The sequence below is a fragment of the Psychrobacter sp. CX18 genome (assembly GCF_057396215.1).
This window is the reverse complement of sequence record NZ_JBXYJH010000001.1, coordinates 346,029-403,699: the sequence shown is the minus strand read 5'-3', so window position 1 is coordinate 403,699 and position 57,671 is coordinate 346,029. Positions and strand designations below refer to the sequence as shown.

47 protein-coding genes and 4 tRNA genes (2 of these 51 cut by a window edge) are annotated in these 57,671 nt (G+C 42.4%); 25 read left to right on the top strand and 26 right to left on the bottom strand.

Annotated elements, in window-relative coordinates:
* The 7 genes from infB to tpiA form a co-directional block, all read right to left on the bottom strand.
* Nucleotides 1–1,345, bottom strand: the beginning of a protein-coding gene (gene infB / locus AC2SLT_RS01660; protein WP_486545620.1) for a translation initiation factor IF-2. It extends 1,430 nt beyond the left edge of the window; only the first 1,345 of its 2,775 coding nucleotides appear in the window; it begins with the start codon at nucleotides 1,343–1,345; its stop codon lies beyond the left edge, outside the window.
* Nucleotides 1,346–1,362: 17 nt separating this feature from the next.
* Entirely contained in the window at nucleotides 1,363–2,850 is a 1,488-nt protein-coding gene (gene nusA, locus AC2SLT_RS01655) for a transcription termination factor NusA (protein ID WP_486545619.1), read from the bottom strand.
* 253 nt (nucleotides 2,851–3,103) lie between these two features.
* Nucleotides 3,104–3,604 (bottom strand): ribosome maturation factor RimP, encoded by a 501-nt coding sequence (rimP, locus tag AC2SLT_RS01650; protein ID WP_486545617.1) that lies wholly within the window; start codon nucleotides 3,602–3,604, stop codon nucleotides 3,104–3,106.
* A gap of 154 nt (nucleotides 3,605–3,758) precedes the next feature.
* Nucleotides 3,759–3,835: transfer RNA gene (locus tag AC2SLT_RS01645), tRNA-Met, on the bottom strand.
* Between the two features lie 237 nt (nucleotides 3,836–4,072).
* Nucleotides 4,073–4,157: transfer RNA gene (locus AC2SLT_RS01640), tRNA-Leu, on the bottom strand.
* 394 nt (nucleotides 4,158–4,551) lie between these two features.
* Nucleotides 4,552–4,887, bottom strand: a complete 336-nt coding sequence (gene secG, locus AC2SLT_RS01635) for a preprotein translocase subunit SecG (RefSeq protein WP_486545616.1) — start codon at nucleotides 4,885–4,887, stop codon at nucleotides 4,552–4,554.
* Between the two features lie 171 nt (nucleotides 4,888–5,058).
* Nucleotides 5,059–5,883 (bottom strand): triose-phosphate isomerase, encoded by an 825-nt coding sequence (gene tpiA, locus AC2SLT_RS01630; RefSeq protein WP_486545615.1) that lies wholly within the window; start codon nucleotides 5,881–5,883, stop codon nucleotides 5,059–5,061.
* Between the two features lie 378 nt (nucleotides 5,884–6,261).
* Here tpiA and AC2SLT_RS01625 point away from each other — a divergent pair, with 378 nt between their 5' ends.
* The 4 genes from AC2SLT_RS01625 to coaE all read left to right on the top strand — a co-directional run bounded on the left by AC2SLT_RS01625 (nucleotide 6,262) and on the right by coaE (nucleotide 11,020).
* The gene (locus AC2SLT_RS01625) at nucleotides 6,262–7,635 is read left to right on the top strand and encodes an ATPase, T2SS/T4P/T4SS family (RefSeq protein WP_486545614.1); all 1,374 of its coding nucleotides are present in this window, start codon (nucleotides 6,262–6,264) and stop codon (nucleotides 7,633–7,635) included.
* 124 nt (nucleotides 7,636–7,759) lie between these two features.
* Nucleotides 7,760–8,983: a type II secretion system F family protein gene (locus AC2SLT_RS01620; protein ID WP_486545613.1), complete on the top strand. Its 1,224-nt coding sequence runs from the start codon at nucleotides 7,760–7,762 to the stop codon at nucleotides 8,981–8,983.
* A gap of 126 nt (nucleotides 8,984–9,109) precedes the next feature.
* Nucleotides 9,110–10,000 carry a prepilin peptidase gene (locus tag AC2SLT_RS01615; protein WP_486545611.1) on the top strand — a complete coding sequence of 297 codons (891 nt, stop codon included), beginning with the start codon at nucleotides 9,110–9,112 and terminating at the stop codon, nucleotides 9,998–10,000.
* 288 nt (nucleotides 10,001–10,288) lie between these two features.
* A complete protein-coding gene (gene coaE / locus AC2SLT_RS01610) occupies nucleotides 10,289–11,020 on the top strand; it encodes a dephospho-CoA kinase (protein ID WP_486545610.1) in 732 nt (243 codons plus the stop codon).
* A gap of 74 nt (nucleotides 11,021–11,094) precedes the next feature.
* On the opposite strand, the gene rlmB is transcribed toward coaE, so the two are convergent.
* The gene (gene rlmB, locus AC2SLT_RS01605) at nucleotides 11,095–11,868 is read right to left on the bottom strand and encodes a 23S rRNA (guanosine(2251)-2'-O)-methyltransferase RlmB (protein ID WP_486545609.1); all 774 of its coding nucleotides are present in this window, start codon (nucleotides 11,866–11,868) and stop codon (nucleotides 11,095–11,097) included.
* Between the two features lie 249 nt (nucleotides 11,869–12,117).
* The gene (locus AC2SLT_RS01600) at nucleotides 12,118–12,453 is read right to left on the bottom strand and encodes a pyrimidine/purine nucleoside phosphorylase (protein ID WP_486545608.1); all 336 of its coding nucleotides are present in this window, start codon (nucleotides 12,451–12,453) and stop codon (nucleotides 12,118–12,120) included.
* 533 nt (nucleotides 12,454–12,986) lie between these two features.
* Here AC2SLT_RS01600 and recN point away from each other — a divergent pair.
* The 10 genes from recN to AC2SLT_RS01550 all read left to right on the top strand — a co-directional run bounded on the left by recN (nucleotide 12,987) and on the right by AC2SLT_RS01550 (nucleotide 21,906).
* Nucleotides 12,987–14,765 (top strand): DNA repair protein RecN, encoded by a 1,779-nt coding sequence (gene recN / locus AC2SLT_RS01595; protein WP_486545606.1) that lies wholly within the window; start codon nucleotides 12,987–12,989, stop codon nucleotides 14,763–14,765.
* 167 nt (nucleotides 14,766–14,932) lie between these two features.
* Nucleotides 14,933–15,496: a YqgE/AlgH family protein gene (locus AC2SLT_RS01590; protein WP_486545604.1), complete on the top strand. Its 564-nt coding sequence runs from the start codon at nucleotides 14,933–14,935 to the stop codon at nucleotides 15,494–15,496.
* Between the two features lie 74 nt (nucleotides 15,497–15,570).
* Nucleotides 15,571–16,068, top strand: a complete 498-nt coding sequence (gene ruvX, locus AC2SLT_RS01585; protein WP_486545667.1) for a Holliday junction resolvase RuvX — start codon at nucleotides 15,571–15,573, stop codon at nucleotides 16,066–16,068.
* Nucleotides 16,069–16,229: 161 nt separating this feature from the next.
* The gene (locus AC2SLT_RS01580; RefSeq protein WP_486545602.1) at nucleotides 16,230–16,772 is read left to right on the top strand and encodes a hypothetical protein; all 543 of its coding nucleotides are present in this window, start codon (nucleotides 16,230–16,232) and stop codon (nucleotides 16,770–16,772) included.
* Between the two features lie 105 nt (nucleotides 16,773–16,877).
* Nucleotides 16,878–17,195 carry a sulfurtransferase TusA gene (gene tusA / locus AC2SLT_RS01575; protein ID WP_486545601.1) on the top strand — a complete coding sequence of 106 codons (318 nt, stop codon included), beginning with the start codon at nucleotides 16,878–16,880 and terminating at the stop codon, nucleotides 17,193–17,195.
* 409 nt (nucleotides 17,196–17,604) lie between these two features.
* The gene (locus tag AC2SLT_RS01570; protein WP_486545599.1) at nucleotides 17,605–19,086 is read left to right on the top strand and encodes an aldehyde dehydrogenase family protein; all 1,482 of its coding nucleotides are present in this window, start codon (nucleotides 17,605–17,607) and stop codon (nucleotides 19,084–19,086) included.
* A gap of 252 nt (nucleotides 19,087–19,338) precedes the next feature.
* Nucleotides 19,339–20,277, top strand: a complete 939-nt coding sequence (gene xerD, locus AC2SLT_RS01565) for a site-specific tyrosine recombinase XerD (RefSeq protein WP_486545597.1) — start codon at nucleotides 19,339–19,341, stop codon at nucleotides 20,275–20,277.
* A 53-nt stretch (nucleotides 20,278–20,330) separates the two neighbouring features.
* Nucleotides 20,331–20,579, top strand: coding sequence for a BrnT family toxin (locus AC2SLT_RS01560; protein WP_486545665.1), 249 nt, complete (start codon nucleotides 20,331–20,333; stop codon nucleotides 20,577–20,579).
* Nucleotides 20,572–20,793 carry a hypothetical protein gene (locus tag AC2SLT_RS01555; protein WP_486545595.1) on the top strand — a complete coding sequence of 74 codons (222 nt, stop codon included), beginning with the start codon at nucleotides 20,572–20,574 and terminating at the stop codon, nucleotides 20,791–20,793. The genes AC2SLT_RS01560 and AC2SLT_RS01555 overlap by 8 nt, the downstream gene beginning before the upstream one ends.
* A gap of 729 nt (nucleotides 20,794–21,522) precedes the next feature.
* The gene (locus tag AC2SLT_RS01550; RefSeq protein WP_486545593.1) at nucleotides 21,523–21,906 is read left to right on the top strand and encodes a hypothetical protein; all 384 of its coding nucleotides are present in this window, start codon (nucleotides 21,523–21,525) and stop codon (nucleotides 21,904–21,906) included.
* Between the two features lie 267 nt (nucleotides 21,907–22,173).
* Here AC2SLT_RS01550 and AC2SLT_RS01545 read toward each other — a convergent pair whose 3' ends face one another.
* From AC2SLT_RS01545 to rsmH, 7 genes are all read right to left on the bottom strand, one after another.
* Nucleotides 22,174–23,202: a putative RNA methyltransferase gene (locus AC2SLT_RS01545; protein WP_486545591.1), complete on the bottom strand. Its 1,029-nt coding sequence runs from the start codon at nucleotides 23,200–23,202 to the stop codon at nucleotides 22,174–22,176.
* 162 nt (nucleotides 23,203–23,364) lie between these two features.
* On the bottom strand, nucleotides 23,365–24,486 hold the full coding sequence (mraY, locus tag AC2SLT_RS01540) for a phospho-N-acetylmuramoyl-pentapeptide-transferase (protein WP_486545590.1): 1,122 nt from the start codon (nucleotides 24,484–24,486) through the stop codon (nucleotides 23,365–23,367).
* A 211-nt stretch (nucleotides 24,487–24,697) separates the two neighbouring features.
* Nucleotides 24,698–26,347: a UDP-N-acetylmuramoyl-tripeptide--D-alanyl-D-alanine ligase gene (locus AC2SLT_RS01535; RefSeq protein WP_486545589.1), complete on the bottom strand. Its 1,650-nt coding sequence runs from the start codon at nucleotides 26,345–26,347 to the stop codon at nucleotides 24,698–24,700.
* A gap of 200 nt (nucleotides 26,348–26,547) precedes the next feature.
* Nucleotides 26,548–28,254 carry a UDP-N-acetylmuramoyl-L-alanyl-D-glutamate--2,6-diaminopimelate ligase gene (locus AC2SLT_RS01530; protein WP_486545587.1) on the bottom strand — a complete coding sequence of 569 codons (1,707 nt, stop codon included), beginning with the start codon at nucleotides 28,252–28,254 and terminating at the stop codon, nucleotides 26,548–26,550.
* A gap of 146 nt (nucleotides 28,255–28,400) precedes the next feature.
* Nucleotides 28,401–30,557, bottom strand: coding sequence for a peptidoglycan D,D-transpeptidase FtsI family protein (locus tag AC2SLT_RS01525; RefSeq protein WP_486545663.1), 2,157 nt, complete (start codon nucleotides 30,555–30,557; stop codon nucleotides 28,401–28,403).
* Nucleotides 30,550–31,074, bottom strand: a complete 525-nt coding sequence (gene ftsL, locus AC2SLT_RS01520; RefSeq protein WP_486545586.1) for a cell division protein FtsL — start codon at nucleotides 31,072–31,074, stop codon at nucleotides 30,550–30,552. Before ftsL ends, AC2SLT_RS01525 begins: the two co-directional genes overlap by 8 nt.
* Before the next feature lie 225 nt (nucleotides 31,075–31,299).
* Entirely contained in the window at nucleotides 31,300–32,298 is a 999-nt protein-coding gene (gene rsmH, locus AC2SLT_RS01515) for a 16S rRNA (cytosine(1402)-N(4))-methyltransferase RsmH (protein WP_486545661.1), read from the bottom strand.
* An 817-nt stretch (nucleotides 32,299–33,115) separates the two neighbouring features.
* Here rsmH and gltX point away from each other — a divergent pair.
* Nucleotides 33,116–34,639: a glutamate--tRNA ligase gene (gene gltX, locus AC2SLT_RS01510; protein ID WP_486545584.1), complete on the top strand. Its 1,524-nt coding sequence runs from the start codon at nucleotides 33,116–33,118 to the stop codon at nucleotides 34,637–34,639.
* Nucleotides 34,640–34,962: 323 nt separating this feature from the next.
* Here gltX and AC2SLT_RS01505 read toward each other — a convergent pair whose 3' ends face one another.
* Nucleotides 34,963–35,475, bottom strand: coding sequence for a YgjP-like metallopeptidase domain-containing protein (locus AC2SLT_RS01505; protein WP_486545582.1), 513 nt, complete (start codon nucleotides 35,473–35,475; stop codon nucleotides 34,963–34,965).
* 404 nt (nucleotides 35,476–35,879) lie between these two features.
* On the opposite strand from AC2SLT_RS01505, the gene AC2SLT_RS01500 reads away from it, so the two are divergent.
* The 4 genes from AC2SLT_RS01500 (at nucleotide 35,880) to AC2SLT_RS01485 (ending at nucleotide 39,128) form a co-directional block, all read left to right on the top strand.
* Nucleotides 35,880–36,794 (top strand): pirin family protein, encoded by a 915-nt coding sequence (locus tag AC2SLT_RS01500; protein ID WP_486545581.1) that lies wholly within the window; start codon nucleotides 35,880–35,882, stop codon nucleotides 36,792–36,794.
* Between the two features lie 404 nt (nucleotides 36,795–37,198).
* Nucleotides 37,199–37,274: transfer RNA gene (locus tag AC2SLT_RS01495), tRNA-Ala, on the top strand.
* A 154-nt stretch (nucleotides 37,275–37,428) separates the two neighbouring features.
* Nucleotides 37,429–37,504: transfer RNA gene (locus AC2SLT_RS01490), tRNA-Glu, on the top strand.
* A gap of 544 nt (nucleotides 37,505–38,048) precedes the next feature.
* The gene (locus tag AC2SLT_RS01485; RefSeq protein WP_486545579.1) at nucleotides 38,049–39,128 is read left to right on the top strand and encodes a hypothetical protein; all 1,080 of its coding nucleotides are present in this window, start codon (nucleotides 38,049–38,051) and stop codon (nucleotides 39,126–39,128) included.
* 228 nt (nucleotides 39,129–39,356) lie between these two features.
* Here the strand turns inward: AC2SLT_RS01485 and AC2SLT_RS01480 are convergent, their stop codons facing one another.
* On the bottom strand, nucleotides 39,357–40,733 hold the full coding sequence (locus tag AC2SLT_RS01480) for a Do family serine endopeptidase (RefSeq protein WP_486545659.1): 1,377 nt from the start codon (nucleotides 40,731–40,733) through the stop codon (nucleotides 39,357–39,359).
* A 1,339-nt stretch (nucleotides 40,734–42,072) separates the two neighbouring features.
* Between AC2SLT_RS01480 and AC2SLT_RS01475 the strand changes: the two genes are divergently transcribed.
* Nucleotides 42,073–44,364, top strand: coding sequence for a cation:proton antiporter (locus tag AC2SLT_RS01475; RefSeq protein WP_486545577.1), 2,292 nt, complete (start codon nucleotides 42,073–42,075; stop codon nucleotides 44,362–44,364).
* A gap of 170 nt (nucleotides 44,365–44,534) precedes the next feature.
* On the opposite strand, the gene tmk is transcribed toward AC2SLT_RS01475, so the two are convergent.
* Together tmk and mltG are read right to left on the bottom strand one after the other, a co-directional pair.
* The gene (gene tmk, locus AC2SLT_RS01470; protein WP_486545575.1) at nucleotides 44,535–45,200 is read right to left on the bottom strand and encodes a dTMP kinase; all 666 of its coding nucleotides are present in this window, start codon (nucleotides 45,198–45,200) and stop codon (nucleotides 44,535–44,537) included.
* A gap of 14 nt (nucleotides 45,201–45,214) precedes the next feature.
* Nucleotides 45,215–46,441: an endolytic transglycosylase MltG gene (gene mltG / locus AC2SLT_RS01465; protein WP_486545574.1), complete on the bottom strand. Its 1,227-nt coding sequence runs from the start codon at nucleotides 46,439–46,441 to the stop codon at nucleotides 45,215–45,217.
* 117 nt (nucleotides 46,442–46,558) lie between these two features.
* Between mltG and AC2SLT_RS01460 the strand changes: the two genes are divergently transcribed.
* Together AC2SLT_RS01460 and AC2SLT_RS01455 are read left to right on the top strand one after the other, a co-directional pair.
* Nucleotides 46,559–47,323, top strand: a complete 765-nt coding sequence (locus tag AC2SLT_RS01460; protein ID WP_486545572.1) for a DpnI domain-containing protein — start codon at nucleotides 46,559–46,561, stop codon at nucleotides 47,321–47,323.
* Between the two features lie 135 nt (nucleotides 47,324–47,458).
* Nucleotides 47,459–47,653 (top strand): DpnD/PcfM family protein, encoded by a 195-nt coding sequence (locus AC2SLT_RS01455; protein ID WP_486545570.1) that lies wholly within the window; start codon nucleotides 47,459–47,461, stop codon nucleotides 47,651–47,653.
* On the opposite strand, the gene AC2SLT_RS01450 is transcribed toward AC2SLT_RS01455, so the two are convergent.
* Nucleotides 47,617–48,690, bottom strand: coding sequence for an aminotransferase class IV (locus AC2SLT_RS01450; RefSeq protein WP_486545569.1), 1,074 nt, complete (start codon nucleotides 48,688–48,690; stop codon nucleotides 47,617–47,619). The two genes, AC2SLT_RS01455 and AC2SLT_RS01450, sit on opposite strands and share 37 nt — an antisense overlap.
* 164 nt (nucleotides 48,691–48,854) lie before the next feature.
* Nucleotides 48,855–49,613: a hypothetical protein gene (locus AC2SLT_RS01445; RefSeq protein ID WP_486545567.1), complete on the bottom strand. Its 759-nt coding sequence runs from the start codon at nucleotides 49,611–49,613 to the stop codon at nucleotides 48,855–48,857.
* A 708-nt stretch (nucleotides 49,614–50,321) separates the two neighbouring features.
* Between AC2SLT_RS01445 and aroE the strand changes: the two genes are divergently transcribed.
* Nucleotides 50,322–51,191 (top strand): shikimate dehydrogenase, encoded by an 870-nt coding sequence (aroE, locus tag AC2SLT_RS01440; RefSeq protein ID WP_486545566.1) that lies wholly within the window; start codon nucleotides 50,322–50,324, stop codon nucleotides 51,189–51,191.
* 35 nt (nucleotides 51,192–51,226) lie between these two features.
* Here the strand turns inward: aroE and AC2SLT_RS01435 are convergent, their stop codons facing one another.
* Nucleotides 51,227–52,333 carry an FUSC family protein gene (locus AC2SLT_RS01435; RefSeq protein WP_486545564.1) on the bottom strand — a complete coding sequence of 369 codons (1,107 nt, stop codon included), beginning with the start codon at nucleotides 52,331–52,333 and terminating at the stop codon, nucleotides 51,227–51,229.
* A gap of 570 nt (nucleotides 52,334–52,903) precedes the next feature.
* Here AC2SLT_RS01435 and AC2SLT_RS01430 point away from each other — a divergent pair.
* Complete coding sequence (locus AC2SLT_RS01430) at nucleotides 52,904–54,724, top strand: acyl-CoA dehydrogenase C-terminal domain-containing protein (RefSeq protein WP_486545563.1); 1,821 nt, start codon at nucleotides 52,904–52,906, stop codon at nucleotides 54,722–54,724.
* An 880-nt stretch (nucleotides 54,725–55,604) separates the two neighbouring features.
* Here the strand turns inward: AC2SLT_RS01430 and AC2SLT_RS01425 are convergent.
* Both AC2SLT_RS01425 and ybaK read right to left on the bottom strand, forming a co-directional pair.
* Nucleotides 55,605–55,973, bottom strand: coding sequence for a 5-carboxymethyl-2-hydroxymuconate Delta-isomerase (locus tag AC2SLT_RS01425; RefSeq protein WP_486545562.1), 369 nt, complete (start codon nucleotides 55,971–55,973; stop codon nucleotides 55,605–55,607).
* Nucleotides 55,974–56,005: 32 nt separating this feature from the next.
* Nucleotides 56,006–56,473, bottom strand: a complete 468-nt coding sequence (ybaK, locus tag AC2SLT_RS01420) for a Cys-tRNA(Pro) deacylase (protein ID WP_486545561.1) — start codon at nucleotides 56,471–56,473, stop codon at nucleotides 56,006–56,008.
* Between the two features lie 257 nt (nucleotides 56,474–56,730).
* Here ybaK and AC2SLT_RS01415 point away from each other — a divergent pair, with 257 nt between their 5' ends.
* Complete coding sequence (locus tag AC2SLT_RS01415) at nucleotides 56,731–56,934, top strand: hypothetical protein (protein WP_486545559.1); 204 nt, start codon at nucleotides 56,731–56,733, stop codon at nucleotides 56,932–56,934.
* Here AC2SLT_RS01415 and rapA read toward each other — a convergent pair.
* Nucleotides 56,931–57,671, bottom strand: partial view of an RNA polymerase-associated protein RapA gene (gene rapA, locus AC2SLT_RS01410; RefSeq protein ID WP_486545558.1) — the 3' end only. 2,142 nt of this gene lie beyond the right edge of the window; the window shows 741 of its 2,883 coding nt (coding positions 2,143–2,883); its start codon lies beyond the right edge, outside the window — the gene reads right to left on this strand; it ends in the stop codon at nucleotides 56,931–56,933. The genes AC2SLT_RS01415 and rapA overlap by 4 nt on opposite strands.

Sequence of the window (57,671 nt, the reverse complement as noted above, 5' to 3'; positions counted from 1 at the left end):
CACGAATCTTATCTAGCAGTGAGGTCTTACCATGATCGACGTGACCCATGATAGTAACGACTGGAGGACGAGTCTGAACATTACTACGGCGCTCTTCTACAGCTTCATGGAGATCATCTTCAACTTTGGTATCGCTAACAAGAACTGGGTTGTGGCCCATTTCTTCAACGATTAAACTTGCTGTGGTTTGGTCAATCTCTTCATCTGCGCCAGCAATTTCACCCATTTTCATGAGTAGTTTGGTCACTTCACGGGCTTTAACTGCCATACGCTGAGCAAGGTCAGATACGACAATGTGCTCACCGATCTCTACATCATGCACAATCTTCTCAACCGGCTTCTCAAATTTATGCTGAGAGGCTTGAGTAGATTTAAGACCATGTTTACGGTTGCGGATTTCACGCTCTTCTTGACCTTTGCGGCGACGACCACGAGTGGCAGTGCTTGAAGAACCTCGTTTAATCTCACGACGTTCTTTTTCAAACGACTCCTCTAAAGCTTCTCCGACTAGTCCTTCTGCTAAAGGCTCATCTTTGCGAACCTCAGCAACAGGCTCTTTATCACTGTATTTCCCAGCCATTTTACGCATTTGCTCAAGGGTTTTCTTCTGAGCCTCTTCTGCTTGCTTGCGGCGGGTTTCAGCTTCAATTTGACGTAGACGTTCTTCTTCAGCTTCACGGGCTTCACGAGCCTTACGCTCCGCTTCGGTTTCCACTTTAGGTTTAGTAGGCGCTACTTTCTTCTTCGGTGTTTCTTTTTTCGCTGACTCTTTGTTTGGTGCGTCTTTGCTTGATCCTTTACTCGGTAATTCTTTAGCAGCGGCAGCAGCTTTGCTGCCCTTTTTCACGACAACTGTAGATACTTCATCTGTTTTGTCACTAGAAGAAGAACCTCCCCCTAAATTGGCACGCATCGCTGCTAGAGTAGCTGCTTGACGCTGTTCAGCCTCTTTCTTAGCTTCTTCACGTTTTTTAGCTTGTTCTTCAGCCTGTTTTTTTGCTTCCGCAGCTGCTTTTTCACGGGCTGCAATTTCTTCAGCCAACTTGTTTGGATCCGGCTTTTCAAATACTTTTTTCTTACGAACTTCGACATTCACGCTTTTTGACTTACCCGAAGAGCCAGTCACACGTGCCGTGCTAGTCGTTTTAGATTTAAGACTAATACGACGCTTCTCTTTTTGACCATGCGAGTGTTTCAAGTATGTTACCAATTGCTCTTGCTCAAGCTCGGTGACCATGTCATCCTCGCCACGAGCAGGCAACCCAGCATCAACCAGTTGCTTTTGCAGCGCACTGACTGTTTTGCTTACCATGTCTGCTAATTCTTTGACGGTCTTATCTGCCATTTATAGTCACCTATTTATTATTCTTCATTAAACCAAGATTCACGTGCTTTCATGATGAGTTCACCAGCTGTTTTCTCATCAAGACCTTCGATGCCCTCGATGTCAAATACCGCTTGTTCTGCTAAATCATCTACCGTGATGATGTCACGTTGAGCCAGCTTGTACGCCCAGTCGGTCGTCATGCCTTCCATTGTGAGCAATTCTTCGCTTGGCTCTTTCATATTTTGCTGTTTGACCAGTTCATCTGCAATGACGACTTCTTTAGCACGCTCTTGAATCATCTCAATTGCATCATCATCTAGCCCTTCAATATCATAAAAGGTCTCGACAGGCACATAAGCCACTTCTTCAATACTGGTAAAGCCGACATCAACCAATGCTTGAGCTAAATCTTCATCGACTTCTAAACGATTGTAAAACAGCTCTAAATACGCTTTTGTTTCGTTTTGTTGACGCTCAAGATATTCCTCTTCAAGCATCATATTAAGCTTGTAGCCCGTTAACTCAGAGGCCAACCGTACATTTTGACCTTGAGCACCAATTGCACGTGCCAATTGATCGTTTGCTGTAAAGATGATATCCGCTGTTTTTGCATCTTCATCTAAAATAATACTATTTACATCTGCAGGCTCTAAAGCACTAATAATGTACTGCGCTGGATCATCCGACCAAACGATTACATCAATACGCTCACCATCAAGCTCAGACTGTACCGCTTGGATACGTGTACCACGCATACCGATACAAGCACCAACAGGGTCGATACGATGATCATTTGTTTTCACTGAAATTTTAGCACGAACACCTGGCTGACGGGCAACATCGCGAATTTCAATAATCTGCTCATTAATTTCTGGCACTTCTTTATTCATCAATGCCACTAACATATCTGGACTAGTCCGTGATAATAATAGCTGTGCACCACGGTTATCACGATTGACATGGTATAAGATCGCGTTAATACGTGATTTAACCCGCAACTGTTCACGTGGTAGCATTTGATCACGCGATAAATAGCCTTCTGCATTGTCCCCTAGATCGACAATATAACCATCACGTGTCTGCTTTTTGACTTCGCCATACATCATCTCGCCAATTCTAGGCTCAAAGGCATCAGCAGTTAACGCGCGTTCTGCTTCACGAATCTTTTGGATAATAACTTGCTTGGCCTGTGTAGCCGCAATACGTCCGAAGCTTATAGACTCAATTTGCTCTTCTTTTACATCACCGATAGACCATTCATTTTCATCAAGGTCACTGATCGCAAGCTGACATGCTGGCATCTCGTGATCTTCATCAGCAACGACCGTCCAATAGCGATAGGTATCGTAATCACCCGTATTGCGATCAATTTCTACGCGTACCGCTACTTCTGGTTGGTCAGTATAGACCTTTTTCTTAGTAGAAACGACCAAGGCCTCTTCAATGGCTTCAAAGATATCTTCAGGATTTAGGCCCTTTTCATTACTGACTGTTTCTACTACCGTTAAAATTTCTCGACTCATTACACACCTGTCCTCGCCTACTTATTATTAAAAGTAGCAAAAAATTATTAAAATTTATTTGTTATCTTAGGCCTAAAAGCTGTGATGTTTAAGTTCATTTAAAAACGCTGCCTACAACATCATCCTTATTATTAATCTATTATATTCGCACATTATGAAGAATAAAGGTAATAACAGTGATGAAGTGCAATTAACGGTGTCAAATCAAGTTAAATATAAATAGTAAACTTTTGATCAACTTATTATGCTAAGACTATTGTTCTTGATAGATCAAGTTCGCTTTATCAATATTATCAAGCGCAATATCATATTGCTCGCCATCAGATGTCACTATAGACAATTGCTTGTCCCCCAATTGCTCAAGCTTTCCTGTTACTTTACGGCGCTTAGAGCTACCTGAACCTACGGCTTGAATTAAGCGCAGGTTAATAGTATGACCTATGTAGTCTGTCATCTGCTCAGTGGCAAAGAAAGGACGATCAAGACCGGGAGAGGATACTTCAAGTACATATTCCCCTGCGATAGGGTCATGTACTTCAAGTACACCACTAACTTGGTGATTCACAGCAGCACAGTCTTCGATCGTGACTTGTTTATCAGCTGCTTTATCTTCTGGTAAGGCCTCAATATATATACGTAATAGAGAACGTCCACCTTGTGGCAGAAACTCGATTCCCCATAGTTCAACATCACACGCAGCGACAGCTGGTGCAATAATATCGGTTAACTGACTAACTTTGTTGGATAACTTCATGAATTATTAATGTAGTCCATTCGTTGACGAAACTATTAAGATAGTAGCTATTATAAATGCATATTATGACCAAAAGGCGATATGAAAAATAACAGATACAAAAAAACCCACAAACAATATGGTGGGTTAAATATAAATTAGATTGAAAAATAAATGGTAGCGGGGGCTGGATTTGAACCAACGACCTTCGGGTTATGAGCCCGACGAGCTACCAGACTGCTCCACCCCGCATCAATCTAGGCTGACTATTATATGGATTTGCCAATAGGTTGTCAAGGATTAAAGTAATTTAAATTCAAAACATTAACCAACAACTTTATGAGCACTTAACCCAATAACGTTACCAAAACTTCTATACATTCGATGAACACTTAAAGAGACGACACACTATCATAACTAAAGGTGTTTAGAGCAAACATTACAGAATACCACGCTGTTTACCTGACCTAAGTGTTTATCATAACTGTATGGTGCGATTGGAGGGACTTGAACCCTCACGGCTTGCGCCACCACCCCCTCAAGATGGCGTGTCTACCAATTCCACCACAATCGCGCTTTTAAATAACCCTTCAAACAAGGTATTACGTCCTCACTAGCCTCTTACAAAAGTTCAATTAATCGCTAAGCGAATTAAGGGAAAAGAACCTATAAAATCTAAGACTATAGCCACAATACTGGTGCTACTGTTTATGGTTAGTTATTTAAAGTAGGTTGCACATTCTACTCGTCTTTATTGCTAGGTGCAACCCATTTAACTAAGAGTCTAATAACTAAGAGTCTAAAAATTTAACCGATAGCCTAAAAATAAGAGCGAAATAAAAGTTTAATTCGAGCTTATAGCCTTTTGAGCCATTCTATCTTTTAAGCCATTCTATACAGACAGCCTGCTTTGAATAAACTGCTCAGATTTGAATAGTACTAACTGCTAAATTCATCTTACATTTTGCTTATTCTGCAGGGGCTTGAGCAGGTGCTTGTACAGGAGGTTGTTCAGGCGCTGAAACGGGTGCTTGAGAACTTGCGGGAACATCTAAGCGTAGCTGACTTTCAGCTTGCTTTCGGGCATGAACAGCAAGCGTTAAGCTGGTCGTAAAGAAAACGACGGCCAAAACCGCCGTGGTACGTGTCAAAAAGTTTGCGCTACCCGCTGCACCAAACACAGTACCTGACGCACCGGCCCCAAAGGAGGCTCCAGCATCTGCACCCTTGCCGTGCTGAATCAGAATCAATCCAATCATCGCAATAGCAACAATAATATGGATGGCTAGAATAAAATTAAACATGCTTTGCCTTACTTAATCTTAAGGGTTAAATGACGAGAATTATGTATGACCCTATAAAGGGGTTGTCTATATCTATATCGACGTGTCTGTATCTATAGGTCTATAAGTTTTGTGAAAACTATAAATTAAGTGATAACTATAAATTATTTAATAACTAAAATATCATGATAACTACAAGGACGTAAACGCATCGGCTATATCCATAAAGCTATCTGCTTTAAGAGCCGCACCACCAACTAGGACACCGTTAATTTGTTCAGAAGCAGCGAACTGTTTTGCATTGTCAGGTTTGACACTACCACCATAAATTATCGGTATAGGACTCAAAGACTCATCAAACGCTTGAAGACGCTGTCTAATAAAGGCATGTACTTGCGTAACCTCATTGACACTAGGTACTTTACCTGTACCAATAGCCCAAACAGGCTCATAAGCCACGATTAATTTTTGCGTCAGCTTATTGGCTACATTATTCGTAGAGACATTATCTTCACCAGACTTAGATTGTTGCAATAAGCCCTCTATAACCGCCAATTGATCAGCGAGGACTTGCTGCGTATTACCCGCATCAAAATCAGCTTCCGTCTCTCCAATACACAAAATTATACCGAGGTCATGAGTGGCACAGTGTTGCAACTTCTTGAGTAGTACCTCATTGTCCTCTTGGTAATACTGACGGCGCTCAGAGTGTCCTATAATAGCCCACTGCACACCCATATCTTTAAGCTGCCGAGCTGATACGTCACCGGTAAAAGCCCCAGATGAATCCGTCAACGCTGACACATCTTGACACGCCAGCTTCATTGAACTGTCTTTACTCTGTAGGGACTGTTGCACGGTTGATAAATGCAAAAAGCTTGGAGCGACCATTAGCTGGCAATTTTCAGCCTGACCTTCTTGAGACTTTATGCCGCTGACTAAGTTATCCACTAACGACTGTACGTCCTCAACTGAGGCAGGATTTAGCTTCCAATTTCCGATAACCCAAGACTTCATAACATATTCTCAACTAAATAAATTCAAGTAGCGACGTCCAATTTAACGGTCTAAATATATAATAGCCCTAAATTATATCATAATCTTATGCGACAAATTTAGCCTTTGTAATTCACTAGACACAATTATTATGCCGTTTCTCGCTTATCAATGACTGTCACCCTAGGTAACCCTCATTAAAACTTAGATTAAAACTTTAGTTAAGACTTGTTTAATATCTTATTTTAAGCTTTACTAAGGTATATTTTTATTTCTATATACTATTGTAGCGGATGCCCTTATCTTAATGCCCTTGCCGTAAAGGGCTCCAAAACCTAAGCCTATACCAAAATTATCCCGTACTAAAATTATCCCGTACTACAATCATAAGGGCATGTCATGTCAGGGTCAGGAACTAAATCGTCGTTGTATACGACTGCACAACGTCATGCTCGATCAGCTGAAACATATAGCACCCAAGCTAAAGATTCCCACCACAGCATCGCTAACTCTCTCCATCCGAGTGAATCCAATCCCTCTCCTACAGCAACTGCGACTTATGCGGGCGCTATCAATAATAATGCAGATTACCATGTTACTTTGGATAACGATCCGGTGGTTAAACTTGTTAACAATCTGCTCATTGAAGCTATCCAAAGGGGCGCCTCGGACTTACATTTTGAACCTTATGAAACCTATTATCGGGTTCGCTTTCGCATTGACGGATTGATGCAACTCATTGCCACCCCGCCATTCACTATGCTGGCGAAAATCTCAGCACGTCTCAAAATCATGTCTCAGATGGACATCTCAGAACGTCGTCTGCCTCAAGATGGCCGCTTCACACTTAAGCTTGCAAATGACAGGAGCGTTGACTTTCGGGCCAACTCTCTACCGACTCTATTTGGAGAAAAAATCGTATTGCGTGTGATAGATCCTATGTCGTCTATGGTGGGTATTGACAACTTAGGCTATGAGCCCGATCAAAAACAGTTATTTCTAGACGCTCTACATCAACCCCAAGGCATTATACTGATAACAGGACCGACAGGATCTGGTAAAACCGTCTCTTTATATACCGGACTTAATATTCTCAATACCATCGAAGCGAATATCTCAACGGTTGAAGATCCTGTCGAAATAAACCTTAGTGGTATTAATCAAGTCAATGTGAATAACAAAGTCGGTCTGAGCTTTGCGGCTGCCTTAAAATCCTTTTTGCGCCAAGACCCTGATATCCTTATGGTGGGAGAGATTCGTGACCTTGAAACAGCAGACACTGTGATTAAGGCTTCCCAAACGGGCCATTTAGTCCTCTCAACCCTCCATACTAATTCTGCCTCTGACACCCTGACCCGCTTGCACCATATGGGTGTCCCTTATTTTAATATTGCGACTGCAATTACTTTAGTCGTGGCACAGCGCCTCGCTCGACGTCTATGTGACTACTGTAAAATACCCACATCAGCGCACCGCAACAGTATGATTGAAATGGGCTTTACCGTCGCTGAATTAGATCACCCCAAATATGTCATATTCGAGCCTGTGGGATGTCACCACTGTCATCAAGGTTATAAAGGTCGTATTGGGATTTTTGAGATGATGAAAATTGACGAGACAATGGCACAGATCATTATGCAAGGGGGCAATGCGATTGATATTAAAGAGGCCGCTGTCGAACAGGGGTTTTATGACTTACATCGAGCCGCTATTTTAAAAGTGTTGCAAGGCATCATTAGCGTGCAAGAGATGTCCCGCATTACGGTTGATTAAGGTTTGTAGATTTTACAACTAAACTCGAATACATTTCATTATCTCAACTCACTATTTCAACACCCTCTTGACCCTCATTTCAATACCTTCTTGCTCAACAAGGAGGCTCTATAAGGACTGGCTAGTGACGACTGGGAATACCGACAAGAGGCTCGACTTTATCTATGAGGGCACTAACGCACAGGGCCAAAAAGTTAATGGCACTTTAAACAGCCAAAGCATGCAGATGGCCAAAGCCCAATTGCGCAAACAAGGCATTAAACCTCATAGGCTTAGGCGAAAACCAAAGCCCTTATTGGTGGGAAATCAGAAAATTAAGCCATTAGATATTGCAGTATTTGTTCGTCAATTGGCAACCATGATCAAAGCAGGGGTACCTTTGGTTCATTCGTTTGCTATCGTCGCTGAGTCGTTGGAAAAACCTCTTATGAAAGCATTGGTTTTACAAGTAAAAGAAGACGTAGAGTCAGGTATTACGCTTGCAGAAGCCTTAGGCCGACACCCTCAGTATTTTGATACGCTATTTTGTGCCTTAGTATATTCTGGTGAGCAGTCAGGCTCTTTGGAGACCATGTTAGAGCGGGTGGCGACTTATAAAGAGAAAAGTGAACAACTTAAAGCTAAAGTACAAAAGGCTCTAAAATACCCACTAGCGGTTGTGATGGTCGCTATAGTCGTCAGCTTTATTTTATTGATTAAAGTCGTGCCTGTTTTTGAGGACTTATACGCCTCATTCGGTTCAGAATTACCTGCCTTTACTCAGTTTGTGGTCACGCTATCTAGCTGGGTCAGTCGGTTTTGGTTTATCTTATTAGGTGTCGTGGCGATCAGTGCTCTTGGATTTATAAGCGCCAAAAAACATAATCAAAGATTTGGTATTATTTTAGATAAGTTGGTTTTAAAGTTGCCTATTTTTGGTCGTATTACGTATGAGGCTATTATCGCCCGATTTTGTCGCACGCTTGCCACCACTTACGCTGCAGGTGTGCCAATGATTGATGCCCTAAACTCTACGGCGGCCGCCACAGATAATTATGTTTTTTTTAATGCAACGCAGCACATTAAGCAGGCTGTAGCAACAGGCCAGTCATTAACCGATGCCATGCGGCATAGTGAGCTATTTCCTGCATTGGCAATTCAGATGGTTAGTATCGGTGAGGAAGCTGGTAGCTTAGATGAAATGCTGGATAAAGTCGCCGACTATTATGAAAACCAAGTAGATAATGCAGTCGATGGACTGACAAGCCTTTTAGAACCAATTATCATGGTAGTACTGGGTATACTGATTGGCAGTTTAGTCATTGCAATGTATCTTCCCATTTTTCAAATGGGCTCAGTCATTGGTTAACCGTCATTTAAATGAATAAGATTTATACAAACCCTAGTATGGTCTACCCTATCTTTAAAAGGCTATTAAAGCCCACTATTTTTTATGCACTCTATATTTTTTATTCACTCTATATAAGGCATGTCTATGCAAATTTGGCAATTATTACAGCAAAATCATACCGCAATGCTGGTGTTATTTGCCGTAGTTGGTCTCATAGTAGGCAGCTTTTTAAACGTCGTCATTTATCGCTCACCCCTGATTATGTTTCAGCAGTGGCGAGTGGGATCGGTTCAGCTTTTGCAGTCACAATCTGATATTGAGTCCTCGTTAGTCAGTCCTATTGCCAGTATTGTCAGTAAAGATACCCCGTTATCATTGTCGACACCTGCGTCGCATTGTCCTAGTTGCGCTCATCCTATAAAGTGGTATGAAAACATCCCTTTACTTAGCTGGCTTATTCTCAAAGGCAAATGCTCACACTGTCAACAAGCGATTAGTTGGCGCTACCCTGTCGTTGAGCTGACAACCGCACTATTAACCGTTTTGGTCGTTTACACCATGGGAGTTCAATTACCTACTCTATTTGCCCTACTATTTGTATGGACGCTAATTGCCTTAGCAGGTATTGACTTTGATACTCAGTATCTACCGGATAAACTAACCTTTCCATTAGCAGGCTTAGGACTTGCGGTTAATACGCAAAGCTGGTTTGTATCACCGACACAATCTATATGGGGCTTAATCCTTGGTTATTTGAGCCTATGGATTGTGGTACAGATTTTTTATCTTATCACCAAAAAGCAGGGTATGGGTCAGGGAGATTTTAAGCTATTGGCGGCACTTGGTGCGTGGCTTGGCCCTTGGATGCTTCCTTTTATCATCTTGCTATCTTCCCTGCTCGGCTCTATTATTGGACTCATACTCATGTATAAAGCGAATAAAAGTCAGCCTTTTGCGTTCGGGCCTTATCTTGCGATCGCCGGTATAGTCGCCCTTTTGTATGGCCCTGCTATTACGCAGTGGTATCTGTATTAATGAATCGCTAAATTGCCCACACAAGTATTAACGCTATGATTTGTTACTAAATCTAGAAATTAATCTATCTAAGAAGACATCTCCAAAGGCAACCAATCAAACGCAACCAATCAAACACAATAAGCCAAACGCCACAAATAGTAGGGTCAATGGGCTTGACCGCATCTAGCAATGATAGGTTGTTTTATAAATGATAGGTTGTTTTATAAAAAAGTATGACAGCGTCGCTGATTGAAAAGTATGACTCTATACTTTTATCTTGCAGAACCACCGTTTTAAGGTATTAATATGACACAATCCAATTCTATCCATTCAAATACTTATTCCAAACATCAAACCGTCTCAAAAGATCAGAGCGTACAGAGTGACCGAGACGCCCCTCAAAAATTTCAGCAATTTTATGTTGAAAAACCGATAATAGGATTAACGGGAGGCATCGGTAGTGGCAAAACGGCGGTATCAGATTGGTTCGCGCAAAAAGGCATCGATGTGGTGGATGCGGATGTGGTTGCCCATCAGATTATGCAAAAGGGTAGCCCAACTTTACAAAAGTTAGTGGCGGCACTGGGCGATTGGGTCGTAGATGGCAATGGCGAAATGGACCGTCGCGCCGTACGTGAGCATGTTTTTGCGAACAATAAGGCATTATTAACGCTAGAATCCATCACCCACCCTGACATACGAGCAGAAATCAAAAACCAATTAAGCGAAGCCACTTCCCCTTACGTTATACTTTCTGCGCCCTTATTATTAGAAAGCTATGAGGCAGGGCTGGTGTCATTATGTGACAGAGTATTGGTAGTCGATGTGGATGAAGACACTCAACTTAAGCGTGCCAGTAACCGCGATACCCAGTCGATAGAAAAAATAAAAGCCATTATGGCCAATCAACTGTCACGGGAAGCCCGTCTTAAAGAGGCAGATGATGTGGTTCGTAATGATGGTGATTTAGATCATCTTTATCAACAACTTGAACCATTACACCAAAATTATTTAATCCTTAAAAAATACAAGTCTTAATAAAGGGTCTATTCAACCTTTAAATAAAACAGATCTAAATATTTAACGAATTTCGTATAAATAGCACTGTCGAACTAATAGCGCTGACGGCTCACCTCGTATAACACCATGCCAGTTGCGACACTGACATTTAGGCTTTGGAGTGAGCCATGCTTATTGCCCGTCATCGGTATATAAATTAATTCATCACAGCGCTCAGTGGTTAAGCGGCGCATACCCTCGCCTTCTGAGCCCATGATAATAGCTACTTTACCTGTCAAATCAATATCTGGTAGGGCTTTAGCAGTTTCATCAAGCGCCGTACCATAGACAAACACACCTGCTTGCTTTAGGGCTTCAATACAGCGGGCTAAATTAGTGACCGCCACAACAGGCATGATCTCCATCGCTCCAACGGATACCTTTGCCACAGTCGGGGTTAAGTTGGCAGAATGATGCTTGGGACATATCACGGCATCCACCCCCATAGCGGCAGCGGTACGTAAGCAAGCTCCTAGGTTATGGGCATCGGTAATTTGATCTAAGATTAAAAATAGGGCATTGTCTGATTTGGCCAACGTCGGCAACTCTCCTTCATCAGCCATTGCCAATGGGCGCGCATGTAGCACGACCCCTTGATGTTGCGGACTACCACATAGAGCCGTTAATTTATCTCGGCTGGTCTCTTGAATACTGACGCCCATTTGCTCAGCCAACTTTAATATTTCTTGCAGATTAGAATCGACCTCACCGTCACCTGCCTCATTACGGCGACCCTGCTGTATAAATAATGCCATCGCATCCGTTGGGCGATAATTTAATAATGCATGGATAGCATGGATGCCATAGAAATAAACTGGCTTAGCCATAAAACACCTTTTTTGATTGATATAGTCAGCGAACTACTAAACGGTTACATCGTTAACCTCGTTAAGACTTAACTAGCAGTCCCAACATTTGAATGTTCAGCAGACCCTAATATAAATTATAATTTTGATTTAAACCAATAACAAACAAAGGCACTCGTAGCTAAAACTAGGAGCGCCTATAAAACAGATTACTGGCTTAATAACAGTATATTAATAATCCATAAATAACATTAATATCCCGCAAAACCATTATCCTTCAAGATGGCAAACATACTGTACAATTTGATCCGTACGTAGTGAGAAGCTACTATCGCCAGCTACCACAAAAGCTTGTCCAGCACGGTAATAGGTGTATTCTTTTTCACCCGTAATCTTCACTTCACATTCGCCACTAATGATCTCCATGCGCTCAGAGGTGTGGGTTTCAAACTCATATTCACGCACTTTTTCATCACATGGCAGGATAATGCCAAGCATTTTTTTGCTACCACCTTCAAACAATACGGTGTGACTACTGCAACGCCCATCGTAGGAGATAGTGGCTTTTTTTACGACAGAAACCTGATCATAAGTCGTCGTTGGCATGATGACTTCCTCAATTTTAGTCTACTTTATGATATCTATGGGCTAAAATCAGACGATACTAACCGACAGCCCCACCTATTTTTATAGATGCAATATGGATGCAATTTTATGTTATTCAATCCTACCACAATATTGCTACTATAATTGTGACAAGTCATATACTTTTTTAAATTTAACAGTCATTAAATTCAATTAAAGCCTCGATTGAGACGATTTTAGTCATTAGCAATCGAAATTTGACTGTTAAACTCTCTCCTTTCTCTTAAATAAACATGGATAAAATTTATCAATTTTCTTACACTATTATTTTTGAAATAAAGCCATAATAATACGATAAAAGCGATACAGTTATTGAATCCTTTATATAAATTGAACCCTTAAGCCAAATCATTACTGTTAAGGCACTTGATGTTAAATGTAGTTGCTGTTAAATAAAGGGTCGTTTGCTTTTATACGGTCATAGCGATACGATAGTCCTATCTTTATAATCTAGTTTTTAGTGTTGTTAATAATAAACCATTTTGAGAGTGCTGATGCTAACTTCGCTTACACTACAAAACTTCGCCTTGATTAATCATCATGAGCTTTCTTTTTTTGATGGTTTTAATGTGATAACCGGAGAAACCGGTGCTGGTAAATCGTTACTGTTAGATGCCTTATCCCTATGTATTGGCGGTCGTGCTGATAGCAGCATGGTACGCCACGGCAAAGACAGTGCGGACATTTACGCTCAATTTGATTTTGAGACTGCTGCCGGCCAAAGCACTCCTTATAACAATGACAACAACGATGACAATAATGACGACAATACCGCCTCTATTCTTGATTGGTTTATCCGACATGAGCGTGACTTCGATGGCGAGATCCTAATACGTCGTCAGCTCAGTAGCAATGGACGCTCTAAAGCATGGCTTAATGGCGCACCCGTCAGTATTACCGAGCTAAAAGAGCTTGGCGCTATGTTGGTCAATATTCATAGCCAACATGCCCAACAAGCGCTTTTAAAACCTTTGTTTGTGGTCGAGTGGCTTGATAGTATCGCTGGCTTAAAACCATTAGCTAAGCAGACAGAACAGGCCTTTAAGACCTATCAAAAGCTCAAACGCCAGGCGGATGATATTGCGACTAAAGAGGCACATCGAAATGATCGAATCGAGCTACTAAAAAGCCAATTAGCAGATATTGCCCCTTTATTAGAAGTGGATTATGAGCAAGTCGAAGCGGAGCATGATGAGTTATCAAACTTAGAAGCATTGATGCTAGAGGCAAGTCAAGCGGTACAATTATTGGACAACGACAGTGATGATCCAGATGCCATGGAGCTACTAGGGCGAGCCATTCGACTCTGTGAAAATCAATCAGACGTCAGCCCGACTTTTAGTCAGGTCAGTGAGTCTTTGTATCTAGCTCAGCAGCATATTAGTGAAGCAACCGCCTCATTGACTGATTATGCAGAACAGCAGTTGCCTGATCCTGAGCGTCTAGAAGAGTTAAACGCTTTGATTAGCTTAGGTCATCGTTTATCTCGAAAACATGGCTTACCTGCTTCAAATCTTGTTGAAGAGGCTAAAGAGTGGCAACAAGAGCTCGACTCTCTCATGAGCCAACCAAGCTCAGAATTGCTAGAGGCTCAGATTAAAGACGCTTGGCAGACTTATAGATCTATTGCTAATAAACTTGGAGATGCCCGTCAGAAAGTAGCGCCTAGCATCAGTCAAAAGCTAGTTACCCAGTTACAGCCTTTAGCCCTACCCAATGCTCGCTGTGAGTTTGTCTTTACAGAAAAAGAGGAGGCTAACTATAACGGTCAAGGGAAACATGATATTGAGCTGATGTTTAGTGCTAACGTGGGCATGCCCATGCAGCCTTTATACAAGATAGCATCTGGCGGTGAATTGTCCCGAATGGCGTTGGTCATGCAAGTGTTGTTAGCAACTCAAGACCCGCAAGCGCCCGATAAAAATACTAAAACGGATGATATAAAAGCCCCCAAACCTATGCTGGTATTTGATGAGGTCGATGTCGGCATTAGTGGCGGTACGGCGCAGATTGTGGGTGAGCTGCTTCGTCAATTAGGCGCCCATCGCCAGTTACTTGCGATCACTCATCAAGCGCAAGTCGCGGCACAAGCGCATCAACATATACTAGTACAAAAGCATCATAATACTGATGAGGGGCAAACCAACAGTCAAATTGATATTATCAGTGGCGATGCCCAAGTTGATGAGTTGGCGCGTATGTCAGGTGGGGTGAATATCACAGAAGTAACCCGTGAACATGCTCGTAGCTTACTGGCAGATGTGTCTCAATAGGGTGTATCTGATTGAGTTTTGAGGGCAGCGTCCTCGACCTGCTTTGAAAAACTTGCTTATCACTCATTTAACCCCATCATAGTAGGGTGTACCCTCACTTCGACAATGAGTCGTCCCTTAGTTTAACCTGTTGCACACTACCCTTTTAAATTGAGCTTATACTGTCTATGACCCTTGATAATTTAACCCACCACTTCTTAATTGCTGCGCCGAGTATGCCAGATGAGCGTTTTGCGCAGACATTAATTTATATCTGTCGTCATGACAAACATGGGGTGTTAGGATTGGTGATTAATAATCCTATCTTAGATGCCACCGTTGGTAAATTATTAGAGAACTTAGAGATTGAGATCAATGATAAGTCGGTCATGCATGACTTAGCGCTTGATGGCGGGCCGGTATTTCCTGAGGTTGGCTTTGTGCTCCATACTGGGCAGCCAAATTGGGCCTCATCTTTTGCCATCTCCGAAAATGTTTGTATTACCACCAGTAAAGACATCTTGCAAAGAATCGCGGCGGGTGAAGGCGTCGGTCATTATCACCTGTGTCTCGGTCATGCCAGCTGGTTTAAAGGACAACTGGAAAAAGAGATTAACCAAGGCGATTGGCTCGTGTGTCCTGGAGATTTGTCTTTATTGTTCGAAATTCCCTTTGAAGAGCGTTGGCATCATGCTGCTGAAAAAATCGGCGTTCATCTAGACTTTTTAAGTGATGATATTGGGCATGCTTAATCTTTTAAAAGACGCAATATATGAATGACACTTTAAAAGACACTGTGGATACTACCCTATCTCAGCCAGAACCAATGCTAGCCCCTGAATTACAGACGGTCAAAGACGAGAGTGTCTTATTGGGTCTCGATTATGGGGTTAAAAAAATGGGTATGGCATTGGGCAATACGGTCACACAAGATGCTCGCCCCTTTGATATCTTAGCTATGAACAATGGCCAGCCCGCGGACTGGGATAATTTACTAGGCATTATCGCCACTTGGAAAATTGGTACCGTGGTGGTGGGGTTGCCTCTAAATATGGATGGCAGCAGCTCAATGTTAGCGAAGCGTGCGCATAAGTTTGCCCGACGCTTGGCGCATCGCCTTATGGAGCAGCGCATCGTTGTACCGGTTCAATTATTTGATGAGCGCCTCACCTCAGTTGCAGCGCGAGAAATGGCGTGGGAGTTGGGCTTAATAAAAAATGAGCGTGATCCCATTGATGATATTTCAGCATGTTTGCTATTGCAGACTTATTTTGCGGCTCCAGATCACGCCAAAGACATCCTGACCTATAAACCTGATGCTTAAAGGTTGGCTCTTAATGACTGATGCTTAAAAACTGGCGCTTAAAGACTAAACGTGCTAAACAGTCCTAAAAATCAGTCTTTGTCATTGCCGTTACCATGTTTCGATAGTCCATAGTCTTTAATATTCCGTTATTTAAACCCTTTTAATGAAAGCAGCTTGCCATGAGCCCAGATACTAAACCAGATACTAAAGACAAACGCACTACCCAACACCCAGCGCTTGCAAAAGACACTATCGTTGAAGATGCAGCTAGCCATACAACAGCTGCTCCACATAGTATAGCTGGGTTTCCCCGCTTAGCTATCGAGGCGTTACGGGGTGCTCAAAAGTTAAATAAAGTGTCAGTTTTACTGATCGTATTGGCTATCTTTGCGTTTGTGGTATTTGGAACTCTCGCCAGTTTGAAGATGTTTCATGGCAGTCGTAATATGTATTTATTGTTCCACTACCTACCTTATATCTTGGTTGGGCTAACCATTCCCTTGACCTTATATCAGGCTTTTTTGGTACATCGCTACCGGTTAAGTCAGCCATCCATACTACTAATCAGTGTCGGTGGTGCCAGTTTATTACTGGTGATTTGTTTACTTTTTTCGTTATCTGATTGGTTATGGCTAGCGATGGCGGCTTGGATTGGCGTTGCTTATTGGTTTCAGGCAACCTTCAAACGTTTCTTTAACTTTATTGACACCAAACAGCAGTGAAGTCAAATTTAGATTAAGTTTAAACTGAACAACTTTGAAAGACTAAACGGTAAATATCATTCTTTTAATAAAACCGATGACATTAATAAAACCGATGGCACTCTTATGACAAACTCTAACACCTCATTCGAATCTGAAACGGCTACTCATGATAGCGACGATATCCAGCATCATTTGGACACTCAAGGACTGATTTGCCCCGAACCGGTTATGTTGCTGCATCGCACCATTCGTAAAGCGGAAGCTGGTGATTATATTGAAATTTTGGCTACTGACCCTGCGACAACTCGAGATATCCCAAACTTCTGTCGCCATCTGGGACATAATTTAGTCAAGAAGTCTGAAAGTAATAATCCAACTGGTAGTCCTGATAATCACACCGATACCCTTTATCGATATGTAGTACAAAAGAAAAGAAGCTAATTAAACGTTCAGTTGTTTTTTCTTATGGCTACTATTAATAGTATGCAACCGCTGTCTTTATTTAGTCTATTGTTCTGCTTTAGAGCCGATTTGTATCAACTTTGCTTACTACCACCTATTATCTGTATCGCTAATCTGATAAATACATTATCAAACAGGGGCTTTAACATCGTTAAAGCCCCCTAACACGCTTGTTTAGAAATTAAGATTTTATTAATAAACCCATCTAATAAGTTACTTATTATAAACAATTGTTCATTGTCAATAAACAGTATTGAGTTCATTTTATGATACGATTTAATGACTTAGTTGCTAAGCTCTGTGCTAGGCTTTAAAAATATAAGTTTTGATTTTAAACTCTGATTGTGACCTATCATATTAAATATATAATCTAATAAGGATAAATAAGATGAGTAATAATAACAATACAACTCCCTATAGTGATTTTGATTTACAGTTTATCGGCGGCGAATGGGTAAAAGGTAAAGATGACAGTGTCAATAAAGATACCAACCCATACAATGACGATACTCTTGTTGAAATTCCTCAAGCTACCAAAGAGCAACTGGATGAGGCGTTCAAAGCCGCAAGTAAGGCTCAAACTGAATGGGCCAAAAAGCTACCTGGTGAGCGTACAGCTGTTATGCATAAAGTCATACAGCTTATGGATCAGCGTCATGATGAAATCGTTGACTGGCTTATTAAAGAATCAGGCAGCACCCGTATGAAAGCGGAAGTGGAATTAAAAATTGCCCGTGCAGTGACAGTAGAAGCCTCCTCCTATCCCAACCGTATGCATGGCGAGATTCGCCCTTGCAATACACCAGGCAAACAAAACTATGTGTTCCGTGATCCCGTTGGCGTTATTGCCTTAATCAGTCCTTGGAACTTTCCACTGCATTTAACTCAGCGCTCACTTGCGCCCGCTATTGCTTTAGGTAATGCAGTCGTCTTAAAACCTGCCAGTGATACCCCAGTGACGGGCGCCTTATTATTAGCCAAACTGTTTGAAGAAGCAGGCCTACCAAAAGGGGTTCTCAACGTGGTTGTCGGCGCAGGTAGTGAAATCGGCGACGCTATCGTGACCCATGATACGCCAAGCCTTGTGTCATTTACAGGCTCTACACCTGTCGGCAAACACATTGGTGAGCTTGCCTTTAGCGGCGACTATATCAAGGACGTGGCATTAGAGCTAGGTGGTAATAACCCATTTGTGGTACTAAAAGATGCGGATATAGAACAAGCGGTTAAAGCGGCGGTCTTTGGTAAATTCTTGCACCAAGGTCAGATCTGTATGGCCATCAACCGTATTATTGTCGAAGAAGATATTTATGATACATTTGTCGAGAAATTTAAATCTATGGTTGAGACCATAAAAGTGGGTGATCCAAATGATGAAGATACTTTTGTGGGTCCTATCGTCAACAAAAATCAGGTAGAATCATTACAAGAAAAAATCGCCACCGCTAAAAAAGAAGGCGCTAACATGATTCTTGAGGGCAAAATTGACGGTCAGCTAGTACATCCTTACATCTTCACGGATGTCACCCCTGAGATGGACTTATTCCGCAATGAGATATTTGGTCCCTTAGTTGGTATTGTTAAGGCCAAAGATGAAGAAGACGCGTTAAGACTGGCCAATGATACTCAATATGGCCTATCTAGTGCGGTATTTACCAGCGATATGCAACGTGGTATGAACTTTGCTAAACGTATGGAAGCCGGTATGACCCATATCAATGATATGCCAGTGAACGATGAAAGCATGGTTCCGTTTGGTGGAGTGAAAAACTCAGGTATCGGTCGTTTTAACAGCGACAAAGTGTTAGAAGAGTTCACTAAAACTCACTGGGTATCTTTCCAAAATGAACCCCGCGATTATGGACTATAAAAAATTATTGACTTTAAAATATAAAGTATAAATATAAACATAGGTAAATTTTATAGGCTACACTTGCTCATATGAGTTTTGAGCAAGCCAATCAAAAAGCAAATTAATAAGCCAATTAAAGCAATCATATAAAAAAAAGAGGCAACGTTATGTTGCCTCTTTTTTTGTCGCCTTTATTTGTGGCCTTTGATTTTAATGCTATGCTATATCCATTCTCTATCCAAAATAAAATGTATTAAGTGAGCATCTTCAATGAGTCGTGACAGAGCCGTTCAGCCAAGACAGCCCAAAGCCTTAGCCGTGGATGACGAACCTGCCTATATCACCGAATTTCGTCAGGCGATGCTGTCCCGTGGTCTGTCCACACGCACTCGAAATGCCTATGTTCGTGACTTAAAACTCTGCGAAACCACTAGTCCAAAAGCCATAACCGTTTGGACAGATTTGGATGTGATGCAGTGTCTGACCACACTTAACAAACAAGGCAAAACGCCGCGTACTCAAGCCCGTATGTTATCCAGCCTACGCCAATTTTATCTATGGATGGTGGGTAATGAGCGCCGTGAAGACAATCCGTGCGAGCGTGTTAAAACCCCTAAAATCGGACGCTCACTGCCCAAAGACTTGTCAGAGAGTGATGTAGAAAACCTATTATCAGCGCCCGATACAAGTACCGCAATGGGACTACGTGATAAGGCGATGCTTGAGGTGCTATATGCGTGTGGTCTTCGAGTGAGTGAGCTGATGAACTTGTCGCTTGAGCAGGTCAATCTTAATGCCGGCTGGTTACAAATCACAGGTAAGGGTAATAAAACCCGCCTTGTACCACTCGGTGACTATGCCAGTGAGGCATTAGACGATTATCTGCAACATGCTCGCGGAGAACTGGTGGCGCATCTTAAGTCAGGCAACTGTCAGGCGGTATTTTTGACCACTCAGGGCGGCTATATGACGCGGCAAAACTTCTGGTATATGCTCAAGAAATACGCTAAGCAAGCAGGGATAAATAGCGACCTCTCACCCCATACCCTACGCCATGCCTTTGCCACCCATTTACTCAATCACGGAGCGGACTTACGTAGTGTACAGTTACTCCTTGGCCACAGTGACTTGTCCACCACGCAGATTTATACTCATGTGGCGACGGCAAGATTGCAACAGCTGCATGAAGCACATCATCCTAGAGGGTAAATTATGCCAGAGATATTTAAGCACGGTATTTGGTTCTATTGGAATGACAGTAAATTCGAATTGGTGTAGATAATAGGCAAGTTAATTTTGAGGAAGTCATATCAGTATTTGATGACCCAATGCATGTAACCAACATGGACTCTCGTTTTGACCATGAAGAGTTACGATTTTTGACGATTGGTATAAGCAATAAAGGTAGACTATTAGCAGTCGCTTGGTTTGAGTCAAGTGATGATAGCTTAACAATTATTACTGCCTTTAAACCAAGCAAGAAACAAATAAAAGGATATAATCATGGTTGATACTAATTTAGATTATGAAGACATGGATATTTCTAGAGCAAATCACGTTATGCCAAACGTTATCAAAACCTATCAAACAAACAAAAGCCAATTACAAAATAATGCATCACCTATTGACGATGACGTGATGGATTGGTTAGTGAAACAAGATGATGCCACTAAACACCATATTAATGAAGTGATTAGGCATTTTATGGCGATTAAGCATGTATAGTAATCTACCTAGTCTGCGTAGATCGGGTTAGCGAAGCATAACCTTCAAACCATTAAAACGTTGGTTTCACTTTAATTTAGTTTTATTTGCTGGGCTAAAAGCCCAGCCTATTCCCTGAAGTTTTAATAAATATAACCCATCCTATTCTCGCTAAGGGTTTGTTTAATAAAAGGTCATGTAGGGTGCGTCCCACGCACCTTTAAAATAGAGTATTACTCATGGTGCGCAGGGCGCACCCTACTACTGCCTATCATAAAATATATGAAATTCAATAAGTTATCTTAGTCTGTATAGGGGGATGGTAGCGATGCGTATAACCTACCCACTGTATAAAATAAACCTCATTTTTAGTATTAACCTTTACCTAAAGGTGGATTACGTCTTTCCTACACCTCTTCGAAGTTTGAAAAATCTAACCACACCCTAGAATCGCTAAATACGACCTTAATGATGAAAGTACTCTCTAAGGCTCTTGGCGTTATCCTTTCAATAATAGATTTATTAGTTACTTGAAACCACCTATAAAAGGATTGGTTTTAGAGTTGGTAACAACTACATCAAATTTAGTCAGCAGACTGATGTGTAAGGTGACATATCAAACATGACCGTCAAAAATATAATAATCAGGCGAAAGCTTTCTAAAGAATTAATTTAAAAAAAATTTAGTTTAGTTGCAAAAAGGTCTAATTATCCGTTATATTAAATTTTGAATTAAATCAAGGATTGATTATGAAAAAATTATTAATTTTACTAAGTTTTATATTCTCATTCGCTTATGCTGCTCCTGCGAACTCAGATTGGAATATTTTAGTCGAAAGTTCTGATAAGGGTAGTATCTATTACACCTCACCTACTCTAGATAATGAGCTTGATGTGATGACAGGATGGTTAAGGGTTGAGGAAAATGACCCATATGCAGAAGAAAGTGCATTAGAGGTTTTTATTATCGTGGATTGTGGACTTCAAGAGATTGGTGCTAGCAAAGTAGTATCTTATGATAGAAACAATAATGTAATCGAAAAACTTGAGATTGCTACTGAATTGGCTCCATTAGAACCATTAAATAGAAGTGATGATTTTGAATTAATGGTATATAAGTTATTTTGTAAATAAAACGGCTGTTAATATTTTTTCCAAAATGGCATTTAGGTTTATTTAAGTTTATAGGTTCGGTGCATCAACCAATTCTACCCTTTACTTAAAAGGGGCGACTTGTGATGCGGTTTAGCCCCGATTGTAGCGGATATACTGTTTAGATAGACGAGTTGCAGTCGCTTGCTGTGGCGGGGCGCACGAAGTAAGCGACACGCCACAGCTTAGCCACTGCCTCGGGTAGATAAGCAGATAGTAGTGCAAAGCGGGAAATAGCTCCAAATATGCCTACTTCTTAACCAGTTCATACACCACAAATTTGGCCTTTGTATCAAAGTCTTGCGTCTTGCCTTGGGTTAACAAAGCCTCACGTTTTTCCGCTTTAGCACGATACGAATAGGGAGTCATGGTCAATAAATCAGCGAGTGCTTCAGCATTAAGCGATAAGTCACACTGCACTTGATGAGTCATTGTCAGCTCAAAATACGGCGCAAGCTCCTCCAAAAACTTATCCGAATCATGCGGACGAACGTCATCAAACAAAGCATCACGCATACGTTGTAAATGCCCAGCGTCTGGCTTGGCAATCACCAATCGTCCTGCTGACTTTAATACCCGAGCAAACTCTTTGGGCAGTATCGGGCTAAAAATAGTGCTGATGGCGTCAATACTAATATCCGCTAATGGCAGATGGGCGGCACTAGCAACCATGGGATAAATGGCGACTGGACGTTCAGTCAGGCCATTGGTTATCACCTCCTTATTTATAGACGTCGTATTTATAGCAGTAGGAGCTTGGTCATCATTTGACTTAATCTGATACCACAGTTGATTCTTTTGTTTGGCGGATTTTGCCTGCTGAATGACCGCAGGTTTGCTGATATCTACGGCTATCAGATTATTCATCGGTTGACCTAAGCGATGGGTCAATGCTGTCGCTATCGCGTCAGTGTAATACCCTTCTCCACTGCCAATATCAAGCCAAGTCAGGCTTTCTGCAGTGTCTTCATTGTCATTAATCTTAGTTGCAATACTAGCGATCAGTTGCTGTAAGGGTTGATAAAAGCCTTGATTCAAAAACCGATGTCTTGCTTCTATCGATTCTTGAGAGTCACCTGGGTCTTTAGATTTTTTGTGTTGCACGGGCAATAAATTGACATAACCTTGACGGGCAACATCGAAGGGATGCGGGGTATGTTTGTCATTTAAGCTGCCGTCACATCGCCATGTTTTGCCATCAATAATCAAAGGTGATTGACAATAAGGGCAGGTAAAATTGGGATGTGTGACATCTAACGTTGCAACAGGGGTAGTCATGATAAATAGCTCGTTTGTGCAAATGAATATCAAATAAAGGTAATAATATCAAAACTAAAAACGGTGCTGATACTGCGTGAGCATCACCACCGTTACTGTTTGACATTGCTAAGCCTTATTGAGCTTTGGTAGATAGGGATGTGATAAGTGTATCAACTGGCGTTAACGAAGCTTCAATGTCATCAAACCAAGTACCACTAGCAAAATTGCGATAATCCAAAATCGAGTGACCACTTGCGTCTCTTTCCAGCCAAGCTCCTCGAAGTGGTGATGTAGGGGCGCCATTAGGAAGATACGTTTTTTGCGCAGTTTATAAGAGCCAACTTGCAATATAACCGACACCGCTTCGGCGACAAATAGACCACCCATAATAGCAAACGCAATCTCTTGACGGGTCATCACCGCAATCGTACCAAGCATAGCGCCTAGTGCTAATGCGCCTACATCTCCCATAAACACTTGCGCCGGATGCGCGTTGTACCACAAAAAGCCTAAACCTGAACCAATCATTGCCGCGCAAACAATGGTGACCTCAGAATTATAGGCGATATAAGGCACATGTAAGTACTCTGCAAATCGCACGTCGCCAGAGACATAACTGAAAGCACCGAGACCCGCCGCCACAAAGACCACTGGCAAAATAGCCAAGCCGTCTAGTCCGTCTGTTAGGTTTACCGCATTGGATGAGCCATTAATGACAAAGTAGGTGAAGATAATAAAGGCAAGACCAAAAGGCGCGGCTGAAAAAGGAACATACCAATCTTTAAATACGGGCAGTAGTAAGTCCTGCATGGCGCGAGTGGACTCAATGTCTGGTTGCTGTGACGCTATATAATATAATGATCCACCGACAAATAACGCACCCAGCGACAACCAAAAATATTTTTTCCGGGCGATCAAGCCTTTAGGGTTTTTATATTTAATTTTGAGCCAATCGTCCGTCCAGCCCACGCCGCCAAAGATCACCATGACCACCATCAAAATCCAGACATAAGGATTGGTGAGATCTGCCCAACATAAGGTGGCAAAGCCAATGGAGGTCAATATTAATACGCCCCCCATCGTCGGCGTGCCTGTTTTTGCAAGGTGAGATTTAGGCCCATCATCTCGGACTGCTTGTCCGTATTTGACGCTTCGTAAATAAGCAATGGTACGCGGACCGAGCATAATACTAAAAGTAAGCGAGGTAATAACGGCCAACAAGGCGCGTAAGGTTAATGACGAAACCGCTGAAAACGGTGAGTATAGTTGACTCAGTACACTGTCAAATAACCAATATAACACCGCTTACTCCTCATGAATGACTAAAAAATTTTATTATGAATTAAACCACACTATGTATGACAAGTTTAATGAAGACCAGATAAGGCTAAGACCATGTGTGGCGATACACGTCCGTCTAATAAACGATGCCACGCAAACTACCACAAAAATCAACAACTAAAAAAGTCCTGTGTTTGATTTTCATAAAAAAACCACATTACCCTGTGATTTTCTAGAAAGACTCGCTGTCATCAGTCTTTGTCACTAAATCTTCGATCAGCGTTTCTATAGTTGCACTCCGTGATCCTTTGAATAGCATCGTGCATACCTGATTCTGGCTTGTTTGTTGTTGCAAGATGGCCTCAAGTTTTTGTAACAACGCTGACTTGGATGGGAAAGCATACGCTTGCGTCATACCTTGTTCAAGTGCACCAGCCACCGTATCCGTCGCGAACTGACCTACACATAACAGGGTATCTATGCTTTTGTCAGCAATGGCGTGGCCAAGCTTAGTGTGTTCCTCTTTGGCAGCATCTCCTAACTCCCCAATATCACCCAAGACAAGGATTTTGAAGCCTTGTTGGGCTGCTAGGACATCTGCCGCTGCCCGCACTGAGTTTGGGTTGGCATTATAAGTGTCATCGATAATGTGATGCTGACCTAAACGTTGCCTGCCCAGTCGACCTTTGCTCGATTGGGCATGACTGAGTCCTGCTGCAATGACATTTGGTTCAATACCAACAGCATACGCACAAGCGGCTGCGGCTAGCGCATTGCTGACATTATGCTTGCCTGCCATAGACAAGGTGACTGCCACTATGGACTCACGGGTATCGTTGGCCTGTGGGAAATGGATATTAAATGTGCTTTGCAGTGCGGTGGTGGTGACCTCAGTGGCATAAATCTTAGCGAGCTTTGCTTCACTGTCGTTAAGCTGCTGCCATCCAAACTGTATGAGGTTATTGGTATATTTTTGAGCGACTGAGGTTAGCTGCTTAGTATAATCATCATCAAACGGTACTACTGCTGTGCCTTTGCAATTAAGGGCTTGATAAATCTCCGACTTGGTAATGGCAATATTGTCTCGACCGCCAAACTCGCCTAAGTGCGCTGTGCCTATATTCAAGATACACGCCACATCAGGTTTAACAATATTGGCGGTATAGCCAATTTCGCCCACATGATTAGCGCCTAACTCGAGCACCGCATAACGATGATTTGCTTCTAATTCGAGTAGCATCATGGGCACACCAAAATCATTGTTTAAATTACCTCGGGTGACTAATGTTGAAAATGGCTGTGTTGATAATGGCTGTTCTGATAATGGCTGTTTAGCATTGGACGTTTGAAGATCTGGGTATTTGAGAGGCGTATGGAGATTGGACGATTTTTGATCAGATAATTCTAGGTTGGCGTGACTGGTTTCGGACTGTATAAAAATGCGACGTAGCATTTCTTTAACGGTTGTTTTTCCACTTGAGCCAGTAATGGCAATCACTTTTAAATTATTGTGTTGCTGACGGCGGTAAGCAGCGATATGACCAAAGGCAAGGCGGGTGTCTTCAACCACTAACTGCGGGATAGTCGTATTCTCAATGAGATGGCTGACAATAACCGCTACTACCCCTTTATCGATAGCGGTCTGCACAAAATCATGTCCATCAAACTTGTCACCGACTATGGCCAAAAATATATCGCCAGACTGCACTTTACGCGTATCAGTGATAATTCGAGTAGCGGTTAACGACGGTTTAATCGAGCCATCTATCGCATTTAACGGATGCCATTGACCATTTACCGCGCCCGTCGCTACTTGTAAATGCTCAGTATTCCAGATAAATAGCCCGTTACTGGTGTCCGCCTCGCTGTCTGTTTGGTTCATGTGTTCAGTATCTCAATGGGTCAGTGTCGAAAAAAGATTATCAGCGTTTTGAATAAAACTTTCTAGTGTAACAAAAAAGATTTGTCTGTTGCACCTTGTTAATGCAAAAAAGCTTAATGCAAAAAAATAAACGCTAGCGTTGATTGCTATTGGTCGTTGTTTAAAGTGGTATTAAATCCTTTTAAATGCGTGTACGTCAATTATTGACGTTGTATTAAAGCCTGCTGTAACACGTCTCTATCGTCAAAATCATAACGCACGCCGTATATTTCTTGATACGTCTCATGTCCTTTTCCCGCGATGACCACAATATCTTTAGGCCCAGAATGAGCCACCGCATAGCCAATAGCATCACGTCGATCTGCTATCACCACTGTCTTAGCGTGTTGCTCGTCACTCATACCTTGTTGCATATCCTCTAAAATGACAATCGGATCTTCATTGCGGGGATTGTCTGAGGTTAATACGACCTTATCAGCCACTGCCAGCCCTGCTTGTGCCATTAATGGGCGTTTGCCGGTATCTCGATTACCCCCAGAGCCAAATACGGCCCAAAGATTGCCTTCACAATGCGGTTTTAAACTGGTCAATACTTGGCTTAACGCATCGGGCGTATGGGCATAATCAACAATAAAACAGCCCTTGCCAGTATCAGCACTAATACGCTGCATACGTCCGCTAGCGCCCTGTAGCTGACTAACAAGAGGTGCAATATCAGCGAGAGTAACGGCAAAGTCTGCACTTAACGCCATAAATCCAGCAACCGCTGCCAGCAAATTTGCCACATTAAATCTACCTAGCAGCGGACTGTCTAACCAAACCGTCCCAAATTCAGAGACCAGCTCAATCTTCACACCATCAAGACTTGGTTTAATTTGCTGTGCGACAAAAGTAGCCTTGCTGTCTGCTTGAAGGCTATAAGTCCACACCGTCAATCCTGATTTAGTGGCCGTTTCAATCATGAGTGGCGCAAAGTCATCATCAAGATTAATCACTGCATGGGTCAAGGTTGGAAAATAAGCCGTATCAAACAGGCGAGATTTTGCCCGTGCATAATCTTCCATATCAGGATGATAATCCATATGATCTCGGCTTAAATTGCTATATATCGCAACGCTAACAGGGACAGCTTGCAACCGCTGTTGATCTAATCCATGCGAGCTTGCCTCTAAGGCGATGAGATCAACTCCGTCATCCTTCATTCGTCGTAAAAAGCTCTGTACCGTTTGGGCATCGCCTGTGGTATGTGTCGCTTGGACGAGACTGTCTAAACGTCCGTTCCCTGCCGTTCCCATGACCGCGCTATTTTTTAGATTTTGCAGCTTAGAGAACTGACAAAGCTGGGCGACCAATTGGCTAATGGTAGTCTTACCATTCGTGCCAGTGATCGCAATAACTTTCGGTAAATAGTGAGACAATTCATCGGTACTTGTGAGTGAGTGTCGTACCTGCGATGGCAGCAGGCTTAACTGAATTAAGCTGCCTAAAATATCACGGATACAAGGCACATAAACGACAGGACAGCCAAACTCAATTGATGGATCATCAGGTTGAAGAACGTCAACCTCTGAAAGGATAAAAGCGGCTTTTTTTGAAGCTTCTTTGGCGTATTGTTGGCTTTTTTCGAGGGGTTGTGTCTGACTTTTTAAGAGCACAAAACCATCTTTAGCCGTTTGTTGGTGCTTAGTATCTATTGACTGGTCGTCGGTTGATGACATTAATTGGCGACTATCTAAGACAAAGCGACCAAACACAATATCGACAACCTCAGTGTGTGCCAATAACACACTCAAAGCCTCTGCCTGACTTGGCAGTAGTATTATCAGCTTTTTAATTAATTGACGTAAGGTTTTTTCATTACCCTGTTGCCTGCTATCTGATGGTATTGTCGATACAGTATCAGTCATCTTATTAGCCTTATTACTTTTAGCCTTATCACTTTGGTTGCTTTATGCGGCTTATTTTTTTCTTGTGGTTAGGTATTCTTCGTGGTTAAGGGCTCTGTGTGATTAGGTTATACCCTCACAGCGCGAAGATCTATAGAGCATGATATCTATTGCGCCTTTAAAGGCTTGTCCAAAGGCACATTATATAAGCGTAGTGCCTCTTGCATCACATTATGGAATACTGGCGCTGCAACCACACCGGCATAGTGTGCTTTTCTTGGATCTTCAACCAGTATGACAGCAACGAGTCGAGGATTTGACGCCGGCGCTATCCCTGCAAATACGGTACGATATTGGTCAGTATAGTAGCCCCCATTTGGGTTCGTACGGCGTGATGTCCCCGTTTTACCTGCAATACGATAGCCATCAATAGCCGCTGCTACCGCTGTACCCCCTGGCTGAGTGACACTCTCCATCATCTTAACCACGGCCATTGCATTATCTTCGGCGATGACTCGTTTTCCAGGCACTTTTTGATCTTGTTTTAACAAGGTTAACGGATGCATCACCCCGCCCGAGCCAAGTGCGGCATATGCTTGGGCAATTTGCGCCAACGTGACTTGTAGACCATAGCCATAGCTTACGGTGGCGCGCCGTGAGGTTTCATTTTCTTTTGGCGTCGGAATAATACCCGCCTGCTCTCCTGGTAACTTTAAGGAGGTCTTAGATCCAAAGCCAAAGTCTTTTTGAATGTTGGTAATACCATCAGGCGGTAGTGACAATGCTATCTTGGTGGACGCCACGTTACTCGATTTTTGAATTAAAGTGGCCATATTAATGACCCCAAGATTGTTATGATCTCTAATGGTATAGCCTTTAACTCGAATAGACCCTGGATTGGTATCGATTAAAGAGCGCTCCGTATATTTCCCTGAGTCTAAAGCAGCGGCTACCGTAAACGGTTTCATAACAGAGCCTGGCTCAAATACATCAAGCACAGCTCGATTTCGCTGGTTATTACCGGTCATCTCATTTAAGTTATTATTATTAAACGAGGGCCAAGTCGACAAGGCCAACACTTCACCAGTATGGACATCGACCACCATGCCAGTTGACCAGCGGGCTTCCTGCATACGTCCTACATGCTCAAGCTCTTTATAAAGCAAGTACTGTAATCGAGAGTCTATCGACAAGGCGATATCTTCACCAGGTACCACAGGTTTAACCTGTTCTAGCTCTTCTATACTGTTTTGATAGCGGTCTTTTAGCACGCGAACCTTTCCATCCTCGCCCGCTAGCCTCGCCTCATATTGGCGCTCGATACCGGCACGGCCCTCATAACCACTGTTTGGATCATTGGCATTGTAGCCCATAAATCCAAGTAATTGAGCGTTAGGCTGCGGCTGGGGGTAGTAGCGACGGAACTCTTGCTTTTCATAGACACCAGGGAAATGAAGTGCCATCACCGCATCTGCAATTTCAGGGGTTACTTTATTTAATAACGGAACATAGTGTGACCCTGGACCCTTTGGTAGTGCATTTTTCACTGCCTCTTCGTCCATCACATCTACTGAATTATCAATACCGACGGCCTGCTGTAACCGCTCAAGAGAGATACCTGAAACACTGGCCAAATGCGCCAAATCCATTTCGTCTCGTTTTGCTAAAAGCCGTGCTTGGGCCTCTTCATCGTCGGCATTTTTCAAGATACGCTTTTGAAGCTCATAATAGGTCTGTGCATAATCGTAAGGACTAAATGTCACGCTAGACAAAGGCGCACTAATCGCTAATGGCTGATTATTACGATCTGTGATCATGCCACGGTAAGAGCGCTGGGTGCGCTCACTGGTAATGATCTCATTGCCTTTTTGGATCAGAGTCTGTGCGTTTATCACTTGTAAATAAAAGGCGCGTCCGAGCAATATCGTTAAGATAACTAACGCGATACCCCAAATAATCTTAAAACGAATCAGATCGCTTTCAGCGCTCCCTCTACTTGAAGCACCGACGGTTGCTGGTTTAAAGAACTTACCGCCACGGTGTTTTACACTGGTATAAACGCTTTCGTTTTCCTGCTTTTTCCAAAACATGAGTTTACTGAGAGCACTACTATTTCCAGTATTTTTACCAGATGCTCGTTTAGACGAAGACTGTCCTTTAGAGGCCGTACTTTTTGAGTGGCTTTTTGACTGACTTTTTGAAGACTGGGATTTCTTAGGTTGTACTAAAGGTTCAGTGACTTTGCCATGCATAGGCTTATTAGCCCCTGACTTTTTGGCAGACGTTTTATTGGTCTTTGAGGAGGAAGAAGGCTTTTTAGTCATCATTGCCCCCTTGATTGGTTGTCACAGTGGTTGAGGTTGGCGCTACTAAAGCTGGCACTGAAGCTGTTGCTTGATCAGAGGGCGTTTGTGGATCTTCATTTAGTCTATCACCCGGTTTAGCGCTCATAGGCTGAAGGATAAGCTTGTCTTTAGTGGACGGCGAATACATACCTAACTGAGTCACTGCGCGACTGGCAATTTGTGGCGTGGCGCTAAAGGTTTGTTGTTCGATGACTAAGCGTTGATTCTCAATCTGTAAATTACGGTAGTCCACTTTCATTTTTTGCAGTGTCATATAATCTTTATGATACTGTTGTACCTGTTCAGCAGTCAGTATGGCCGTCCAAATAATACCAATGGCTATCAAAAACATGACAGCACCATATACACTAACGCCGCCATAGCGTTTAGTAAGTATTTCACTAATTTCCAATGACTCTTTATCAATTTGGCTGTCAAGATTCTGCTCAAACTGGTTGTCAATTTGGGAGGAGTGTTTAGATTTATTATTTGCCATATAGTGACTGATAGTAAGACCGACAGGGTCGTGTTTTAGGTAAAGGTTCATTAAGGCTAAAGGGTTATTAGCGGTACAGTATCTTAGGGCCTGCCACATATTCAAAAAGTTACTGGGCAAGCAACGTATAAACAGAGCTTGAAGGTAAGGTGCAGCAGATTCAGACCTTAATCATACCACTCAACGCATCATGAAAACCTAATAATTATCTCAAACTTCTAAGGGTTAACTGTGTTGCGGACTAGGCTCGGTATTATAGGGGGAATCGGTGCGGGTTACCACTCTTAACCATGCACTTCTTGAGCGATTATTGCCCTGAACTTCTTGCTGACTTGGGGCAATGCGTTTGGGCTTACTAAAGTAGCGCGGTCGCACTGGCGGCATCGGCAGATTTTGATCTTCTGGATACTGACCACGACTGTGACGCTGCATAAACTGCTTAATACGGCGGTCTTCCAACGAGTGAAAGCTTATCACAGCTAATTGTCCGTTTGGCGCTAACAAGGTCAAGCTTTGCTCTAAGAAACTATCGATATCGCCAAGCTCATTGTTAATAAAAATACGCATCGCTTGAAAGCTTTGGGTGGCAGGATGTTTACCCTTTTGCCACTTGGGATGAGCAGCTTTTATGGTTTCAGCCAGTTCGAGCGTTGAGGTATAGCGCTCCATTTGTTTAATAGCACGCGCAATACGGCGACTGTGACGTTCCTCCCCAAAGTCATACAGCACATTGGCCAGCGTTTCCTCATCGACAGTCTCAAGCCACTCGCCAACTGACTGCCCGCGACTGGTATCCATGCGCATATCAATAGCACCATCACGCATGAAGCTAAAACCGCGGCTACCATCATCAAGCTGAGGTGAAGACACTCCTAGATCTGCCATAATACCGTCGACTTGAGTAACCCCTTGCGCTTGTAGACAGTCCGTTATATTGGCAAAGCTATCATGCACGACAGTGACACGTTTGTCATTTTTTGCTATTTCATTGGCAACGGCAATCGCTTCTGGGTCTTTATCAAAGACAAAAAGCTTCGCTTCATCACTCAAATAATCTAGAAGTAGCTTACTATGCCCACCTCGGCCAAAAGTGGCATCCACGTAGATGCCTGAATGCTGTTTATTCGCCTGACTCAATGACTTTTCACCTAATACCGCTGCCACTGTTTCAAAAAGTAGTACTGTCTCGTGGCTGAACTTTTCTTTGCTATGATCATTAGACAGTACTTTGTTCTGATTTTTAGGTTGTGATTCTGACTTTGACTCTAACGAATTGACATCGGTCACAATAAATTGGCTCCTAGATAACACCACATTAAATAGCGATAACGAATGGGTCTACTTTTACAGGTTCTATATAGCACTGATATATTTCCTACCTTTTTTACGGGTAATTATCCAATGCCATCTTTGACCGGGTAATGAAATATCATAGTTTATTACCTCATTATTAGAACGATGATTTAATCAGTGAATATTACTGCATCAATAAGCCTATGGCCTTCATTATCGCAAGCCACACCCGCATGTCAAGTAAGCAAGATAATAAATCTGAATATCCAGATGACTTGACCGTTTGTTATGACAAATTATGCCATATCTAAACGTTTCGAGAACCTGCTTAGGATTTACAAAACCGTCTGGATTTTAACGATATGTAAGTCCTATAACCTCATTCTAAACTCTTAACGTAGGCTGTGGCTTTAGCCCAGCGTTTTTGATTACAGGTCTTGATTTGCTGGGCTAAAAGCGCCAGCCCTGTACAGTAAATTTTAATAAGTTGAGAACGGGGCAAATATTTCTAATCATTAATTTTCTAGCACTTAATTTTCTAATAAGGAGCTGTCTAGTACTTAAAGTGCCAAAACAACCCCCTACAACTTATGAACACTGTGATTTATCAGCACTGAGGTTTATAAGCACTGAGCCAAACCTGTTATAATACAATGTAATAGCCTAATTTATATCGACACACCGATTTTGCGGTGTGTATTTTTCGCATTCTAAACAGACTACCTATAGAAACTATCAGAGAATTTTCATGACACAAACCAATTCAAACCGTCCTGTTCGCACCCGTATTGCCCCTTCACCTACTGGCTTCCCACATGTTGGTACCGCTTATATTGCGCTATTTAATTTAGCGTTTGCTAAAGCCCATGGTGGGGAGTTTATCCTTCGTATTGAAGACACTGACCAGAGCCGTTCTACCGAGCAGTCTGAGCAAATGATTTTAGACGCCCTACGCTGGGTAGGATTAGATTGGGCAGAGGGTCCAGATATTGGCGGACCACACGCGCCGTATCGTCAAAGCGAGCGTAGTGACATTTATAAAAAGTACGCTCAAGAGCTTTTGGATAAAGGTCATGCATTTCGCTGTTTCTGTACGCCCGAAGAGCTAGATGAGATGCGAAAAGAACAAATCGCTCGTGGTGAAAACCCTCATTATGACGGCCGTTATGCTGACTTTCCCAAGGAGGAGTCAGACAAATTAGCAAGCGAGGGTAAGCCTTTCGTCATTCGCATGCGCGTTCCTAAAGAAGGGGTTTGTAAAGTACAAGATATGCTACGTGGTGAGGTCGACATCCCATGGGAACAGGTCGATATGCAAGTCTTGCTAAAAACCGATGGACTACCCACCTATCATCTTGCCAACGTGGTGGATGACCATCTGATGCAAATCACCCATGTCATTCGTGGTGAAGAGTGGCTGAACTCTGCGCCAAAGCATCAATTATTGTATGACTACTTTGGTTGGGAAATGCCGGTTCTTTGCCACATGCCACTACTGCGTAACCCTGACAAATCCAAGCTATCTAAGCGCAAAAACCCAACGTCTATCACCTATTACCGTGATGCGGGCGTATTGCCTGAAGCGTTGCTCAACTATTTGGGGCGTATGGGCTACTCCATGCCCAATGAGGAAGAACAGTTCACTCTTGAGGACATGATTACAAGCTTTGACATCACCCGTGTATCTTTGGGCGGTCCGATATTTGATATTGAAAAGCTGCACTGGTTGAACGCGGAGTATCTACGTCAGCTAACCCCTGAACAGCTAAAAGACAAAATATTAGCGTGGGCCAATGATTCAGACAAGCTAACTGCTATTGCAGCAGCTATTCAACCCCGTATTCATTTATTATCCGATGCGGTCAATTGGGGTGGATTCTACTTCCAAAACTTACCTGACATTAAGCTTGAAGATTTTGAGCACAAGACACTGACCCAAGATCAAATCATTGAGATATTACAATTTGCGACGTGGAAACTTGAGACGCTACCAGAGTGGACAGAAGACAATATCTTTAAGACGCTTAAAGGCTTAAGCGCAGCACTTGATATTAAGCTGCGTGACATGATGGCGCCATTCTTTATCGCTATTGCGGGTAGCACTTCCTCAACACCTGTGATGAACTCAATGTACATTATCGGTGCGGATATGACTATGGCTCGCCTGCGTCATGCTATTGAGGTATTGGGCGGACTGGGCAAGAAAAAGCTGAAAAAACTTGAGAAAACGGCGGCTGAGTTGCCAGACTTTTTGGTGGAAGCAGAAGGTTAAGTAGTTATTTATTTAATTAATTGACCCAACAAAAACGCAGGTTTTACGCAGGTAGAACTTGCGTTTTTTATTGTCTGTCATTTGATTGAGTGACTGTAGCTAGTCCTGCCAACTGATTTTTTACACTAACAAGGAAGTTTAGCCTCGATTGTAGCGGATATACTGCCCTACTAGGTGAATTGTTGTGGCATGCTGTCCTTGTGGCTACGCGAAGCAAGAGACACAAAGCAGCTTAGCCACTACTTCACCTAGCAGGGCAGATAGTAGCGAAAGCGAGATGAGCTACTAATAAACTATCTAATTCGCTTCTCTAATTCGACCATCTAATCTGCCTCCCCCAACTCCCGCCATAATAGCCAAAGTCTCGTATCGAGCTCAACTTGATGATAGTCAGGCTGCATATGACAGCACAACTGATAAAAGGCTTTGTTATGGTCGCTCACTTTATAGTGCGCCAACTCATGCACCACGATCATCTGCAAAAACTCTAATGGCGCTTCTTTAAAGATACTCGCCACCGTGATGCTGTTATGCGCTTTAAGCTTACTGCCCTGCACTCTCGATTGATGCGTATGAATACCAAGCGCATTTTTGAGTACCGATAACTTGCTGTTGTAGCTTACTTTGGTCAAAGTTCCAACTTTGCCTAGATGGCTGTTTTTAAGATCGTTTACGTACGCATACAGAGCTTTATCACTTTGTATGGGGTGAGGATGATTAAAGGTATCGGGATATTGCTGCTGTAAATAGGCGCTTAACCGCCCCTCTTTAATAAGCTGCTGAGCTTGGTGTTGTATTTGCGCAGGATAATGGCTGATGTATTTCAATGAATCCAATGAAGATATCCTTTTTATAGATCGAAGAACGTTTTATAGTGTCGAAGAGCTGTAAAATGGTGACAAGTCAACCGAGTGCAAGTACTACTAAAATTAGCTTGGCGAGGTTTACACCCTAACCGTTTCGTAGTTCGCTGACTATAGGTCGACTTTTAATCAAATGATAACTAGCTTATCACGATAAAACTATTAAAAAGAGCGATTGCAAAAACGAATGCTATTGATAAGTAATTCTAAATATAACAATACTCATTATTATTATATCTTTACAATAAAATAAACTTATCATAGACCAACAACACTCTAAACTCTTGATTTTTAAGCAATGAGTACTTAAATACAAGGTATAAACGAGGCTAATAAGCTAATAATAATGCCGAGTTCAGACTAATATGGAGATCATTATGACAACCTCTATTGCAAATAATGTCAGTGACAGTGTTTTTGTCAATGGTAATGTTAGTATCAATCGCCCACGTTCTGTAGAGTATTTATATGAAGGGATAGACACTCAAGATGGTGCAGGTGTCAAACTAACCCGTGTTTTGACTCAGAACTTACAACAGCGTCTTGACCCCTATTTAATGTTGGATAACTTCAAAAGCGACAATCCTGATGATTATATTGCAGGTTTCCCAAGTCACCCTCACCGTGGCTTTGAGACCATTACCTATATGATTGAAGGCCGTATGCGACACAAAGACAGCGCAGGTCATGAGGGTCTTCTTGAGAATGGCGGCGTACAATGGATGACGGCGGCCAGCGGTGTGATTCATTCTGAAATACCTGAACAAGAAGACGGCGAAATGGAAGGGTTTCAGTTATGGTTAAATCTGCCTGCCAAGGATAAAATGAATGACCCTTGGTACAAAGATTTCCAAGATGCCGATTTGCCTAAATTTGAAACTGAAAATGGTACCAAAGTTACTGTGATAGCCGGTGAATCAAACGGTGTTGAAGGTGCGGTAACCCGTCCCGACACTGAGCCGACATACTTAGATATTCATGTGCCAGCAGGCGCAAGCTTTAGCCATAACATCCCCGCCAACCATAATGCTTTTGTGTTTGTATATCGTGGTGGTGCTAGCATTGACAGTCAACAAGTGCCTATCAAAACCATGGCTATCTTGAGCAACGACGATGACTCTGATGGCGTAACAATAACCGCTGGCGAGGAAGCAACTCGCGTTATCTTAGTCACTGGCCGTCCACTCAATGAGCCTATTGCTCAGTATGGACCCTTTGTGATGAATACGAAGCAAGAGATTATCCAAGCGGTGACTGACTTTCAAGAGGGTCGATTTGGTGAAGGTGCTTAGTATTTAGGATGAGTACATACCTCGTTTTATCATTAATAGCGCATCAAACAGTTGACTTGATGCGCTATTTTTATCGTTCAAAGTATATCTTTATACAATAGCCTATCCTTTTAAACTCGGTCAGGCTGACTGAATCTACTATTTTGAATCTGCTATTTTGAACCTTGTATTTTTAATTGAGCGTCAGACTTACTATAGTAGGTTTTGCGCTAAGGCTTTACCAAACATATCCCAAAACAATTAAATGAATAATTAGCTTAATACCGTTATTTTAACCGCTAATATGGTGTTTTTTGGATGAAACAACGACTTTTTTTATTGAATAAGTCAATTATCGTCAATTAATCTAAAATAGGTATTGACAACCTGCTCTTACTTGCATAAAATACGCCCACTCTTAGCGAGGGGCTATAGCTCAGTTGGTAGAGCACTTGCATGGCATGCAAGGGGTCAACGGTTCGACTCCGTTTAGCTCCACCAATAGCTAGGATTAGTTGATTTTTGTACTATTCAATCGTTTATGACGGTTTGATAGTAATAATATCAGCGGCACCAACGTAAGCACCTAGGCAACGCTCATTTAATAAATAAGCACCTTACGTTGTAAAACTATCTCATGTTCGCATGATTTTGTGTCCCGTTCGTCTAGAGGCCTAGGACCCCGCCCTTTCACGGCGGTAACAGGGGTTCGAATCCCCTACGGGATACCACCTATTCGAGCTTATAGTTAGACTATTTTAAAGTCATTATACTTAATTGACGCTAAGCTATAAGCAACTAAACCTCCAATCGAAGTGATTGGAGGTTTTTTTATAACCTGCTATTTAGTTATTACAGCTTGCATCTCCTTGCAGTCTATTAACTGTCTCTAAACTACTCTCCTGTTCTTACCCTCTTTATTTAAGTTTTACACCATGAGTTAACAATAAGAGGTCTTAAAAGCCCTTTAATAAAAATGGTTAAGGCAAACGTAGCTCCTATAATATATTTCACATAACCGCTAATTTCTTTATTTAACGTTACACAATTAGACACACTACAAACATTTATCCGTACTAGTATACATTTCGTGTCAAAACCTTACCAAACATAATCATTTTAAATTTTGGCTGTGATAGTATTCGAAAATCAAGACTAAATACAAATTTAAGTCAAATGTTAAGTCATAGAGTAAAAAAATAAATACCCTTTATTTTCAATGCTGAGCACCTGACAATTTGGCTTTAAACGAATACTTTCTATGAGGATCTTAATATGATGCCATCTTATACACCACAACGACGCCCATCTTGGCGCGGCGTAATAGCAGGACTTTTGATGGGTTTGATCGTGGTTATGGCCATGATTGCACTAGCTCTAGTCTTAAGCTCTTTCCTACCTTTTAGTCTGCAAGGCACTAGCATAGCCGCTGGTATTTATGCCGCCGTTACCGCCTTAGTCAGTGCTTATGTGGCAGGCTATTTTGCTGTTAAATATTCAGCACCTGAGACCCTTTTTGGTGATGGAACTGAAATTGATCCTAAAGATGCCACTTTAACAGGTCTATTAACAGCAGCAGCGATGGTTGCATTAACCACGTTGATGGCTGTTAATGGCGCTACAAGTATTTTATCATCAGCAACTAATGCTGTCGGTAGTACAGTTAGCACCGTAGCGAGCACTGCGGCATCAGCTGCTGGCGGTGTTGCCACGGCTACTTCTGGTGCAGTTGGCACAGCGGTAGAGCAATCAGACGTTAATGTGCAACAAGAAGCTAAAGATATCTATAACAAAGTAACCGGTGACATCAGCCGTAGTGATATCGAAAGCTGGGTTGCTAAAAACACGCAAGGCCTAGACCAAGAACAGATCAGTGCGACCACTGATGTGGTTGAAGAGATGGTCAATGAGCAAAAATCAGAAGTAAAAGATCTTGACTTCACTAGCCTTGATACTTGGAAAAACATTGATGAAGTTGCTAAAAACCGTTTAGCTGATATCGAGCAAACGTTGACCAGTGATGAAATTATCACTCGTCTACAAGCTGAAGGTCTTAGCGAAAGTGAAGCTCAAGAAGTTCGTAACGAAGTTGTTGCCTCTTACAATGAGTACAAAACTGAAACTGAGCAAATGGTTGCTACTGCTCAACAGAAAGCGGATCAAGGTATGCAAAAAGTTGATCAAGCCTTAGATACTGCTGAAGACGTAGCACGTAAAACTGCGTTATATTCAGGTCTATTCTGGTTAATTAGCGCCTTATTAACTTTCCTTGCCAGTACTATGGGTGCGAAAAGTGCCGCTGCTAACTACCGTTTAGACAAACCAATCGTTAGAATGGGTGACAATGTACGTTAATCAAGTCATACGTTGATTGAATCGTTTCTTTTAAAACAATGTTATTAAAATAATGTTATCGTTTTAAAGAGAGTCGCTCATTTAATATTGATTTCCCCTTTATTGAAAAAGCACCTTTAATTGAAAAAGCACCCTGATAGTCAGGGTGCTTTTTTTACGGTTATGTTTAAGGATGAAAAAGGTAAGTTAAAAAAAGGCGATAAGTTAAAATAATTTTAAGAAGTTAAGTTAACTGAGTCTCAGACCAATAATTGCCGGAATACCTTGTCGAATAACTTCAATCGTCACCACCCCCTCTGTTGGAAGTTGACTTAACGCCTTTTGGAAGTCTTCAATACTGCTAATCGGTCGTTGATGTAAGTTGGTAATGACATCTCCTGGACGAAGACCTGCACGGGCAGCCAGTCCTGTCGGATCTATTTCAGTAATTAACACGCCTGCGCCTCCAAACTGGGCTTGGTTTGATTTCGGAATACCTTGAATACGAATGCCTAAACGCAGCTGGTTCTCATTGGCTTTAGTATTGGTATCAGAAACCGTATTCCCTGGCATTACTGCCACCTTACCGGTAATGGTCATCTGCTTGCCTTGACGCAATATTTGAGCATTAAAACTATCGCCGGGCTTACTGCGACTCACTAAGTTGACGAGATCGGCAGCCTCTAAAATAAGCTTACCATTGTAATAAGTAATGATATCCCCGGATTTTAAGCCAGCCGCTTCTGCAGGCGAGTCTGGTGACACCTTAATCAGTAAGGCACCTTGTGGTTTACTTAACCCATAGGCTTCGGCTAAATTGCGATCTATATCTTGTGGGAACACCCCCAGATAAGCACGTGATACGACACCATTATCTTTTAATTGCTGATAGATATCTATTGCGGCATTGATCGGTATTGAAAAGGAAAGCCCCATATAACCGCCGGTACCACTGAATATACGCGAGTTAATACCAATAACCTCCCCATTACGATTAAATAGAGGCCCACCTGAGTTACCTGGGTTTAAAGCCACATCGGTCTGGATAAAGGGCACACTAGTATCCCGAGAGAAGTTTCTTGAAGTGGCACTGACGATGCCTGCAGATGCCGAATAATCAAATCCAAATGGTGAGCCGATAGCCAGTACTGGCTCACCTACCCGCACTTTACTAGAGTCGCCCATAGGCAGGGCTGGATAAGGCTTTCCAGGCATAGGTTTCACTTTTAGTACCGCGACATCTGAACGCTCATCACTGCCTACCAAGGTGGCATCAAGTTCAGTGCGATCTTTTAAAGTTATGGTGATTTTATCGGCACCGGCAATCACATGATGGTTGGTCAGTAAATAACCATCCGATGTGACAAAAAAACCAGTTCCGTAGCTGTATTCAATAGCTGGTGTCTGGGCCCCTGGAATTCGCACCCGATCGCCAAAAAATTGACGTAATAACTCCGCTGTTTGGGCTTGAGCCAACTCTTCTTCGCTCACTTGTTTCACCACATTCACGCGTGCCACCCCAGGGGTCACCTGCTCTACTAGGTCCGAAAAGTCGGACGCCACCACCGCTGCCTGAGTAGTGACTGGGGCAGTAGCAAATAAAGCACCGGCTGTCACAGCACTCATTCCGATACCGCTCATCCCTATACCACTAAGCCCTAAGCCACTTAAGCCCAAACTACTTAGCGCAATAAGTGACCCTGCCCCCACTGACTTAACCGTCTGCTGACTCTTGTTTATTCCCTTTGCCAATAAGCGCTTCAGTGCGGCTTGTTGCAATGGCGTTTGTTCCAATGGATCACTTTGTATAGGCAGAGGTTGTGAATCAAATCTTAGCGTGTCAGGGCTATCTAATTGACTATCGCTCAAGATGCCCTTTGTCCTCTCTTCCGTATTTTTCATTATTCAATATCCTCCAGGATAAATAGCTGGTCAACATAGAGGCTGATCAGTCATAGACAATCAATTTAATAAGCTTGCAGGCAAAATACTACCCACTGTAGGCTAAGCGCGTTTGACGAACTTAGGTTCTTTTATTACTGGCAACATTCAAAACTGGTAATATTCAAAAAGGCTAAACTCTGAAATACTCTCATGATAAGTGCTTTTGTGTCTATAAGCTAGACTGTTATAGCACAGCATTCACACACCTCAATTACAGTTACTTTTGAATTTAGTAAACATACTATGACATCTATCCACTGAGCTTGTTATACACCAATCTTTATAAAGTGATGTGGCTTTAGGCATTAATAATAGGTATTTTTAATTGGGGTCTGCTAGGCGAGGCCATTATTTGAATGTCATGTGCTATTTCGTGATATCATAACCTTCGAATGTTTGCTGATTTTTAACAGGATTTCAATTGACTGTCATGTTACTCTCTTAATATAAAAGAGTGTTAATTGCGTTAGAGACCATTCGTTTTAAATAGGGGCTGAATAATTAATGGTTTTTCATCGGCTTTTTTTATTGATGCTTCTTAGTTAAGAATTGCTTTGTTCACCTTATTTTAAACAAAAACCTTGAGTCAGCACTTTGATATTTCATGATACGTCTAATGACAGATGTGAAAACCTAGTGCTAATACTCAGATATTAAAAGCTGGGTATTAAAAACTGGGTATTACCCCTCATTATTAAACGATAAACGTTAAAACCCATCTGTTAGACGAAATCTGTTAAAAACCTTTGTTTAAAGAACAGACGTTAAATAATAAAAGCCGAATAATGAACGCCGCTACTCCGCAAAGCCTAGAAATTTTAACTAGGCTTTTTTTTACAATGATGATTAGCCTCTGTTGAACATTATGAACTTTAGTTATTGCAGTTAAACCATACTGTAACCGTTTAAACGACATCTCTTCTCTTTTGATAAACTGTGCAACAGAATTGATGACAGATCGAGGTCTCAGCTGACACAAAATGGCATCGTAATGATGTCTTGCATCTACAAGGAATTATTCATGGATACCGCGTTATTATTATCTGGCGTGCTTGGGCTTGGCATTGCTGCCCAATGGCTCGCTTGGTATTTAAAACAGCCCTCTATATTGTTTTTATTACTCATCGGCATTTTTGTTGGTCCAGTAATGAATTACTTCGATCCTGATGCTGTCCTTGGCGAGTTACTTTTCCCGTTTATATCCTTAGGGGTTGCCATTATCTTATTTGAAGGGTCCTTAACATTAGAATTTGATGAAATTAAGCAACACGGTAAAGTAGTACAGATGCTGGTCTCAGTCGGTGTGGTCATTACCATCGCCATTGTTGCCCTATCGACTTACTTGCTCTTTGATGTTGATCCGCTGATTGCCTTGTTATTTGGCTCATTAGTCTGTGTCACTGGTCCGACTGTGATCATGCCTTTGCTCCGAAGTGTACGCCCCAATAAGACCATCTCTAATATTCTTAAGTGGGAAGGTATTATTATCGACCCTGTGGGGGCAATTGCTGTCGTTTTGGTCTATGAATACATCATCTCAGGCGGTGAGGCAAATAGCATCTTCTTATTTGCTGAGATTGTTATTATCGCTAGTATCATCGGTATGTTTGGTGCCTTTGTTTTAGCAAATCTTATCAAACGCCATATGATTCCTGAGTTTTTGCACAATGTCTTTACCTTAGCATTTGTGTTGTTACTGTTCTCAATCTCTAATCACTTAGAGCACGAATCTGGTCTATTAGCCGTCACCGTCATGGGGGTAGCATTAGCTAACTGGAAAGGTTTTCCACGCGATCAAATTTTAGAATTTAATGAGTCATTAACCGTCTTATTGATCTCTGTATTGTTTATCGTTTTAGCAGCTCGCGTTGAGCTCGACAGCTTGTTAAGTGTCGGCATCCAAGGGCTAGTGCTATTGGCTATTGTGATGTTTATTGCCCGTCCGCTATCCGTTTGGGTCTCATCGATGGGCTCCAATTTGAAAACATCAGAAAAAATGATGATTAGTTGGATTGGTCCGCGCGGTATTGTCGCAGCCGCTATCTCATCTTTGTTTGCTATTCGCCTGCAAGAATATGATATCCAAGGTGTCGAACTACTGGTGCCTCTGGTATTCATGGTCATTATCGGTACAGTACTGATTCAGGGCTTAGGCGCTAAAATGGTGGGGAATCTATTGGGGGTTCGTGAGCCTGCCAGCAATGGGGTACTTATCGTGGGTTCAAACCCTGTCGCTATCAAAGTAGCCGAAGCTCTGCAAGATCAAGGATTTGATGTATTGGTGGCGCATAATAACTACACCAATATCGCTAAGGCACGTATGTCTGGACTGCGAACCTACTTTGGTAATCCCATCTCTGATCATGCCGATCGCCATTTAGACTTAATTGGTATTGGTCATCTGTTTGCGATGAGTATCGATAAAGAGATGAACACCCTATCAGAGTTACATTATCGCCATGAGTTTGGTGATCAAAAGATCTACCGCCTTAAGTTTGCTGATGATAAAACCAAGACTGAACGCGAGTCTAAACGTTCAGGGTTCACCTCACACTGGTTATTTGGTAAAGATGTCACCTACACCAAGATGGCGAGTATGCTGTCTAAAAAAGCACGGGTAAAGATTACCAATATCACTGATAGCTATACCTATAGCCAATATCAAGCTGACAACAAACAATTTGTGCCGTTATTTACCATTGATAAAGAAGGCCATTTGCATGTCATTACTGACGGCTCAGAAAACGAAATTACCCGTGATCAAAAATTAGTCGCGTTAGTGATTGAAGATAACGTACAACCGAAAAATGTTGACGTTACTGACAAACAAAACCAAGCCCGCGCCTTAGCAGACTCTCAGTTTAAAGCGTCGTCCAAAGCACCTGAGAAGCGCAAAGAAAAAGCCTTATCTGATGATGTTCGTGATCCCTCTTATGAGAGTGATTCTGATGTCACAAAAGCATCAAATAGCCCCTCAAAACCGACGCAGTCATCGACAACACCCGATAACACTACAAAAGCGGAAGTAGACACTCAGTCGGCACCCACCGTGCTACCTGCCAAGACGTTAGAGGAAGAGCTTGCCTCCAAGCTTGAAAAGACATTACAGGAACACGCTGGCAGCTCTGAGGTAGCACCAAAGATGGCTAAACAACAAACGTCAATAAAATCATTACAGTCAAAAGATAATGGTAACTCTCAAGCCCCAAGACAGGCCGATGGCAGCTTAGATCCTGAGCGCTTACCAGACACAGCGGCTCGTAAAGGCAGTGAAGCTACCAAGAGTGAGACTACTAAGAAAGATGACAAATAGTTTCATATTAAGCCTACTCGCCATAATGGTAGACAAAAAAAGAGCACTCAATTGAGTGCTCTTTTTATGCCTAGCTTATTTTGATTGTTTCATTTTGCCTAGCTTATTTTTAGTGAGTCATTATGACTGACTGATACTGCAAGTGACACTAGCTTGCTTTGATAGCAAGATCATTCGCAATATTGACTAACTACTTGCCAAATCCGCTTCGTTACAACCTCAATCTCACCACTAGCATTTATACGCTTAATGCGCTGCGGATAAGCTTGGTACTGCTCATGAAAGCCTTGATATACCCGCTCAAAAAAGGCTAGCTTCTCTTGCTCAAAGCGATCTGCAGCACTGCGCTTACCAGCACGTGCTACCCCTTCTGCAACGGGTAAATCCAACCATAGCGTCATGTCAGGCAATCGGTGTACAAACTGGCTAATCAAGCTGTCAATTTTTCTTAAGACGCTTGGATCAGCGTTCCCTCTTCCATAGCCCTGATAAGCAACCGTAGAGTCTATAAAGCGATCACATACTACCCATTTACCTGCATTTAAGGCCGGCAATATCACCTTGTGCAAATGGTCACTACGGGCAGCAAACATTAATAATAGCTCTGTGTTATCGTGAATATCGGTCTGTGGATCGAGCAACAACGCTCGCAGCTGCTCAGCAAATGGACTGCCTCCCGGCTCACGGGTGCGGACATAATCGATACCTTCAGCATCTAACTGAGCACATAAGCCATTAATGGCAGTGGTTTTACCCACACCCTCCGTGCCCTCAAAGCTTATAAACTTACCCTGACTGGTCGTCGTTGGCACAATCGCTTTCATAGATGCTGTCATAAAGGATCACCCACTTATTGATTGCTCTTTTGTTGACGCATGACGTTGAGATACTCTCTTACCGCTTGATTATGCTCAGCGAGCGTCTTCGTAAACTTATGACCCCCTGTACCGGTTGCAACAAAGTACAGTGCATCACTGTCAGCTGGGTGCATCGCTGCCTCGATAGAGGCAATTGACGGTAGCGATATGGGCGTCGGTGGCAAGCCATCGATTTGATAAGTGTTATAAGCGGTTTTCTCATCGATATCCTGACGGCGAATGTTGCCATCATAGCGCTTACCCATCCCATAAATAATAGTAGGGTCTGTTTGCAAGCGCATACCTTGTTTTAAGCGGTTAACAAACACGGCTGATACCACTTCACGTTCGCTCGGTACGCTGGTCTCTTTCTCAATAATAGAGGCCATAATAAGCGCATCATAAGGCGACTTATACGGCAAACCTTCTGCTCGATTTTCCCACGCTGTATCAAGTGCTTGTTGCTGGCTTTGATAGAGGTCAGTCAATACCTGCTTGTCGGTTACCCCTTGATTATAGTAATAGGTATCTGGGGTGAACCATCCCTCCAAGTTATCAGCAAACTCTCCATCAGGTGTATAGGCATCAATACCCAATAGCTGCTTAAAGTTGTCTTTTGGCGTTCCGTCAGCTTCTAAAACCTCTAATGTAATGTTGTCATTACTCGCCAAAACTTTGTAAAGATCCTCTGCGCGCTTTCCTTCAATGATTTGGACGGTCGCCATTTCAACCTTAGGCCCTTGCTTAAATATGTCCATCAACTGCATTAAGCTTGCATTCTCAGGTACTTCATACTTCCCTGCCTGCAGTGGCGTATCAACAGTAGACTTAATATATAACTTAGCTAAATTCGCTGAAAACATCGGCACATCGCGCTGAAACTGTGGCAAAAAGCCATAATAACTCTGCCCTTCTTCTACCATCATGTCGCCCGCAGGTTGTGAAGAATGACCAAATAAAGTTTGATAGCCCATCGCTAGTACAAAGGCAAACATCAGTCCCAAAACCAATAACAATTGGTAGCTTCGCTTTGAGGTAGTTCCTGATGCAGGCTCTTTTTTAGTCGTGTGTTCATCACATACCAAAGACACATCGGTCTGAGGGGATGCCGATTTGTTCTCACTTTTTAGGGCGCTTGCCTTTGTTTTGTCTTGAACTGGCGGGGTTTTTGAAGGAAGATCGGTGTTATCTTCTGGCAAATTTGGGTTTGAATCGCTCATACATACTCACGAGATAAAAGTTTTGTAGAATTTAGCACTGTATGCAAGTATATTCAATGATGATTACACAGATAAGTCTGCTATTTTTAACGATCATACAAGATGCGGGACTCAAATATGAACTTACAGTTTGATAAACAGTTAGCAAAAGGCTATAAATCGCCCAGTCAAATAGCCAGAGTCCTGAGTGAAGATTGGGTAAGTAAACAAGGTTACTGTCCCAATTGTGGCAATACCCCTTTACAAAACTTTGCCAATAATCGTCCTGTCGCTGATTTCTTTTGTCAAAGCTGTCAAGAGCAGTATGAACTTAAAAGTAAAAGAGCGACACTAAGCAACGTCATTAATGATGGGGCTTATAACACCATGATAGAGCGCATCAGCAGCGATACCAATCCCAATTTTTTCTTTTTAACTTACTCTAATGAGCTGACAGTTAATAACTTTCTAATTATTCCTAAGCACTTTTTTACACCTGATATTATTATAAAGCGGCCTCCCTTGCCTGAAACAGCGAAGCGTGCAGGATGGGTCGGTTGCAATATAAACCTGAGTAAAGTGCCTGACCTTGGTAAAGTATTTTTGGTAAAAAACCAAACCGTAATTCCGCCAAATCTTGTCACTACTCAGTTTCATAAAACAACTTTTTTACGTACTCAAAATGCAAAAAACAGAGGCTGGACGTTAGAGGTCATGCAATGCGTGGATAAATTGCCCATTGCCTTTAATCTTAAAGATGTTTATCGTTTTAGCGACTACCTTAAATCTCGTTATCCCGACAATAATAATATTGAAGCCAAAATTCGTCAGCAATTGCAGATATTGCGTGGCAAAGGCATTATCGAATTCTTAGGTAACGGACAATATAGAAAGCGTTCATAAAATAGATAAAACACCCTGCATCGTTACAAACGACGATCAGAATTAAAGCATTAGGCCTCTATAATTATAAAAAACCCTCTCAAAATTAAAAACATTAATATCTTTGGATCATTAAAGATAAATAAGGTAATAGCAATGAGTAAACAGACTTTCTCGATTGAAATTATCGAAACCTTGTCATCGGTAGTTGAGGTAGTGGCGGACCATAAATTAGAGGCAGTAGAAAAGATTAAAACACAGTATAAAAACGAAGATATTGTTTTAAACAGTGAACATCACATAAGCACTGAATTTCATGTAAAGGGTTGTAATGACAACACCAAGCGCTGATCATTGGCCAGCAGCTCACGCACGGGCATAACACCCCGCACCGCATTGCAAAAAAACATCGAATGAATTTTTTTGAAATCGTTACTAGTCAGTTCTCGAAGCGTGACGGGTTGATTGGCGCACTCAAGTCTATCCATAATGGCTTGACGCAAAGTGCCTGCGACCCCAGAGGCCTTAATAGGCGGCGTTAACCACTTATTTTTAGTGCATTGAGTCTGTGAGTCAATCGGTTTTAATTGATAAAATACATTACTAGATACCCCCTCAACCCAGTGACCTGCCATATCACTAACCAAACCTTCTGCGACTTCAGGGTGCGTCATCTTAACGCGTTGGAGCTCGCCTGCGATCAAGACACTGTCTAGTCGATTTAAGGTTTTTAGACCCGCAAGAGGCTTAGGTAAGCTTGCCAGTTGTGAGGTGAGACAGGTAGCAACGATTGGCGGTTGCTGAAGAATAAGGTCGCCATTTACCTTGCGGTCAAGATTTTCAGGTGAATTTTCAAGAGGAGAGCATTGACGGTCTTCATTAGGATTGGATGACATTATTGGGGTATCAACATGAGCAATAACATCAGAAAGAAAGGTGGCTGTTTTATCTGATAATGGATTACTTTGCAGCACCCCAATCCAGACCAAAGCGGAATTATCCTCTAAAGTCGCGGCATGCGCATAGCCCCTCAAGTCTTGTTCAACACGTGAGATAATAACTTTGATAATACCGTGTTGTATATTGTTAGCTAAGTCTATAATCGCTTGCCATAGCAGCTTTTGACGCTCTAAATGAAAATAGAGATAAAGCGCCTGACAGTGACTGTGCACTCTCGCTTGATGGTAGGGCAGCCCTAAAGGATCGCCCTTATGGACACCTATGGTGGTAAAAAAGCCATCACCATAGGCCATCGCGCGCGAACTGGGTATATCAGAGGGATCTAGGTATGAGGATTGTATAAGTGAAGGGCTGGCGACAAAAGCGGTATCGTCAAATTTAGCCATACCTGCATCGGTCAGTTGATACCAAGTCATGGCCTTAGACATATTTTATTCCTTTCCTAAAATGGCGTCACCTGCTATGACTCTGATTAGAACATGACGCTGATTAGAAAGAGTTATAACACTAAACCATCATAAGATGATATCAGCATCTAAAAATACACAATGAACATCGCAGTTAAGAAGCGATAGCGCGTTGCATAATCACCTTAATTACCTTTGTTTAAAATCAGCATACAACTATAAAATTCACATTTTGCCAGTTCAACTTGCTTGCCACCGACTTCGCTATCTTTGGTTATTTGACGCCCTAACATGCTGGCAACTAGTTGACCCCCTTCATCGCCCATAAGGGCAGTGGCCACCTGATAGGCTTTTTTAGCATGATCAACACTTATCTGTTTTTCTTTATCTGAGTCATTGGGGTTTGCATAATACCAGCCAAACTCTAAATAGCTGGGCGAGTCGATAATATCTAAATAAGGTTGATCCCCTTCCATAAATCGGTATTTTACGGCGCTATTACTGGCGTAATCCAAACTATTTTTATCCGTGGCGGTCACTTTACCAAACATTTTCTTCATTTGGTCAATGTCTTCTACACCAATGTTGGTATTGCTGTTTGCTTTCCAATTTTGCACATCATAGCTAACAGGCTTTCCTTCTGGCTCCGCGTTTACGGCATTACTATCCTTAATATCTTGTTGATGCGCTTGCAACGCATCGTTGGTCGCTTTTGTTTCAGCAGATAGAGCTTCTGATGAGCTTTTTTCTACAGCACCTGCGCTACTTTCTTGATCCGTTTGCCCACAACCCGTGACTACCAAACAGGTTGCCAATCCAATCGCTGCTATACGAGGCAACATTGAGTATAAAAGCTTAGGGCTATTAATAGACTTAGTACTGGAAAACTTGGTACTAGAAAGCTTGGCACTAGAAAACTTAGTCAAAATCATGCTGAAATTCATTCACGCACACCTTTTATTTATACATATTTCATCTTTTAGGGCGAAAACGTTATCCGGATTTGAAAACGTTATTAGAGTTAGTAATTTGTTAATATACCTTAACCTTGGTACTTCAGCCTAACCTTTTTATGCAACCGAAACTTTTTATTAATCCTAACCATTATGTTTAACAAGTGTCTATTCAATAAGTTTCTTTTCAATTAGTTTCTTTTCAATTAGTTTCTATATCATAGGTAGCTAGTGTATCCAAATCGCCGCCCATTGCATAGTGGAAAAAACATGAACCACTGCTAAAATCTTGCTAGGGCCTCTCCCTAAGATAGAGTGTTTGTTATCTTAACTTAGGGGATGTATAAAATCGACTAAGTAGGAAGACTGATAGCCTAAAAGCACGAGACTGTTTTGGTAGATTTTTTATCCTTTAACAACCATGAGACAATAGAGATCACATAATAACTATCAAGCCTTTTTATAGACTCTACCTTATTTATAGAGTCTTATAGACTCTAATACTACCAAATCGAGAAATAAACGTATCGAGCAAGGCCAGTCCAAACGCAACCAATCAAACTAATAAATCAAATGCTACCAATAGTAAGTTTAAACAACCTGACCGAGTCTAACAAACATTGGTTATTTTATAGAGCAGGTATGACTTATAATAATGCTTAATAAATGTACGACCTATCTCTTACTAACGAGTGACTTATGACAAACCCTGCAACTCACAATTCAGCTGCTAAGCAACACTCAGCTGTCAAGCAACACTTCATTGTTATTGGCAATCCGATTGCCCACAGTAAATCTCCTGACATCCACCAGCAGTTTGCAAAACAAGCTGGACTGTCCATCGAGTACAATCGTCAGTATTGTCCAGATGATGCGGCAGGCTTTGAGGCCGTGGTTGAGGCTTTTTTTAATGGCGGCGGTATTGGCGCGAATGTCACCGTGCCTTTTAAACAGGTGGCTTATAAACTGTGTGCGCAGCGCGGCGGATTATCCGACCATGCCAAAGTCGCGGGCGCCGTCAATACGTTGATGTTAAAAGATTCTAAGATATATGGCGATAATACAGACGGCCAAGGCCTCGTCAACCATCTTAAAACACTCGGTTGGCCATTAAAAGCAGCTAACGTTGCTATATTAGGGGCAGGCGGCGCTTCTCGTGGGGTTATATTGCCGCTGATTGAAGCAGGGGTCAGTCAATTGACGATTGCGAATCGCACCGTGAGTAAAGCCGACGCATTGGTTCAACACCTGTGTGATGCCAGTCCTGATATTAAAGAGATTCACCCTAAAAGCGTAGCACTGACTGACTTAACGGGACCATTTGATATTATCATTAATGCCACCTCCATTGGCCTATCTGGGGACATGCTGCCACTTGATGAGAGTCTTAGCTGCCACTATGCCTACGATATGATGTATGGTCGTGAACTTCCTTTTTTACGCCATTTCCAAGCACAAGGCGCTCATACTTCAGAAGGCTATGGTATGTTAATCGGACAGGCTGCCTTAAGCTTCGAGCACTGGACAGGGGTCAAAGTCGACCCCACCGCTGTTGCCACAACCGCTTAGCTTTTGTGCTTAACTTGTATGCCTATAGTTTGTGCTTAGACTTTTTGGTTAACCTTGTGCTTAATCATTTTGGCCTCAAGTGTCATCAGAGGCCGTCTAAGCCAAGTAGAGTGCATCACCACACCGCCTACTAACGCTATGGAGCATCCTAATACCGTATCCCAAAATCGTGCCTGAATGATGGCATTATGAGCAATAGTACCCGCCCCTTCTAGCGCGGCATGACCTCTTCCGTATTCGGCAATAAAAATAGTCATGGGGGTAATCATCACAACGGCTAACGCATAATGTCGCACAATGATGCCCTCAATCCAAAGAAACATCATAAAAATAACCAGCACGACCCCCATATTGCTCAGCGGCAGTGCCAGTAATAACCACGCCACCCCAACGCCGATACCCGTCCCCAATATACGATGTAACTGCTTAATCCATATTGTTCGCAGATGTATGCCTTGCAAAATAATATAACAGCTAACCGGTACCCAATAAGGATAAGGCATATGTAGCCACATTGCGGTCTCTAGCGCCAGTACCACAAAGGCAGTCACAATAACCGTCTCAGTCAGGAGTCCTTTCTCATAACGTCCTCTTTTAGGCGCACGCTCGTCTGACGGCTTGACAATAAAAAGGTTATACAACAGGCCAGCGAGCCAAGCAAATGCCGAACCACTTGCCACCACCGCTATTTTTGCAGACATCTCTGACCACCCTACTGGACTAAACATCGCAATAGTAGATGCCATCATAATAAACATGCCAGCAGGCGGGGGTAAATGTAGGTAACGACCGATAAAGACTAACACCAAGGCCACCATACTGAATAGGGGCATCCGCAAGTGGGGTAGATTATAGGCGATCAACCCCAAACTATAGCTGCTAACCATCACGAGTGCCATAAACAACAGCAGCCCCTGACGTTGGCGCAAATTGCCTGTGGACGGCTGATTTAGAATAATCATAGCGCCAAGCGATGCCAAGATACCCGTCGCCATTTGATGATATAAAACCCCAATTAAGATAGTCGCTGTGATCGTCGCTGCAGCTGTAACGACGAAATGCCAAGGTCTCGTGGTCGTCTTTAAGGTAAACAAATGACTGGCTTCACGCCTCGCAAGCTCTTTTATGCGCTGTTTGTACATAGGTCAGCTAATCTTTTAAACAGTTGGATGAGAGGATTATGATCGTACAGAGATCGAATAGGATAGAGGTTGATGGTTAATGCGTCTTTGAGCAGTCGTCAACAAATATAAACTCAAAGTGACATATGAACAACATCAATATAATGCGCCTAATTTTTAAACGCTATACTATATTGAGGGGTTCCTAATACTAAATACTAAATACTAAATACTAAATACTAAATACTAAATAAAAGTATTGAGCATCAGTATGAACCAACCATAGTCATAAATTAAATTATTATAATAATGTCAGTTCAGATGTTCCTAGATATTGAACCATAAATATAATTATATCAAAATCTTACATTAACTCTAATAAAGTGTAGCTATACTCATAAAATCATAAAATATCTGTATTTTTGAGGGTTAACGCAACTAATTATTATAATATAGATGTTCACTAATGAATAATAGTTATAGATCATAGGTTTTTATATTAATTACCGTTATACTAAATTCAATGTCGTGATGCCATTATCGAATGCACTATGGCTGACTACTATACACCCAATTTCAAAGAGACCAATTATGTTAAGTTATAAAGCCCCCCTCCGCGATATGAAGTTCTTACTAAATGATGTTTTTGACTTTCAAACTCATTTTAAAGACTTAAGCAATGGTGAAAATGCGGATCCAGAAACCGTCGATATGATCCTTCAGGGCATTGCCGACTTCTCTGAAAACGTCATTGCTCCCCTGTATCAGCCTGCAGATGCAGAAGGCTGTCATTTTGAAAATGGTGAAGTGACAACCCCTAAAGGCTTTAAAGAAGCTTACGATATGTTCGTAGAAGGGGGTTGGCAAGGCATTTCATACCCTGAAGAGTACGGCGGTATGAACTTGCCCATGTCCATCAACCTTATTAAGTCTGAAATGATCGGAACCGCTAACTGGCCGTGGACTATGTATGCTGGTCTAACTACTGGTTGTATCAATACCTTACTTCAGTATGGTACTGATGAGCAAAAAGACACCTACTTGCCAAAGCTTGTCGAAGGTACGTGGTCAGGCACTATGTGTTTGACTGAACCACAATGCGGTACTGACTTGGGTCAAGTAAAAACCAAAGCAGTACCTCAAGAAGACGGTACTTATAAACTTAACGGTACTAAAATCTTCATCTCAAGCGGTGAGCATGACCTAACGGATAATATTATCCATATCGTTCTTGCCCGTCTTCCAGATGCGCCTGAAGGGACTCGTGGTATTTCACTATTTATTGTGCCTAAGTTTGATATCAATGAAGAAGGTGAAGCTGGCGAACGCAACGGTGTTTCATGTGGTTCAATCGAACATAAGATGGGTATCTCCTCTTCAGCTACCTGTGTCTTGAACTTTGATGACGCCAAAGGTTACTTAATCGGTGAGCCTAACCGTGGTCTTAAAGCCATGTTTACCTTTATGAATACAGCGCGTATTGGTACAGGTATTCAAGGTCTTGCCCATTGTGAGCTTGCGTTCCAAAACGCCCTACCTTATGCCAAAGAGCGTCGTTCAATGCGTACCCTATCTGGCACCAAAGAGCCGGATAAAGTAGCTGATGCCATCATTCATCATGCAGATGTACGTCGTATGCTATTGACCATGAAGGCATTCGCTGAAGGCGGCCGCTCAATGATTTATCATGCTGCCCGCTATGCGGATAAAATGTCACAAGGCGTCGCTGAAGGCAACAACGAAGAGTTTGAGAAGTGGGATGATAAATTAGGCTTCTATACGCCTATTATTAAAGGCTTCTTAACTGAGCTTGGTATTGAAGCGGCGAAAGAAGGTCAGCAAGTATATGGCGGACACGGCTATATTAAAGAGTGGGGCATGGAGCTTATCGCTCGTGATGCTCGAATTGCTACCCTATACGAAGGTACCACTGGCGTACAGGCGCTTGACCTATTAGGTCGTAAGGTGATCTTACAGTCTAAAGGTAAGGCTATCCGCGACTATACTTCAAGCATTATGAAGTGGTGTGGTGAATATGCCTTAGACAAAAACATGCGTAAATATGTTTGGGCACTTACCAAGCTATGTGCTGAGTGGAACACCTTAACCGTTCGTCTAATGCTAAGCGCGCGTAAAGATCGTGAGATTATATCTGCCGCTTCAGTCGATTACTTAATGTATTCAGGCTATGTGATGATGGCCTATCATTGGGCACGTATGGCAGCAGTAGCACAAGAAAAGCTTGAGAATGGTGGTACTGAAGCGCCTGAGTTCTATACCGCTAAAATCCAAACGGCAAACTTCTATTTTGATAAGATTTTGCCACGTACCTCAGGTCATGCCGAAAGCATGGTAGCACCAAGCTCGTCAATGACGGATATGGACATCGAGAACTTTGCGTTCTTAGACTAAGTCTTACTATTTATAAAGTTTAACCTCCACAAAAAAACGCCCTAATTTATTAGGGCGTTTTTTTGTGGATATTGATTTGTGACATTCTTTTGAATATTGATATCTTTGCTACACTCTTTATTTTATAAAACCAATCAGTAGCTAATCCTGCCAACCGCTTGTATCTACTAAGTTAGGCGGTGCGAGCTCTAAGGCTATCGGCATTCCTGTTATCTCGATACTACCGCTAGCCAAGTACTCGCAACCGCCTAACTCAGTAGGATACCGCTCATGTCAGGGCTAAACCGCTCCTTCTTTTGACAGTCATTTCAGGGATAGAGTCGTTAACTGAGTGATTACTCACTCATAGACAGGGACTTATAATTGCCGTATTACACGCCGTTTAATGGCGACAAACAGCTCAAAAAGCTGGCTATCGTGCAGAAGCGGTGGTACTACCTAAAAGCGTCAGTAAATACTTATGTGACTCATAGACAAGTATAACTATTGCCCCATTCTCAACTCTTAACGTAGGCAGTGGCTTTAGCCCAGCATTTTTGATTAAAGGTTTTAATTTGCTGGGCTAAAAGCAGCAGCCTACAATGAGTTTTAATAAGCTGAGAATGAGGTAACTATTGCTTAAATGCACCAGTTCTACAGGTATCACTTAAGTCAACTTTTCATTAAACTAAAATATAGTCAGCGAACTACTAAACGGTTACGGCGTTAACCTCGTTAAGCCAACTCCAGTAGTACTTGCACTGGGTTGCCTTGTAACCATTTTAGACTTCTTTGACTCTACTTGAGTGTCTCAGAGACTCTTGTGGTTAAGCGACTATACTTGTGTGGTTTACACGGTTTGAGTGACTTGCCTGTCATAAAATGCTAAAAAGCTAAAAGGCTAAATCCTACTCTTTTTATACGCGGCGCTTAACTCCACCACTTCTACACAGTATTGTACTTTAACCCTGCCCGACTGCTGGCTTTGAAGCGTGTCTTGCAAACACTGATGTAGTTTATCCGCCAAATCATCTCGGATTTGCTGACTGCGTCCGGGCATCAGTCGCAACTGGATATAGACAAACCCTTCAGCCTGTTGGTCATCCTCTGTGCCGACTAAGAAGGTTTCTAGATCCATCATTCTGGCTTTTATTGCGTGCGGAGAGCCAAAATGACCGGTTTCCCATAAGGTAGTATTCAACTGCTTTAATAAATGTTCAGGGTTTTTGATAGTGACGTTGGGTGTGGCTTGTACGATGACATGTGGCATAGTGTACCTCTTTAAAGAATTGTGAATAAGCTCTAGTCAACAATATCGGCAAAGTTAGCAGACAAGGCGTTGCTCAGCTGCTGTGGCGGCAGCTCAATCTCAAGCCCGCGCTTTCCACCGCTGACGTACATACTCGTCAGTGACGCAGCTGACTGATGAATAACCGTCGTTAGACGCTTCTTTTGACCTAAGGGACTTACCCCTCCGAGCACGTAGCCTGTCGTGCGCTCAACCACTTTTGTATCCGCCATTTGTACCTTTTTAACTCCCAATGCCTTAGCCATCTTTTTGAAGTTTAGCGTGTCACTTACGGGCAAGATAGCCACGGCTAATTTATCGGCATCGGTTGTCACTACCAAGGTTTTAAAAACGTGCTCTGGTGCGACGCCCAATTTGTCAGCAGCCTCTAAGCCATAAGATTCTGCGCTCGGGTCATGTTCGTATTCATGGATTCGATAATCAAGTTTTAGTTTTTTGGCTACATTAACAGCGGGTGTCATGGCGTTTGTTTCCTACCTTCTTTTGTTCCTATCTCTTAATAAATTAAGGTTAATTATTAATCGTTATCCCTATCTTATAGCAAATCTAGAAATTAAACTATTAGGGCGTGTGGAACATTCGCAAATTAGCACTGCTGATAGCTAAAATCGTTCCAGTGAGCCTGACCGAATTTAACAAGCATAGGTTGTTTTGTAAAAAAGGTGTGAAAAGAAAGAGCGGTTTAGCCTTGATTGTAGCGGATATACTGTACGGTTGAGTGAGTCTTTCAGAAAATCGCAGATTTTCTCTTGCGTCGGGGCAAAGCAGTGCTTTGCTTTATCCCTCCTCAGGCATGGTTTGGGGTGGCGACGCGAAGCAAGCGACGACCCAAACGGTAGCCACTGCCTCGCTCATAGCAGTAGATAGTAGCGAAAGCAAGATTAGCTCCCACATGCTATCTGAGTCATGCGGCGAGTGCTAAGGTTTAATAGCCACCAAGATTCGAATGCTATCTGGCACCAATGATAGATTGCCCAGCGCTTGCTCCCCTTGCGCTTTAAGGGACTGTAATCGCTCAATCTCTTCGTCACGCACGTTGGGGTTCACTTGTTGTAGGTGCTGAAGACGGCTAATTTCACGCTGCCAAATCTGGCTAAAGCGTGCTAACGCTTGCGTACTAATATCATCAAGTTTGCTTTGGGCAATGGCTTCGGCATCCTGATAACGCGACTCAATCACCTCACTGCGCACTTTGACCACTTGACGGGCACGGTTTTTGTCCAAGCGTTCGATATGCGGCACAATCATGTCAGCGGTGATGCGATCTGATAAATCTCCGCCCTGCTCGCCCAAAAATACGCGTAATACTTGCGTCGGTAAATTGGCAGATAAGTTGAGCACTTTTGGCGCGATGGTGGTTATTCTAAAGTTGACCTCCAACAGCAACATACCCTCTGGCACAGTGTTGCTTTTGAGCATCGCCACCGTAGTATTGCCAAACGTGCCCGAGTTTGCCATGTCATAAATGGCTAGCATCAGCGGATGCTCATGGGTGATAAAGTCCATGTCCTCACGCATCAAGGCTTGGCTACGCTTGAAGGTTAGGGTCATGCCATCTTCGGATATTGGTAGATTTTCGACATCGGGATGCTGACTGTTTTCCGCTTCTGGCGGATGCACCACCCACGAGCCATCACGCTGGACACTGTGATCTAAATT

Excerpts from the sequence above, each read along its gene's own strand:
- rimP (WP_486545617.1), bottom strand. The coding sequence starts at position 3,604 with ATGAAGTTATCCAACAAAGTTAGTCAGTTAACCGATATTATTGCACCA.
- AC2SLT_RS01425 (WP_486545562.1), bottom strand. The coding sequence starts at position 55,973 with ATGCCACATGTCATCGTACAAGCCACACCCAACGTCACTATCAAAAAC.
- AC2SLT_RS01485 (WP_486545579.1), top strand. The coding sequence starts at position 38,049 with ATGATGCCATCTTATACACCACAACGACGCCCATCTTGGCGCGGCGTA.
- tmk (WP_486545575.1), bottom strand. The coding sequence starts at position 45,200 with ATGACAGCATCTATGAAAGCGATTGTGCCAACGACGACCAGTCAGGGT.
- AC2SLT_RS01530 (WP_486545587.1), bottom strand. The coding sequence starts at position 28,254 with ATGACTGATACTGTATCGACAATACCATCAGATAGCAGGCAACAGGGT.
- ybaK (WP_486545561.1), bottom strand. The coding sequence starts at position 56,473 with ATGACACCCGCTGTTAATGTAGCCAAAAAACTAAAACTTGATTATCGA.
- AC2SLT_RS01625 (WP_486545614.1), top strand. The coding sequence starts at position 6,262 with ATGTCAGGGTCAGGAACTAAATCGTCGTTGTATACGACTGCACAACGT.
- secG (WP_486545616.1), bottom strand. The coding sequence starts at position 4,887 with ATGTTTAATTTTATTCTAGCCATCCATATTATTGTTGCTATTGCGATG.
- AC2SLT_RS01455 (WP_486545570.1), top strand. The coding sequence starts at position 47,459 with ATGAGTAAACAGACTTTCTCGATTGAAATTATCGAAACCTTGTCATCG.
- AC2SLT_RS01480 (WP_486545659.1), bottom strand. The coding sequence starts at position 40,733 with ATGAGTGCTGTGACAGCCGGTGCTTTATTTGCTACTGCCCCAGTCACT.
- tusA (WP_486545601.1), top strand. The coding sequence starts at position 16,878 with ATGACAAACTCTAACACCTCATTCGAATCTGAAACGGCTACTCATGAT.
- aroE (WP_486545566.1), top strand. The coding sequence starts at position 50,322 with ATGACAAACCCTGCAACTCACAATTCAGCTGCTAAGCAACACTCAGCT.
- ftsL (WP_486545586.1), bottom strand. The coding sequence starts at position 31,074 with ATGGCAAATAATAAATCTAAACACTCCTCCCAAATTGACAACCAGTTT.
- coaE (WP_486545610.1), top strand. The coding sequence starts at position 10,289 with ATGACACAATCCAATTCTATCCATTCAAATACTTATTCCAAACATCAA.
- mltG (WP_486545574.1), bottom strand. The coding sequence starts at position 46,441 with ATGAGCGATTCAAACCCAAATTTGCCAGAAGATAACACCGATCTTCCT.
- recN (WP_486545606.1), top strand. The coding sequence starts at position 12,987 with ATGCTAACTTCGCTTACACTACAAAACTTCGCCTTGATTAATCATCAT.
- AC2SLT_RS01545 (WP_486545591.1), bottom strand. The coding sequence starts at position 23,202 with ATGACTACCCCTGTTGCAACGTTAGATGTCACACATCCCAATTTTACC.
- AC2SLT_RS01550 (WP_486545593.1), top strand. The coding sequence starts at position 21,523 with ATGAAAAAATTATTAATTTTACTAAGTTTTATATTCTCATTCGCTTAT.
- xerD (WP_486545597.1), top strand. The coding sequence starts at position 19,339 with ATGAGTCGTGACAGAGCCGTTCAGCCAAGACAGCCCAAAGCCTTAGCC.
- AC2SLT_RS01570 (WP_486545599.1), top strand. The coding sequence starts at position 17,605 with ATGAGTAATAATAACAATACAACTCCCTATAGTGATTTTGATTTACAG.
- AC2SLT_RS01615 (WP_486545611.1), top strand. The coding sequence starts at position 9,110 with ATGCAAATTTGGCAATTATTACAGCAAAATCATACCGCAATGCTGGTG.
- AC2SLT_RS01580 (WP_486545602.1), top strand. The coding sequence starts at position 16,230 with ATGAGCCCAGATACTAAACCAGATACTAAAGACAAACGCACTACCCAA.
- tpiA (WP_486545615.1), bottom strand. The coding sequence starts at position 5,883 with ATGAAGTCTTGGGTTATCGGAAATTGGAAGCTAAATCCTGCCTCAGTT.
- nusA (WP_486545619.1), bottom strand. The coding sequence starts at position 2,850 with ATGAGTCGAGAAATTTTAACGGTAGTAGAAACAGTCAGTAATGAAAAG.
- AC2SLT_RS01555 (WP_486545595.1), top strand. The coding sequence starts at position 20,572 with ATGGTTGATACTAATTTAGATTATGAAGACATGGATATTTCTAGAGCA.
- AC2SLT_RS01435 (WP_486545564.1), bottom strand. The coding sequence starts at position 52,333 with ATGTACAAACAGCGCATAAAAGAGCTTGCGAGGCGTGAAGCCAGTCAT.
- AC2SLT_RS01475 (WP_486545577.1), top strand. The coding sequence starts at position 42,073 with ATGGATACCGCGTTATTATTATCTGGCGTGCTTGGGCTTGGCATTGCT.
- AC2SLT_RS01460 (WP_486545572.1), top strand. The coding sequence starts at position 46,559 with ATGAACTTACAGTTTGATAAACAGTTAGCAAAAGGCTATAAATCGCCC.
- AC2SLT_RS01450 (WP_486545569.1), bottom strand. The coding sequence starts at position 48,690 with ATGTCTAAGGCCATGACTTGGTATCAACTGACCGATGCAGGTATGGCT.
- AC2SLT_RS01525 (WP_486545663.1), bottom strand. The coding sequence starts at position 30,557 with ATGACTAAAAAGCCTTCTTCCTCCTCAAAGACCAATAAAACGTCTGCC.
- ruvX (WP_486545667.1), top strand. The coding sequence starts at position 15,571 with ATGCTAGCCCCTGAATTACAGACGGTCAAAGACGAGAGTGTCTTATTG.
- AC2SLT_RS01590 (WP_486545604.1), top strand. The coding sequence starts at position 14,933 with ATGACCCTTGATAATTTAACCCACCACTTCTTAATTGCTGCGCCGAGT.
- AC2SLT_RS01445 (WP_486545567.1), bottom strand. The coding sequence starts at position 49,613 with ATGAATTTCAGCATGATTTTGACTAAGTTTTCTAGTGCCAAGCTTTCT.
- AC2SLT_RS01600 (WP_486545608.1), bottom strand. The coding sequence starts at position 12,453 with ATGCCAACGACGACTTATGATCAGGTTTCTGTCGTAAAAAAAGCCACT.
- AC2SLT_RS01500 (WP_486545581.1), top strand. The coding sequence starts at position 35,880 with ATGACAACCTCTATTGCAAATAATGTCAGTGACAGTGTTTTTGTCAAT.
- gltX (WP_486545584.1), top strand. The coding sequence starts at position 33,116 with ATGACACAAACCAATTCAAACCGTCCTGTTCGCACCCGTATTGCCCCT.
- AC2SLT_RS01535 (WP_486545589.1), bottom strand. The coding sequence starts at position 26,347 with ATGAACCAAACAGACAGCGAGGCGGACACCAGTAACGGGCTATTTATC.
- rlmB (WP_486545609.1), bottom strand. The coding sequence starts at position 11,868 with ATGGCTAAGCCAGTTTATTTCTATGGCATCCATGCTATCCATGCATTA.
- AC2SLT_RS01430 (WP_486545563.1), top strand. The coding sequence starts at position 52,904 with ATGTTAAGTTATAAAGCCCCCCTCCGCGATATGAAGTTCTTACTAAAT.